This is a genomic window from Streptomyces sp. NPDC001848 (assembly GCF_042891915.1).
Lineage (GTDB): Bacteria > Actinomycetota > Actinomycetes > Streptomycetales > Streptomycetaceae > Streptomyces.
Genome location: NZ_JBIATP010000006.1, coordinates 1 through 57,030, shown reverse-complemented (window position 1 = coordinate 57,030; position 57,030 = coordinate 1). Strand labels below are relative to the sequence as shown.

At 71.8% G+C, this 57,030-nt stretch carries 50 protein-coding genes and 2 pseudogenes (1 of these 52 only partly in view); 35 read left to right on the top strand and 17 right to left on the bottom strand.

What is annotated here, in order from left to right; translation table 11 throughout:
• The 7 genes from ACFYZJ_RS13740 to holA form a co-directional block, all read left to right on the top strand.
• A protein-coding gene (locus ACFYZJ_RS13740) for a hypothetical protein (protein WP_388566798.1) crosses the window boundary here: on the top strand, positions 1-169 show its 3' end. 569 nt of this gene lie to the left of the window's left edge; the window shows 169 of its 738 coding nt (coding positions 570-738); its start codon lies beyond the left edge, outside the window; its stop codon occupies positions 167-169.
• A 72-nt stretch (positions 170-241) separates the two neighbouring features.
• Positions 242-1,087, top strand: a complete 846-nt coding sequence (locus ACFYZJ_RS13735) for a DegV family protein (RefSeq protein ID WP_388566796.1) — start codon at positions 242-244, stop codon at positions 1,085-1,087.
• A 127-nt stretch (positions 1,088-1,214) separates the two neighbouring features.
• On the top strand, positions 1,215-2,294 hold the full coding sequence (locus tag ACFYZJ_RS13730) for a helix-hairpin-helix domain-containing protein (protein WP_388566794.1): 1,080 nt from the start codon (positions 1,215-1,217) through the stop codon (positions 2,292-2,294).
• Positions 2,291-4,816 (top strand): ComEC/Rec2 family competence protein, encoded by a 2,526-nt coding sequence (locus ACFYZJ_RS13725; protein ID WP_388566792.1) that lies wholly within the window; start codon positions 2,291-2,293, stop codon positions 4,814-4,816. The genes ACFYZJ_RS13730 and ACFYZJ_RS13725 overlap by 4 nt, the downstream gene beginning before the upstream one ends.
• Before the next feature lie 4 nt (positions 4,817-4,820).
• The gene (locus tag ACFYZJ_RS13720; protein ID WP_388566790.1) at positions 4,821-5,669 is read left to right on the top strand and encodes an arylamine N-acetyltransferase; all 849 of its coding nucleotides are present in this window, start codon (positions 4,821-4,823) and stop codon (positions 5,667-5,669) included.
• A 46-nt stretch (positions 5,670-5,715) separates the two neighbouring features.
• A complete protein-coding gene (locus ACFYZJ_RS13715; RefSeq protein ID WP_388566788.1) occupies positions 5,716-5,961 on the top strand; it encodes a hypothetical protein in 246 nt (81 codons plus the stop codon).
• Between the two features lie 70 nt (positions 5,962-6,031).
• Positions 6,032-7,021, top strand: coding sequence for a DNA polymerase III subunit delta (gene holA / locus ACFYZJ_RS13710; RefSeq protein WP_388566787.1), 990 nt, complete (start codon positions 6,032-6,034; stop codon positions 7,019-7,021).
• Positions 7,022-7,358: 337 nt separating this feature from the next.
• Here holA and rpsT read toward each other — a convergent pair whose 3' ends face one another.
• Positions 7,359-7,625 (bottom strand): 30S ribosomal protein S20, encoded by a 267-nt coding sequence (gene rpsT, locus ACFYZJ_RS13705; RefSeq protein ID WP_388566785.1) that lies wholly within the window; start codon positions 7,623-7,625, stop codon positions 7,359-7,361.
• A gap of 287 nt (positions 7,626-7,912) precedes the next feature.
• Here rpsT and lepA point away from each other — a divergent pair, with 287 nt between their 5' ends.
• Complete coding sequence (lepA, locus tag ACFYZJ_RS13700; RefSeq protein ID WP_388566782.1) at positions 7,913-9,781, top strand: translation elongation factor 4; 1,869 nt, start codon at positions 7,913-7,915, stop codon at positions 9,779-9,781.
• A 265-nt stretch (positions 9,782-10,046) separates the two neighbouring features.
• Positions 10,047-11,921 (top strand): AMP-dependent synthetase/ligase, encoded by a 1,875-nt coding sequence (locus ACFYZJ_RS13695; protein ID WP_388566780.1) that lies wholly within the window; start codon positions 10,047-10,049, stop codon positions 11,919-11,921.
• A 6-nt stretch (positions 11,922-11,927) separates the two neighbouring features.
• Here ACFYZJ_RS13695 and ACFYZJ_RS13690 read toward each other — a convergent pair whose 3' ends face one another.
• Positions 11,928-12,470: a two-component system response regulator gene (locus ACFYZJ_RS13690; protein ID WP_388566777.1), complete on the bottom strand. Its 543-nt coding sequence runs from the start codon at positions 12,468-12,470 to the stop codon at positions 11,928-11,930.
• Positions 12,471-12,627: 157 nt separating this feature from the next.
• On the opposite strand from ACFYZJ_RS13690, the gene ACFYZJ_RS13685 reads away from it, so the two are divergent.
• The 3 genes from ACFYZJ_RS13685 to ACFYZJ_RS13675 all read left to right on the top strand — a co-directional run bounded on the left by ACFYZJ_RS13685 (position 12,628) and on the right by ACFYZJ_RS13675 (position 16,511).
• Complete coding sequence (locus ACFYZJ_RS13685; protein WP_388566775.1) at positions 12,628-14,559, top strand: SpoIIE family protein phosphatase; 1,932 nt, start codon at positions 12,628-12,630, stop codon at positions 14,557-14,559.
• A gap of 41 nt (positions 14,560-14,600) precedes the next feature.
• A complete protein-coding gene (gene hemW / locus ACFYZJ_RS13680; RefSeq protein WP_388566773.1) occupies positions 14,601-15,833 on the top strand; it encodes a radical SAM family heme chaperone HemW in 1,233 nt (410 codons plus the stop codon).
• A 99-nt stretch (positions 15,834-15,932) separates the two neighbouring features.
• Positions 15,933-16,511, top strand: a complete 579-nt coding sequence (locus ACFYZJ_RS13675; protein WP_388566771.1) for a Uma2 family endonuclease — start codon at positions 15,933-15,935, stop codon at positions 16,509-16,511.
• Here the strand turns inward: ACFYZJ_RS13675 and ACFYZJ_RS13670 are convergent.
• The gene (locus ACFYZJ_RS13670; RefSeq protein WP_388566769.1) at positions 16,480-17,301 is read right to left on the bottom strand and encodes a DUF3097 domain-containing protein; all 822 of its coding nucleotides are present in this window, start codon (positions 17,299-17,301) and stop codon (positions 16,480-16,482) included. The genes ACFYZJ_RS13675 and ACFYZJ_RS13670 overlap by 32 nt on opposite strands.
• Positions 17,302-17,359: 58 nt before the next feature.
• Positions 17,360-18,103, bottom strand: coding sequence for an MBL fold metallo-hydrolase (locus ACFYZJ_RS13665; RefSeq protein WP_388566767.1), 744 nt, complete (start codon positions 18,101-18,103; stop codon positions 17,360-17,362).
• A gap of 196 nt (positions 18,104-18,299) precedes the next feature.
• Here ACFYZJ_RS13665 and hrcA point away from each other — a divergent pair, with 196 nt between their 5' ends.
• The 10 genes from hrcA to ACFYZJ_RS13615 all read left to right on the top strand — a co-directional run bounded on the left by hrcA (position 18,300) and on the right by ACFYZJ_RS13615 (position 29,416).
• Positions 18,300-19,319 (top strand): heat-inducible transcriptional repressor HrcA, encoded by a 1,020-nt coding sequence (hrcA, locus tag ACFYZJ_RS13660; protein ID WP_388566765.1) that lies wholly within the window; start codon positions 18,300-18,302, stop codon positions 19,317-19,319.
• A complete protein-coding gene (gene dnaJ / locus ACFYZJ_RS13655) occupies positions 19,320-20,456 on the top strand; it encodes a molecular chaperone DnaJ (RefSeq protein ID WP_388566763.1) in 1,137 nt (378 codons plus the stop codon). It abuts the gene before it with no gap.
• A gap of 389 nt (positions 20,457-20,845) precedes the next feature.
• Positions 20,846-21,919: a nitronate monooxygenase gene (locus ACFYZJ_RS13650; protein WP_388566761.1), complete on the top strand. Its 1,074-nt coding sequence runs from the start codon at positions 20,846-20,848 to the stop codon at positions 21,917-21,919.
• Entirely contained in the window at positions 21,916-22,668 is a 753-nt protein-coding gene (locus ACFYZJ_RS13645; RefSeq protein WP_388566758.1) for a 16S rRNA (uracil(1498)-N(3))-methyltransferase, read from the top strand. The genes ACFYZJ_RS13650 and ACFYZJ_RS13645 overlap by 4 nt, the downstream gene beginning before the upstream one ends.
• Before the next feature lie 35 nt (positions 22,669-22,703).
• Positions 22,704-23,096, top strand: a complete 393-nt coding sequence (locus ACFYZJ_RS13640) for a VOC family protein (protein WP_388566755.1) — start codon at positions 22,704-22,706, stop codon at positions 23,094-23,096.
• 86 nt (positions 23,097-23,182) lie between these two features.
• A complete protein-coding gene (locus tag ACFYZJ_RS13635; protein WP_388566752.1) occupies positions 23,183-23,752 on the top strand; it encodes a hypothetical protein in 570 nt (189 codons plus the stop codon).
• A gap of 71 nt (positions 23,753-23,823) precedes the next feature.
• Positions 23,824-27,027, top strand: coding sequence for a S41 family peptidase (locus ACFYZJ_RS13630; protein ID WP_388566749.1), 3,204 nt, complete (start codon positions 23,824-23,826; stop codon positions 27,025-27,027).
• Between the two features lie 110 nt (positions 27,028-27,137).
• Positions 27,138-27,491: a histidine triad nucleotide-binding protein gene (locus ACFYZJ_RS13625; protein WP_388566746.1), complete on the top strand. Its 354-nt coding sequence runs from the start codon at positions 27,138-27,140 to the stop codon at positions 27,489-27,491.
• Positions 27,492-27,497: 6 nt separating this feature from the next.
• Complete coding sequence (locus ACFYZJ_RS13620; RefSeq protein ID WP_388566743.1) at positions 27,498-28,403, top strand: ribonuclease Z; 906 nt, start codon at positions 27,498-27,500, stop codon at positions 28,401-28,403.
• Between the two features lie 20 nt (positions 28,404-28,423).
• The gene (locus ACFYZJ_RS13615) at positions 28,424-29,416 is read left to right on the top strand and encodes an adenosine deaminase (protein WP_388566741.1); all 993 of its coding nucleotides are present in this window, start codon (positions 28,424-28,426) and stop codon (positions 29,414-29,416) included.
• On the opposite strand, the gene ACFYZJ_RS13610 is transcribed toward ACFYZJ_RS13615, so the two are convergent.
• A complete protein-coding gene (locus tag ACFYZJ_RS13610; protein ID WP_388566738.1) occupies positions 29,380-30,597 on the bottom strand; it encodes an MFS transporter in 1,218 nt (405 codons plus the stop codon). The genes ACFYZJ_RS13615 and ACFYZJ_RS13610 overlap by 37 nt on opposite strands.
• Positions 30,598-30,795: 198 nt before the next feature.
• Positions 30,796-31,578 carry an IclR family transcriptional regulator gene (locus ACFYZJ_RS13605; protein WP_388566736.1) on the bottom strand — a complete coding sequence of 261 codons (783 nt, stop codon included), beginning with the start codon at positions 31,576-31,578 and terminating at the stop codon, positions 30,796-30,798.
• 195 nt (positions 31,579-31,773) lie between these two features.
• Here ACFYZJ_RS13605 and ACFYZJ_RS13600 point away from each other — a divergent pair, with 195 nt between their 5' ends.
• The 3 genes from ACFYZJ_RS13600 (at position 31,774) to ACFYZJ_RS13590 (ending at position 35,261) form a co-directional block, all read left to right on the top strand.
• Positions 31,774-32,670 (top strand): 5-dehydro-4-deoxyglucarate dehydratase, encoded by an 897-nt coding sequence (locus tag ACFYZJ_RS13600; protein WP_388567604.1) that lies wholly within the window; start codon positions 31,774-31,776, stop codon positions 32,668-32,670.
• Entirely contained in the window at positions 32,667-33,962 is a 1,296-nt protein-coding gene (locus ACFYZJ_RS13595; RefSeq protein ID WP_388566733.1) for a glucarate dehydratase family protein, read from the top strand. Before ACFYZJ_RS13600 ends, ACFYZJ_RS13595 begins: the two co-directional genes overlap by 4 nt.
• Before the next feature lie 183 nt (positions 33,963-34,145).
• Positions 34,146-35,261 (top strand): carbohydrate kinase family protein, encoded by a 1,116-nt coding sequence (locus tag ACFYZJ_RS13590; protein WP_388566731.1) that lies wholly within the window; start codon positions 34,146-34,148, stop codon positions 35,259-35,261.
• A 189-nt stretch (positions 35,262-35,450) separates the two neighbouring features.
• On the opposite strand, the gene era is transcribed toward ACFYZJ_RS13590, so the two are convergent.
• Positions 35,451-36,401: a GTPase Era gene (era, locus tag ACFYZJ_RS13585; RefSeq protein WP_388566729.1), complete on the bottom strand. Its 951-nt coding sequence runs from the start codon at positions 36,399-36,401 to the stop codon at positions 35,451-35,453.
• Positions 36,402-36,585: 184 nt separating this feature from the next.
• On the opposite strand from era, the gene ACFYZJ_RS13580 reads away from it, so the two are divergent.
• Both ACFYZJ_RS13580 and ACFYZJ_RS13575 read left to right on the top strand, forming a co-directional pair.
• Positions 36,586-37,896 (top strand): ammonium transporter, encoded by a 1,311-nt coding sequence (locus ACFYZJ_RS13580; RefSeq protein ID WP_388566726.1) that lies wholly within the window; start codon positions 36,586-36,588, stop codon positions 37,894-37,896.
• Complete coding sequence (locus tag ACFYZJ_RS13575) at positions 37,893-38,231, top strand: P-II family nitrogen regulator (RefSeq protein WP_388566724.1); 339 nt, start codon at positions 37,893-37,895, stop codon at positions 38,229-38,231. Before ACFYZJ_RS13580 ends, ACFYZJ_RS13575 begins: the two co-directional genes overlap by 4 nt.
• Here ACFYZJ_RS13575 and ACFYZJ_RS13570 read toward each other — a convergent pair.
• From ACFYZJ_RS13570 to ACFYZJ_RS13555, 4 genes and pseudogenes are all read right to left on the bottom strand, one after another.
• A pseudogene (locus ACFYZJ_RS13570) lies at positions 38,128-39,135 on the bottom strand (WxL protein peptidoglycan domain-containing protein); the annotation flags it as partial. The gene ACFYZJ_RS13575 and the pseudogene ACFYZJ_RS13570 overlap by 104 nt on opposite strands.
• A 59-nt stretch (positions 39,136-39,194) precedes the next feature.
• Positions 39,195-40,523 carry a beta-xylosidase gene (locus ACFYZJ_RS13565; RefSeq protein WP_388566722.1) on the bottom strand — a complete coding sequence of 443 codons (1,329 nt, stop codon included), beginning with the start codon at positions 40,521-40,523 and terminating at the stop codon, positions 39,195-39,197.
• A 167-nt stretch (positions 40,524-40,690) separates the two neighbouring features.
• On the bottom strand, positions 40,691-41,044 hold the full coding sequence (locus ACFYZJ_RS13560) for a cytidine deaminase (protein WP_388566719.1): 354 nt from the start codon (positions 41,042-41,044) through the stop codon (positions 40,691-40,693).
• Positions 41,045-41,147: 103 nt separating this feature from the next.
• Positions 41,148-42,017 (bottom strand): helix-turn-helix transcriptional regulator, encoded by an 870-nt coding sequence (locus ACFYZJ_RS13555; protein WP_388566717.1) that lies wholly within the window; start codon positions 42,015-42,017, stop codon positions 41,148-41,150.
• 90 nt (positions 42,018-42,107) lie between these two features.
• Here ACFYZJ_RS13555 and ACFYZJ_RS13550 point away from each other — a divergent pair, with 90 nt between their 5' ends.
• Positions 42,108-43,562 (top strand): MFS transporter, encoded by a 1,455-nt coding sequence (locus ACFYZJ_RS13550; RefSeq protein WP_388566715.1) that lies wholly within the window; start codon positions 42,108-42,110, stop codon positions 43,560-43,562.
• Here the strand turns inward: ACFYZJ_RS13550 and ACFYZJ_RS13545 are convergent.
• Genes ACFYZJ_RS13545 through ACFYZJ_RS13530 form a run of 4 tightly spaced genes read right to left on the bottom strand, consistent with a single transcriptional unit; the run spans position 43,524 to position 46,766 of the window.
• Positions 43,524-43,883 carry an MmcQ/YjbR family DNA-binding protein gene (locus ACFYZJ_RS13545; protein ID WP_388566713.1) on the bottom strand — a complete coding sequence of 120 codons (360 nt, stop codon included), beginning with the start codon at positions 43,881-43,883 and terminating at the stop codon, positions 43,524-43,526. The genes ACFYZJ_RS13550 and ACFYZJ_RS13545 overlap by 39 nt on opposite strands.
• Positions 43,880-45,187: a hemolysin family protein gene (locus ACFYZJ_RS13540; protein WP_388566711.1), complete on the bottom strand. Its 1,308-nt coding sequence runs from the start codon at positions 45,185-45,187 to the stop codon at positions 43,880-43,882. The genes ACFYZJ_RS13545 and ACFYZJ_RS13540 overlap by 4 nt, the downstream gene beginning before the upstream one ends.
• Positions 45,184-45,681: an rRNA maturation RNase YbeY gene (ybeY, locus tag ACFYZJ_RS13535; protein WP_388566709.1), complete on the bottom strand. Its 498-nt coding sequence runs from the start codon at positions 45,679-45,681 to the stop codon at positions 45,184-45,186. The genes ACFYZJ_RS13540 and ybeY overlap by 4 nt, the downstream gene beginning before the upstream one ends.
• Positions 45,682-45,695: 14 nt before the next feature.
• The gene (locus ACFYZJ_RS13530; protein ID WP_388566706.1) at positions 45,696-46,766 is read right to left on the bottom strand and encodes a PhoH family protein; all 1,071 of its coding nucleotides are present in this window, start codon (positions 46,764-46,766) and stop codon (positions 45,696-45,698) included.
• A 276-nt stretch (positions 46,767-47,042) separates the two neighbouring features.
• On the opposite strand from ACFYZJ_RS13530, the gene ACFYZJ_RS13525 reads away from it, so the two are divergent.
• The 4 genes and pseudogenes from ACFYZJ_RS13525 (at position 47,043) to ACFYZJ_RS13510 (ending at position 51,041) form a co-directional block, all read left to right on the top strand.
• Entirely contained in the window at positions 47,043-48,113 is a 1,071-nt protein-coding gene (locus ACFYZJ_RS13525) for a M4 family metallopeptidase (protein WP_388566704.1), read from the top strand.
• Between the two features lie 21 nt (positions 48,114-48,134).
• Complete coding sequence (locus ACFYZJ_RS13520; protein ID WP_388566701.1) at positions 48,135-48,401, top strand: protealysin inhibitor emfourin; 267 nt, start codon at positions 48,135-48,137, stop codon at positions 48,399-48,401.
• A 57-nt stretch (positions 48,402-48,458) separates the two neighbouring features.
• Positions 48,459-49,781, top strand: coding sequence for a GH1 family beta-glucosidase (locus tag ACFYZJ_RS13515; RefSeq protein WP_388566699.1), 1,323 nt, complete (start codon positions 48,459-48,461; stop codon positions 49,779-49,781).
• Positions 49,778-51,041 (top strand): annotated as a pseudogene (locus ACFYZJ_RS13510) (MFS transporter). Before ACFYZJ_RS13515 ends, ACFYZJ_RS13510 begins: the two are co-directional and overlap by 4 nt.
• A 15-nt stretch (positions 51,042-51,056) precedes the next feature.
• Here ACFYZJ_RS13510 and ACFYZJ_RS13505 read toward each other — a convergent pair.
• Together ACFYZJ_RS13505 and ACFYZJ_RS13500 are read right to left on the bottom strand one after the other, a co-directional pair.
• Positions 51,057-51,866 (bottom strand): SDR family oxidoreductase, encoded by an 810-nt coding sequence (locus ACFYZJ_RS13505; RefSeq protein ID WP_388566696.1) that lies wholly within the window; start codon positions 51,864-51,866, stop codon positions 51,057-51,059.
• Positions 51,867-51,966: 100 nt separating this feature from the next.
• On the bottom strand, positions 51,967-52,821 hold the full coding sequence (locus tag ACFYZJ_RS13500) for an NAD-dependent epimerase/dehydratase family protein (RefSeq protein ID WP_388567602.1): 855 nt from the start codon (positions 52,819-52,821) through the stop codon (positions 51,967-51,969).
• A gap of 123 nt (positions 52,822-52,944) precedes the next feature.
• Between ACFYZJ_RS13500 and ACFYZJ_RS13495 the strand changes: the two genes are divergently transcribed.
• From ACFYZJ_RS13495 to ACFYZJ_RS13485, 3 genes are all read left to right on the top strand, one after another.
• A complete protein-coding gene (locus ACFYZJ_RS13495; RefSeq protein WP_388566693.1) occupies positions 52,945-53,805 on the top strand; it encodes a helix-turn-helix transcriptional regulator in 861 nt (286 codons plus the stop codon).
• Between the two features lie 221 nt (positions 53,806-54,026).
• Entirely contained in the window at positions 54,027-55,748 is a 1,722-nt protein-coding gene (gene leuA / locus ACFYZJ_RS13490) for a 2-isopropylmalate synthase (RefSeq protein WP_388566690.1), read from the top strand.
• Between the two features lie 183 nt (positions 55,749-55,931).
• Entirely contained in the window at positions 55,932-56,639 is a 708-nt protein-coding gene (locus ACFYZJ_RS13485) for a TerB family tellurite resistance protein (RefSeq protein ID WP_388566687.1), read from the top strand.
• Positions 56,640-57,030: the final 391 nt, after the last annotated feature.

Sequence of the window (57,030 nt, the reverse complement as noted above, 5' to 3'; positions counted from 1 at the left end):
CTGGCCCGAGGCGCCGGCGACCGGGGACGCGTCCGCCTGCGGCCAGACGTGGCCGGAGACGGACGGATCCCGGCCGGCGCAGGCCCCTGGCCGGCTCGCCCTCGGCCCGCGCATCCAGCGGCCCGTGTACCCCTGGCAGAGGAAGCCCCGCCCCGAGAGCACCCCATGATCCAGCCGGCGACCGTCCGGGTCGGCGGGGTCGGTCTGCCACCCGTGCGTTCCGGCAGGTAACCTCCAGCTCATGTCCCGCCATGTCGCGATCGTCACCGATTCAACGGCCTACCTGCCGCGGCGGACGATGGAGCGCCACGGCATCACAGCGGTGCCACTGACCGTGGTCCTCGGCGACCAGGCATTCGAAGAGGGCACCGAGATCTCCGCCCGTTCCCTGGCCCAGGCCTTGCAGAAGCGACGGTCCGTCACCACCTCCCGGCCCAGCCCCGAGCTGTTCGCCGACACCTACCGCAAGATCGCGGCGTCCGGCGCGACCGACATCGTCTCGCTGCACCTGTCCTCCGAACTCTCCGGCACGTACGATGCCGCCGTCCTCGCCGGGCGCCGGGCCCCCGTGCCGGTGCGCGTGGTCGACACCGGAATGGTCGCCATGGCCCTCGGCTTCTGCGCACTGGCAGCAGCGGAGGCCGCGGAGGCGGGCGGCACGGTCGACGACGCCGTCACGGCGGCGGAGAAGCGGGCCGCCGACACCTCCGCGTACTTCTACGTCGACACCCTGGACTATCTGCGGCGCGGCGGCCGGATCGGCGCCGCGCAGGCGCTGCTCGGCTCCGCGCTCGCGGTCAAGCCACTGTTGCAGCTGAACGGCGGCCGTATCGAGCTGCTGGAGAAGGTGCGTACGGCGTCCAAGGCCATCGCCCGCCTGGAGGAGATCGTCGCCGAGCGTGCCGGCAACGGGCAGGTCGACATCGCCGTCCACCATCTCGCCGCTGCCGAACGGGCGTCGGCACTCGCCGACCGCCTGCGCGCCCGGGTGCCCGGGCTGGCCGACCTGCATGTGAGCGAGGTCGGAGCGGTGATCGGGGCGCACACAGGACCGGGTCTGCTGGGGGCCGTGGTGTCACCGCGCTGACGGGGGTGACACCTGCACCTGCCGGTGGTGACTCATGTGGGTGACGGAGTTATCCACAACCGGCCGGTAATCCACGGGAATTGACCAAGATCATCGCGAGGTCGGTGATCTGCCCGATCCTCGGCGCATGGCACTTCGATCACGTTCACGCATCACTGCCCCCTCAAGCGGGCCCGGCCGCGGCCCGGGCTCCGACGGCCGCACCCACCACCGCCCGCGGCGTCCACGGGCGCACGCCCGACGACACCAGCCCTCGGCCGCTGACGCACTGCGCCTGCGCGCGGAGGCGCTCTTCGCCGAACGAGCAACGGAATGGCAGGCATGGGGAAACGGGCCACCGGGTGTGGAACGGGATGTCGGGATGCCAGGGACCGGTGCATCGGCGGGGAGCGGGGCCGCCCCTCCGAGCGGGTCGGCCGCCGTCGGCGACAGGGTCACCCCTGAGCCCACTGCGACGGGCGGCGCCTGGCGGGAGCGGGTCGTCGCGGCACTGCGTGAGCGGATGCCGTTGTGGCTGCAGGCCAGGTGCGGGCTGGAACGGAGGAGTGTGACCGCGCTGGGCGTGCTCCTGCTGGTGGCCGTGGTGTTCGCCGCGCAGCACTTCTGGACGGGCCGGACCGAGCCGGTTCGTGCCCCCGAGGTGGTACGGGCGGTGGCGCCCTATGGGACGGCGGGAGCCAAACGGCCGGCGGAGTCGGGCGCTTCGACGGGACCGCAGCCGACCGGATTGCAACCGACGGGCGGGACCGGGGTGGGGACCGGGGCAGCCGTGGTGGTGGACGTCAGCGGCAAGGTGCGCAACCCCGGGCTGCAGAGACTGCCGGCCGGGTCACGGGTGGTGGATGCCCTGCGAGCCGCGGGCGGCGTGCGCCCGGGCACCGACACCGACGGCCTCAACCGCGCCCGCCTCCTGGTGGACGGGGAGCAGATCGTGGTGGGCGGCCCGGCCCTCGCACCGGGCACCGGCGCGGCGGTCCCGGGCGTCCCGGCGGCCGGCGGATCGGCTGCTCCCGGCGCCCCGGTCTCCCTCAGCACCGCGACCGTCGACCAGCTCGACGCGCTGCCCGGGGTGGGGCCCGTGCTGGCCCAGCACATCGTCGACTACCGGTCCCAGCACGGCGGTTTCCGCTCGGTCGACGAACTCCGTGAGGTCAACGGCATCGGCGCACGCCGTTTCGCCGACCTACGGAAACTCGTACGGCCATGAGGCCGCCGGAGCAATCCGCCGCGGACGGACCGAAGGAACCGGCGGTGGATGTCCGCAGTCCGCTGGGCGATCCCCACCCCCGGCAGGAGGGCCCGGCGGATCTCCGGCTGGTGGGGCCCGCGTTGGGGGCCTGGGCTGCGGCTGCGTGGGCTCTGGACGCGCCGGCCGCATGGGTCACCGGTGTGGCCGTCGGCTGTCTCGCGGCGGCGGGTGGGCTGTTGGTGCTGCGGAGGGGAGGTGCCAAGGGCGGACCTGGGGCCGGAGGCCCGCGGTCGGTGGTGTCGGTGGCCGCCGTGCTCCTCTGTCTCGCCGCTGCCGCCGGATCCGGCGGGCTCCATGGCGCGGATCTGCGACGGGGGCCGGTTCCCGCTCTCGCGCGTCAGTACGCCCAGGTGACCGCGGAGGTCGAGGTCACCTCCGATCCACGGCTCACCCGGCCAAGGATCAAGGGCGACCACGCCACGGCGACCGCCGTGCTGCTGGACGGCGAGGTGCGGCGCCTGACGACGGCGGACGGGACCGTGGTGGCGACGCGGACGCCCGTGCTGCTGGTCGTCGACCCGCGCACCCGAGGGGTGGAGCCCGGGCGGTCGCCGTGGCTTGCGCTGCTGCCCTCGACGCGGGTTCGGGTGGCGGGCAGGCTGGCACCGCCGCTGACCGCAGGTGGCCGCGTCGCCGCCGTGGTACGCGTCCGGGCCGGGGGACCACCCGATGTGGTGGGCGAGCCGTCGACGGCGCAGCGATGGGCGGGGCGGTTGCGCGCCGGGCTGCGGGAGGCGACCGACGGGCTCGGGCCGGACGCGCGGGCGCTGCTGCCGGGACTGGTCGTGGGCGACACCTCGCGAGTCACCCCCGAGCTGGACGACGCCTTCAAGGAAACGGATCTCGCGCACCTGCTGGCTGTCAGCGGAGGCAACTTCACGCTTCTGCTGGCCCTCTTCATCGGCCCGGCGGGACTGGCACAGCGCGTCGAGCGCCGAGGACTCGCGCCGCTCCTCGGCATCCCGCTGCGGGGCACGGCGCTGCTGGGCGGCGTGCTCACGCTCGGCTTCGTGGTCGTGTGCCGGCCGGACCCGAGCGTGCTGCGGGCCGCGGCCTGCGGGACGATCGCGCTGCTCGCGCTCGCCACCGGGCGCCGCAGATCCCTGCTTCCCGCACTGGCCACGGCGGTCCTGCTGCTGGTGCTGTACGATCCCTGGCTCGCCCGTGGCTACGGCTTCCTGCTGTCCGTGCTGGCCACCGGAGCCCTGCTGACGGTCGCTCCCCGCTGGAGCGCGGCCCTGCAGCGGCACCGGGTCCCGCCCCGGCTCGCCGAGGCGCTGGCCGCCGCGGCCGCCGCCCAGGCGCTGTGCGCACCGGTCGTCGCGGTGCTCTCCGCGCGGGTGAGCCTGGTCGCGGTGCCCTGCAACCTGCTCGCGGAGTTCGCGGTGGCGCCGTCCACCGTGCTGGGGTTCGCGGCGCTGGCGGTCGCTCCGGTGGCGATGCCGGCCGCCAAGGCGCTGGCCTGGTGCGCGGGTTGGCCGGCCGGGTGGATCGCGAGCATCGCGCGCACCGGGGCGTCGTTGCCGGGCGGCGCGGTGGACTGGCCCGGTAGCTGGACGGGGGCGCTGCTGCTGGCAGCCGTCACGGCGGTGGTACTGCTCGTCGGCCGACGGCTGCTGAGGCACCCGTGGCTGACCGGCGCCTGTGCCGTGGTGCTGGTGCTCGTTGTGGTGCAGCCACCTCCCCTCACCCGGGTGATCACCGGCTGGCCGCCACCGGGCTGGCGGTTCGCGATGTGCGACGTGGGACAGGGCGACGCGACCGTGCTGGCGGCGGGCGACGGCACGGCGGTGGTCGTGGACGCGGGGCCGGACCCGGCGCTGATCGACCGGTGTCTGACCGTGCTCGGCGTCAGCCGGGTCCCGCTGCTCGTGCTGACCCACTTCCACGCCGACCATGTGGCGGGGCTTCCGGGTGTGCTGCGCGGGCGTGCGGTCGGGGCGATCGAGACCACCGGGTTCGACGAGCCACCGGACCAGGCCGCGTTCGTCCACGCTCAGGCGGCCGCCCGGCACATCCCGGTGACGCGCGCCGTCGCCGGGGAGCGCCGGCGCACCGGGGAGCTCGACTGGCGGGTGCTGTGGCCCCCACCGGACCCCGCCCCGTCCCCGGACGGGCCGAACGACGCGAGCGTGGCGCTGCTCGTACAGTCGGCGGGGCTGACCCTGCTGCTGCTCGGGGATCTCGAACCACCGGCCCAGCAGGAGTTGCTGAGATCACCGGCCGGTGCGGAGCTGGGACCCGTGGACGTCCTCAAAGTGGCCCATCACGGTTCTGCGCACCAGGACCCGGAACTCATACGCAGGGTGGCACCGCGGCTCGCGCTGATCTCGTGCGGCAGGGACAACCCCTACGGTCATCCCGCGCCGAGCACGGTCGCGGCACTGCGGGGCGAGGGAGCGCTGGTGCTGCGCACGGACCAGGACGGCGCGATCGCCGTCGTAGGAGCGGGCGGGCGGTTGAGCGTGGCGAGAGACTGAGGTCATGGACTCAGCACAGGTTGACGCCTACCTCCGCAGGATCGGGGCGCAGCACCCCGCCTGGCCCACCAGCGATGTGCTGCGCGAACTGCAACTGCGCCATCTGCGGACCGTGCCGTTCGAGAATCTGTCGATCCACCTCGGCGAGGAGATCGTGCTGCGGGAGGAACGGCTGCTGGACAAGGTCGTGGGGGCGCGCAGGGGTGGCTTCTGCTACGAACTCAACGGCGCGTTCGGGGCGTTGCTGGCTGCGCTCGGCTTCGATGTCACGCTGCTCGCCGCGCGGGTCTACGACAACGAGGGGCGGCTCGGGATTCCGTACGACCATCTCGCGCTGCGGGTACGGGCGGTGGACGGAGGCGACTGGCTGGTGGACGTCGGGTTCGGTGCGAACAGCCACTGTCCGCTGGTGTTCGGGGAGCGGGGTGAGCAGCGGGACCCGGCCGGAGTGTTCCGGGTCGTCGAGGCAGGGGCGGATGCGGCGGGGGCGCGGGGAGGCGGCGGTTGGGCGGAGTTCGAGGATCTGGACGTGATGCGGGAGGGCAGACGGCAGTACCGGCTGGAGGTGCGGCCGCGGGTGCTCGGGGACTTCCGGGCCGGGGCCTGGTGGCACAGCACGTCACCCGAGTCGCACTTCGTACGGTCGCTCGTGTGCTCGCGGGTCACGGAGGACGGAGGGCGGATCACGCTCAGCGGCAGCCGGTTGACGGTGACGGCTCCCGACGGACGGAAGGAGGTGGCGGATCTGGAGAGTGAGAAGGAGGTGCTGGAGGCGTACCGGGAGCGGTTCGGGATCGAGCTGGACCGGGTGCCCACGCTGCGAACGGGACCGAGAAGGCCGGAGAACGCATGAGAGGCCCTGGGCGTCGCCCGCATCCCCACTGCCGGAAAATGGCTTCGTGAGCGATGTGAGACATGTGCTGGTGCTGCCGGACCGCGATGCCGCGGAGGAGGCGGCGGAGGCGCTCCCGGAACGGTTCGGGCTGGACGAGGAGCCGCGGATCGTCCGGGACGCGCTGGCCGGGGAGGACGACGCCGAGGACGCGCAGTGGCTGGTGGTCCTGCGGGACGAGCAGCAGCTCCTCGACCCGGAAGAGCTGGACGCGTTCGCGGGGGAGTGGGACGGCTGGCGGGAGGAGCCGTAGCACCCCTGCGAGGCGGGGCGGTGACAGCCGTCGGCACCCGTTGTCAGTGGCGCGTGGGATGCTGTGCGTGATGGCCAAGAAGACCGCGAATGACGACCCCCTCGCCCCCGTCACCCTTGCCGTGGGCCAGGAGGACCTCCTGCTCGACCGTGCCGTGCGGGAGGTGGTGGCCGCCGCCCGGGCCGCCGACGCCGACACGGACGTACGGGATCTGACCCCGGACCAGTTGCAGCCCGGCACGCTGGCCGAGCTGACGAGCCCGTCGCTCTTCGCGGAGCGCAAGGTCGTGGTCGTACGCAACGCACAGGATCTTCCGGCCGACACGATCAAGGAACTCAAGGGGTACTTCGCCTCGCCCGCCGAGGAGATCACCCTGGTGCTGCTGCACGCGGGCGGTGCCAAGGGCAAGGGCCTGCTCGACGCCGCGCGCAAGGCGGGCGCGCGGGAGGTGGCGTGCCCGAAGATGACGAAACCCGCGGACCGGCTGGCGTTCGTGCGCGGAGAGTTCCGCACGCTGGGGCGTTCGGCGACGCCCGAGGCGTGTCAGGCGCTGGTCGACGCGATCGGCAGCGACCTCAGGGAGCTGGCGTCCGCGGCGGCGCAGCTCACCGCGGACGTCGAGGGCACGATCGACGAGGCGGTGGTCGGGCGGTACTACACCGGGCGGGCCGAGGCCTCCAGTTTCACGGTCGCGGACCGGGCGGTCGAGGGGCGGACGGCGGAGGCGCTGGAGGCGCTCAGGTGGTCGCTGGCGACAGGCGTGGCGCCGGTGATGATCACGAGCGCGCTGGCGCAGGGCGTGCGGGCGATCGGGAAGCTCTCCTCGGCCCGGGGAGGTCGCCCCGCGGACCTGGCCCGGGAGTTGGGCATGCCGCCGTGGAAGATCGACCGGGTCCGGCAGCAGATGCGGGGCTGGACGCCGGAGGGGGTCGCGGTCGCACTGCGCGCGGTGGCCGAGGCGGACGCGGGCGTGAAGGGCGGCGGGGACGACCCCGAGTACGCGCTGGAGAAGGCCGTGGTGACCATCGCCCGGGCGGCGCGGTCCCGGGGGCGCCCATAGAGAGGGGGGTGCGGCCCGGCGACCCGAAGAATGCGACCCGCCCACACGAGAAAGCCGAGGGATGCGGCCCGCCCCAGCCGAGGGATGCGGCCTGCCCCCCAAGGAGCGTGTCCAACCCACCCGCGGCTGCCCTTCGAGCAGCTGCCCACGCCGAAGGCCCCGCGCTTCGTCCTGGGGAAGGACGGAGGGCGGGGCCTTCGGTTCAAGCCGGTGAGCCCGTACCCGCGTGGCGAACGCAGGCCGCGTACGAACTCGGGGTGCCGGACGGGAGCGGATGAGAGAGGGCCCGCTCTGGGTCCTTCCGGCGGTTGGATCAGTTCAGATCAAAGGCAAGGGGTCAGCCCTTGAGGGTCGCGACCTTGGAAGCCAGCGCCGACTTCTTGTTGGCGGCCTGGTTCTTGTGGATGACGCCCTTGGAGACGGCCTTGTCGAGCTGACGCGCGGCGGCGCGCTGGAGCTCGGTGGCCTTCTCGACGTCGCCCGCGGCAACGGCCTCGCGAGCCTTGCGGATCGCGGTCTTGAGCGAGGACTTGACGGCCTTGTTGCGCAGGCGCGCCTTCTCGTTCGTCTTGTTCCGCTTGATCTGGGACTTGATGTTCGCCACGAATGAGCCTTTACAGGTTCAGGCACGCGAGACTGGACGTCTCACGCGCCGGTGATTTCTTGAAGACGTGCCTCGCGCTGAGAGGGCAGGAGACACAGCCACCCAGGCTACCAGCCGCCCTCTGGCCCGCCCAAACCGGGCGTGGGGCCTCTCCTCTCCACCCGTTCCACCGCCTCCGGCACGGCCCAAACCGGTCGTAGCCCCGTGCGCGTGGGACCATGGAGGCTACGTATCGATCCGACCCGAGACCGCAGACACTGCGGACGCCTCAAGAATCAGGACCCTGCGTGCCCGCGATCCCTAGCCATGTGCCCGAGCCGAGCCGTACCGACCCGGCTCTGATCCGCAATTTCTGCATCATCGCGCACATCGACCACGGCAAGTCCACGCTCGCCGACCGGATGCTCCAGCTGACCGGCGTCGTCGAGCAGCGGCAGATGCGCGCTCAGTACCTCGACCGCATGGACATCGAGCGCGAGCGCGGCATCACGATCAAGTCCCAGGCCGTGCGACTGCCCTGGGCCCCCACCCATGATCCGGGCAACACGCACATCCTGAACATGATCGACACCCCGGGGCACGTCGACTTCACCTACGAGGTCTCGCGCTCCCTCGCCGCCTGCGAGGGGACCATCCTCCTCGTCGACGCCGCCCAGGGCATCGAGGCGCAGACCCTCGCCAACCTCTACCTGGCGATGGAGAACGACCTCACGATCATCCCCGTCCTCAACAAGATCGACCTGCCGGCCGCGCAGCCGGAGAAGTTCGCCGAGGAGCTCGCCAACCTCGTCGGCTGCGAGCCCGACGACGTGCTGAAGGTCTCCGCGAAGACCGGCCTCGGCGTCGAGGCGCTGCTGGACAAGGTCGTCGAGCAGATCCCGGCCCCGGTCGGTGTCGCCGACGCCCCCGCCCGCGCGATGATCTTCGACTCGGTCTACGACTCCTACCGCGGCGTCGTCACCTACGTCCGTGTGGTGGACGGCCAGCTCAACAAGCGCGAGCGGATCCGGATGATGTCCACCGGTGCCACCCACGAGCTCCTGGAGATCGGGGTGAACTCGCCCGAGATGCTCGGTGCGGACGGCCTCGGTGTCGGCGAGGTGGGCTACCTCATCACCGGGGTGAAGGACGTCCGCCAGTCCAAGGTCGGTGACACCATCACCAGCCAGGCCAAGGGCGCGACGGAGCCGCTGGGCGGTTACAAGGACCCGAAGCCCATGGTCTTCTCGGGCCTGTATCCGCTGGACGGTTCCGACTACCCGGACCTGCGCGAGGCCCTCGACAAGCTCCAGCTCAACGACGCCGCCCTCGTCTACGAGCCGGAGACCTCCGCCGCCCTCGGCTTCGGCTTCCGGGTCGGCTTCCTCGGACTGCTGCACCTCGATGTGATCCGTGAGCGGCTCGAGCGTGAGTTCGGACTCGACCTGATCGCGACCGCGCCGAACGTGGTCTACCGCGTGATCATGGAGGACGGCGAAGAGATCACGGTCACCAACCCGAGTGAGTTCCCCGAGGGGAAGATCGCCGAGGTGTACGAGCCGGTCGTACGGGCCACGATCCTCGCGCCCACCGAGTTCATCGGCGCGATCATGGAGCTGTGCCAGACCCGCCGCGGCACCCTCCTCGGCATGGACTACCTCTCCGAGGACCGCGTGGAGATCCGCTACACCCTCCCCCTCGCGGAGATCGTCTTCGACTTCTTCGACCAGCTGAAGTCCAAGACGCGGGGCTATGCCTCGCTGGACTACGAGCCCACGGGTGAGCAGTCGTCGAGCCTCGTCAAGGTCGACATCCTGCTGCACGGCGACAAGGTGGACGCCTTCTCGGCGATCACCCACAAGGACCAGGCGTACGCGTACGGCGTGCGGCTCGTCGCCAAGCTGAAGGAACTCATCCCCCGGCAGAACTTCGAGGTGCCGGTGCAGGCCGCCATCGGCTCCCGCGTGATCGCCCGCGAGACCATCCGCGCCATCCGCAAGGACGTGCTCGCCAAGTGCTACGGCGGTGACATCTCCCGTAAGCGGAAGCTGCTGGAGAAGCAGAAGGAGGGCAAGAAGCGGATGAAGATGGTGGGTTCCGTGGAGGTTCCGCAGGAGGCCTTCATCGCGGTGCTCTCCAGCGATGACAGCGCGGGGTCGGCCAAGGGCAGGAAGTAACCCGGGTGCCCTGCGGTGACCCCGGCAAACCGGGCGGTACGGGGCCCGTCGTGCGAAAGCGCGGCGGGTCCCTTCGCATGCGCCCGGTCGCTCTGTGTACGAAACGACAGGCCACCGCCCCTTACGAACCGGCCGGTCGGGCTCTACTCTGATGCCTGCTCGAGGGTTACTCGTGAGTTAAACAACGGTCTCGAGTGACCGCAGCCGCAACGATCCAGCAGCAATGAGCCAGCCAGCCGCACCGCCGCGGTCCCCGGAGGATGTCGTGAGCGACACACAGACTTTGATCGAGAACCGTCCGCCCTCCGTGGCGGCCCTCTTCCTGGAGCGCGTGGCGGCCATGCCGGACGCAGAGGCCTACCGCTACCCCGTACCCCCGGCCTCCGGCGAGGGCCCCGACGACTGGAAGTCGCTGAGCTGGGCAGAGGCCGCCGAGCGGGTCCACGCGATCGCGGCCGGGCTCATCGAACTGGGCGTCCAGCCCGAGCAGCGCGTCGCCCTCGCCTCCTCCACCCGGGTCGAGTGGATCCTCGCCGACCTCGGCATCCTGTGCGCCGGTGCCGCCACGACCACCATCTATCCGCAGACCAACGCCGAGGAGTCGGCCTTCATCCTCTCCGACTCCGACAGCAAGGTCCTCGTCGCGGAGAACGCCGAGCAACTCGCCAAGGCGCAGCAGAAGCGCGACGAGCTGCCGGCCCTGACCCACGTCGTGGTGATCGACCCGGCGGGAGTCGAGACCGGCGACGGGGTGCTCACCCTGTCCGAACTGGAGCAGCGCGGCTCCGCGTACCTGGAGAAGCACCCCGAGCTGATCAAGGAACGGGTCGGCGCGATCACCAAGGACCAGCTGGCCACGCTCATCTACACCTCCGGTACCACCGGCCGCCCCAAGGGCGTGCGCCTGCCACACGACAACTGGGCGTACATGGCGAAGGCGATCGCCGCGACCGGGCTGCTCGGTCCCGAGGACGTGCAGTACCTGTGGCTGCCGCTCGCCCACGTCTTCGGCAAGGTGCTCACCTCCGGCCAGATCGAGCTCGGGCACGTCACCGCCGTCGACGGCCGGGTCGACAAGATCATCGAGAATCTGCCGGTCGTGCAGCCGACGTACATGGCGGCCGTGCCGCGCATCTTCGAGAAGGTCTACAACGGCGTCGCGGCCAAGGCGCGCGCCGGCGGCCCAACCAAGTACAAGATCTTCCAGTGGGCGGCCGAGGTGGCCCGCGAGTACGCCAAGGTCTCGCAGGACAACTTCCGCCGCACCGGCACCCATGCCGTGCCGTTCGGCCTCGGAGCCAGGCACAAGGTCGCGGACGCGCTCGTCTACGCCAAGATCCGCGAGGCGTTCGGCGGCCGGCTGCGCGCCTGTGTCTCCGGTTCGGCCGCCCTCGCCCCCGAGATCGGGTACTTCTTCGCGGGCGCCGGCATCCACATCCTGGAAGGCTACGGCCTCACCGAGTCCTCCGCGGCCTCCTTCGTCAACCCGGGCGAGGCCTACCGCACCGGCACGGTCGGCAAGCCGCTGCCCGGCACGGAAGTGCGCATCGCGGACGACGGCGAGATCCTGCTGCGCGGCCCCGGCATCATGGAGGGCTACCACGGGCTGCCCGAGAAGACCGCCGAGGTGCTGGAGGCGGACGGCTGGTTCCACACCGGCGACATCGGCGAGCTGTCGCCCGACGGTTATCTGCGGATCACCGACCGCAAGAAGGACCTCATCAAGACGTCGGGCGGCAAGTACATCGCGCCCGCCGAGGTCGAGGGGCAGTTCAAGGCGGTGTGCCCGTACGTCTCCAACATCCTCGTGCACGGCGCCGACCGGAACTTCTGCACCGCGCTCATCGCGCTCGACGAGGTCGCGATCCTGGAGTGGGCCAAGGAGAACGGCCTGGAGGGCAAGCCCTACGCCGACATCGTGGCCGCCCCGCAGACGGTCGAGATGGTCGACGGCTACGTCAAGCAGCTCAACGAGGGCCTCCAGCGCTGGCAGACCATCAAGAAGTTCCGGCTGCTGCCGCGGGACCTCGATGTGGAGCACGGGGAGATCACGCCCAGCCTCAAGCTGAAGCGGCCGGTCGTCGAACGGGAGTACAAGCACCTGATCGACGAGATGTACGCGGGGACGCGCGAAGCGTAGCGGGCGTCAGGGCACCTGCCCCCCGGCTGCCCACCGCTGTAACTCCCGGACCTGGCGCCGTAGTTCCGTCAGGTCCGGGAGGTCATCCGCCGACAGGCGTTCCTCCAGCTCGGCCAGGCCCTCCTGCAGCCGCTCCAACCGCCTGTTCCTGCGGTACAGATCGAGGAACACCGTCACCTTCGCCCGCAGCACCCACGGATCGAACGGTTTCGTCAGATAGTCCGCGGCCCCCGTCGCGTACCCCCGGAAGGCGTACCCGGCCTCCGCGTCCGAGCCGGTCAGGAAGACGATCGGGACGTCCTTGGTCCGGTCGAGGCGTTTGATGTGCGCGGCGGTCTCGAAACCGTCCATGCCCGGCATGCGGATGTCCAGCAGCACCACCGCGAACCGGCGCTCCAGCAGCGCCTTCATCGCCTCCTCGCCGGAACGGGCGCGCACCAGCGGCTCGTTGAGCGAGCGCAGCACGGCCTCCAGCGCGGTCAGGTTGTCCTCCATGTCGTCGACGAGGAGGATCCCGGCGCTGTCCTCGGACGTCTTCTCAGTAGGCATGCCCTGCTCGAATCTGTCCGTCTTCGACCACATGCGTGGCACGGTTCTCACTCATGGCGGGCCACTTCGGTAACTCGGTGCGTATGGGCGGGGTCAGTCTGTCACCCTGTCCGCATCGCCACAGGCTCAATCGTCCGAACTGCCCGGGGAGCTGTCCATGGGGCCCATTCCCACCCAACGGGAGACCGCCTCCCGTGCCCCCGACGTGCTCGAGTCGGCGGGCCTGCGCACGCTGGTGCGAGTGACGCTGCCCGGCAGCCCGCTCGCCGCCGGCAACGCCCGCCGGCTCGTACGCGGCGCCCTCAGTGAGTGGGACCGGACCGCCGAGCCCGGCGCCGTCACCGAGCGGCCGGCCGACGACGCCCTGCTCGTCGTCAGCGAACTCGTCACCAACGCCGTGGTGCACGCCGGCACGGATGTCGAGCTGGTCTGCCGCCTCATGGACGCGCAGGGCGAGTCGCCCGGCCTCTTCGTCGAGGTCTCCGACCACCACCCCTCGCGCGCCGTACGGGACGACGGCGCCGAGCGTCCCTACGGCATACCGGAGTACGGGCGCGGCCTCCGTCTCGTCTCCTCCCTCTCCACGGCCTGGGGGATCACCTACCGCACCGGCGCCAAGACCGTCTGGGCGCTGGTTCCCCTGTACGGCGCCCTGGACGCCGAGGACGCGATCGAGACGTACGCCGGGGACAGCGCCCTGGCGCGCGGGCTGAGCCCGGCCGAGATACTCGGGCCCGAACTCTCCGCCTTCGCCGAGCCCGGGCGCGGCCTGCACGACCGTGAGTGGCGGGGCCGCGGTGCGCTGTCCTTCCTGGCCGAGGCGTCCGACCTGCTCGCCGGGCAGCTCGACGAGGACCTGGTGGCCGCGCTCACCGGGCAGCTGATCGTGCCCCGGCTCGCCGACTGGTGCGCGGTGTGGCTGGAGGACGAGGCGACCGGCTGGCACGGTCCTTCGGCGCCGGTCGCCGCCGGGCCCCGGCTCGCCCGCGTCTGGCACGGCAGCGAGAACCGCATCGAGGAACTGCGCCGGGCCCTGGAGAAGGACCCGCCCCGGCTGCCCGAGTCGGTGCGTTCCCGGGCGGTGCCCGTGCCCTGGCCCGGCGACGCGCTGGGCCCGCGGGGCACCAGCGGGGCGGCGCTCGCCTACCGGCTGATCGCCGGCGGGCGGCCGCTCGGCACGCTCGTCATCGGGCGGGCCGGACTGCTGCGCTTCCCCGACGAGATCACCGGACTCGTCGAGGACCTCAGCCGCCGGGTCGCGCTGGCCATCGGGGCGGCCCGGCAGTATGCGCGCCAGGCCACCATCAGCCGGGTGCTCCAGCGCGGGCTGCTGCCGGGCGCGGTCGCCGAGATCCCCGGCGTGAGCAGCGCCCTCGTGTACGAGCCGTGCGACAAGGGCGGGCCGAGCGGTGACTTCTACGACATCTTCCCCGCCGGCCACGGACGGTGGTGCTTCGCGCTCGGAGACGTCCAGGGCAAGGGCCCGGAGGCCGCGGTCGTGATCGGGCTCGCCCGGCCCTGGCTGCGGCTGCTGGCCCGCGAGGGCTACGACGTCCCCGACGTCCTGGACCGCCTCAACCAGCTCCTGCTCGACGACGCCACGGAGGCCTCCGACGCGGCGGCGCGGGCGCTGGTCGCGGCGGGCACGCCGGTGCCGGTCGCCGACGACGGCCCCCACGCCCGCTTCCTCTCCCTCCTCTACGGCGAACTCGTCCCCTTCGACGGCGGGGTGCGCTGCACGCTCGCCTCGGCCGGGCATCCGCTGCCGCTGCTGCTCGGCCCGGACGGCGACGTACGGGTCGTGGCCCGGCCGCAGACGCTGCTCGGGGTCGTCGAGGACGAGACGTACACGTGCGAGACCTTCGACCTGCGTTGCGGCGACACGCTGCTGTGCGTCACCGACGGGGTGACCGAGCGGCGCAGCGGGTCACGCCAGTTCGACGACGGCGACGGGCTGGCGGCGGCACTGGCCGGCTGCGCCGGGATGAACGCGGAGCTGGTCGCCGAGCGGATCAGGACGCTCGTGCACGAGTTCGACGGGAAGCCACCGGAGGACGACCTGGCACTGCTGGTGCTGCAAGCGGAATGAGCCGGATCGAGTAGTTCTGCCGGTACGGGACAATGGAGGACATGCCTTCCGCACTCCCCGACGGCGAACCGGTCCCCGACGACGGCGCACTGCCCGCGCAGGCGCTCGCCGGGGCCGCCGAGCGCCACCTCGGGTTCTACCTCCACGTTCCGTACTGCGCGACGCGCTGCGGCTACTGCGACTTCAACACCTACACGGCGACCGAGCTGCGGGGCACGGGAGGCGTCCTCGCCTCCCGGGACAACTACGCGTCCACCCTGATCGACGAGGTCCGCCTGGCCCGAAAGGTGCTGGGCGACGACCCGCGCCAGGTGCGCACGGTGTTCGTCGGGGGTGGCACACCGACGCTGCTGGCCGCGGACGACCTCGTACGGATGCTGGGGGCGATCCGCGACGAGTTCGGCCTCGCGGCCGACGCGGAGGTGACGACGGAGGCGAACCCGGAGTCGGTCGATCCGGCGTATCTGGCCACCCTCAGGGAGGGCGGCTTCACCCGGCTCTCCTTCGGCATGCAGAGCGCCCGCCCGCACGTCCTGAAGATCCTGGACCGCACGCACACCCCGGGCCGTCCCGAGGCATGCGTCGCGGAGGCGCGGGCGGCTGGCTTCGAGCACGTCAACCTGGACCTGATCTACGGCACACCGGGAGAGTCGGACGACGACTGGCGGGCTTCCCTGGAGGCGGCGCTGGGGGCGGCCCCGGACCACGTCTCGGCGTACGCGCTGATCGTGGAGGAGGGCACACAGCTCGCCCGTCGCATCCGCCGCGGGGAGATCCCGATGACCGACGACGACGTGCACGCGGACCGCTATCTGATCGCGGACGAGGTGCTGGGATCGGCGGGCTACGACTGGTACGAGGTCTCCAACTGGGCCACGTCGGCCGCCGGCCGCTGTCTGCACAACGAGCTGTACTGGCGCGGCGCGGACTGGTGGGGCGCGGGCCCGGGGGCGCACAGCCATGTGGGCGGCGTCCGCTGGTGGAACGTGAAGCACCCGGGGGCGTACGCGGCGGCGCTGGCGGAGGGCCGCTCCCCGGGCGCCGGGCGGGAGGTCCTGTCGGAGGAGGACCGGCGGGTGGAGCGGATCCTGCTGGAGCTGCGGCTGCGCGAGGGAGTGCCGTTGGCACTGCTGCGGGAGGAAGGGCTCGCGGCCTCGCGCCGGGCGCTGGGGGAGGGGCTGCTGGAGGCAGGGCCGTACCAGGAGGGGCGGGCGGTGCTCACGCTGCGGGGGCGGCTGCTGGCGGACGCGGTGGTGCGGGACCTGGTGGACTGATCACTCCGGCGGTGAATCCCAGCGGAACGGGGGTTCGGTCCCTAACCTGGTTCGTAGGCTGCCGCCAAAAGGACGCGGCGGATGTGGAGGGCCACGGAGATGACCGCTGTGGACGAGCGTGGGATGACCAAGTTCTTCGAGGAGTTTGAGCCTCCGGGGGGCGTCAAGGTCGAGCTTCTACGGGGGGAAATCGTGATGATGGCCACTCCCGATCTGGTGCACAACCGGATCGTGGTGGACGTGCAGGACCAGATCCCACGTAAGCATTGGGAGCGGCTCCAGACGACGGATGTGGACATTGTCGATGAGGCCAGTGAACCCGTGCCGGACCTGTTGGTGCTGGAACGAGGTCTTGCCCCGGACTCGGGGCGCTTGCTGCCGTCCCAGTTGATCACGTTGGTTGTCGAGGTGGTCTCCAAGACGAGTGTCGACCGGGACTACGGGATCAAGCGTTCCATCTACGCGGCAGGCAAGATCCCCGCGTACCTGATCATCGACCCGATCGTTGCCCAGTGCGTCCTGCTCACCGAACCCGTCGGAGACGGCGAAGTAGCTGACTATCGAGCGCAGCGGATTACGAAGTTCGGCGACCCCCTTCCCCTGGAACCCCTCGGCATCGAACTGGACACCAGCGAGTTCGGAACGCTCACCGGAGTCCGGCGTCACCACCTGCCGTAACGAAGTCGATCAACTCCTCCACCCGCCCCAGCAACTCCGGCTCCAGGTCCTTGTAAGACCCCACCCGCTTCAGGATCGCCTGCCACACCGCGCCGGTGTTGTCCGACGGCCACCCCAGCGCCCGGCACACCCCGGTCTTCCAGTCCTGGCCGTGCGGAACCCGCGGCCATGCCTCGATCCCCAGGGACGACGGCTTCACCGCCTCCCAGATGTCGATGTACGGGTGCCCCACCACCAGCGCGTGCTCGCTCGTCACCGACTGCGCGATGCGCCACTCCTTCGTGCCGGGGACCAGGTGGTCCACCAGGACACCCAGGCGCGCGTCGGGGCCCGGGGCGAAGGACTCGACGATCGAGGGCAGGTCGTCGACGCCCTCCAGGTACTCCACCACCACGCCCTCGATGCGCAGGTCGTCGCCCCACACCTTCTCGACCAGTTCGGCGTCGTGGCGGCCCTCCACATAGATGCGGCCGGCGCGGGCCACCCTCGCGCGCGCCCCCGGGACGGCCACCGAGCCCGACGCCGTACGCGTGGGGCGCTGCACGCCGGCTTTGGGACGGACGAGGGTCACCGTCCGGCCCTCCAGCAGGAATCCCCCCGGCTCCAACGGGAACACCCGGTGCTTGCCGAAGCGGTCCTCCAGCGTCACCGTGCCCGCCTCGCAGCGGATCACCGCGCCGCAGAAGCCGGTGCGCGGCTCCTCCACCACCAGGCCGGGGTCCGCCGGGACCTCCGGGACGGGCTTCGGCTTCTTCCACGGAGGGGTCAGATCCGGAGAGTACTGGCGCATTCGGATGACGATAGGAGAAAGAAGGCCTGCGCGAGGTCCCACGACACGCCGGGAGTCGCTACGACACGCCGAAACGGGCCGCCAGTTCGTCCCGCTGGGCCCGTACGAACCCCGCGTCCACCACCGCGCCGTGTCCCGGCACGTACACCGCGTCCTCCCCGCCCAGCTCCAGCAGCCGGTCCAGGGCCGCCGGCCAGTGCGAGGGGATCGCGTCCGGGCCGGCCTGCGGCTCGCCGGACTGCTCCACCAGGTCCCCGCAGAACACCACTTCCGGCTCCCCGGGGTCCCCGGGGACGAACACCACCAGGTCGTGGGCCGTGTGGCCCGGCCCCACGTTCGCCAGCAGCACCTGCACGCCGCCCAGGTCCAGCGTCCACTCGCCCGACACCTGGTGGCGCGGGCGGACCAGCAGGTCCGCGGCCTCGGCCGCCCGAGCCGGATCCAGACCGTTGCGCACCGCGTCCGCGACCAGTTCCGCCCGCCCGTAGGCGAGCACCCCGTCGATACCGACCGCCCCGAACACCTCCGCGCCCGCGAACGCCGCCGCTCCGAGGACATGGTCGAAATGGGGGTGGGTGACCGCGAGATGCGTCACACGCCGGTCCCTGCCGAGCGGCTGGAGCAGCCGCTCCGTCGCGCCGCGCAACCGCGCGCCCTCCGCCAGGCTCGATCCGGCGTCCACCAGCAGCGCCGCGTCGTCGCCCACCACCAGCCCGGTCGTGCAGTCCCAGACCGGCAGCCTGGTCCGCCCCACGCGCGCCCCGAGCGCCTCCCACCCCGACCCTTCCCACGACACCGTCATACGGCGACGCTATCCGCAGCCGCCCGACCCGGCAGGACAGGCCGGTACAGGTCGGTACACCTCGGCACGGCACCGGTGCCCGCCCTTGCCGGGTGTGTACCCGACAGCCGTACACTGGGCCGGGGAATGCTGGCACTCGCAAGCGCAGAGTGCCAGGGGAAGCGCCAAGGGGACATGACCGCTGGAGGTGTGCGCGATGCTCAGTGAACGCAGGCTCGAGGTGTTGCGCGCCATCGTCCAGGACTATGTCGGCACCGAAGAGCCGGTGGGTTCCAAGGCCCTCACCGAGCGGCACAACCTCGGCGTCTCCCCGGCCACCGTCCGCAACGACATGGCCGCGCTGGAGGACGAGGGGTACATCGCCCAGCCGCACACCAGCGCAGGACGCATTCCCACGGACAAGGGCTACCGCCTCTTCGTCGACAAGCTCGCGGCTGTGAAGCCGATGAGCCCGCCCGAACGGCGCGCCATCCAGAACTTCCTGGAGGGCGCGGTCGACCTCGACGACGTGGTGGCGCGCACGGTGCGGCTGCTCGCACAGCTCACCCGACAGGTCGCGGTGGTGCAGTACCCGTCGCTGACGCGTTCGACCGTGCGCCATGTGGAGCTGCTGTCGATGGCACCCGCGCGTGTGATGCTCGTGCTGATCACGGACACCGGTCGGGTCGAGCAGCGCATGATCGACTGCCCGGCGCCGTTCGGTGAGACGTCGCTCGCGGACCTGCGCGCGCGGCTGAACAGCAGGGTCGCCGGCCGCCGCTTCGCGGACGTCCCGCAGCTCGTGCAGGATCTCCCCGAGGCGTTCGAGGAGCCGGAGGACCGCAGCACGGTCTCGACGGTGCTCTCCACGCTGCTGGAGACCCTGGTGGAGGAGACCGAGGAGCGGCTGATGATCGGCGGCACCGCGAACCTGACCCGCTTCGCGCATGACTTCCCTCTCACCATCCGGCCCGTCCTGGAGGCGCTGGAGGAGCAGGTGGTGCTCCTCAAGCTGCTGGGTGAGGCGAAGGATCCGGCCATGCGGGTCCGTATCGGCCATGAGAACGCGCACGAAGGACTCAACTCCACGTCCATCGTCTCCGTGGGCTACGGTTCGGGCGGCGAGGCAGTAGCGAAACTCGGCGTGGTCGGACCGACCCGCATGGATTACCCGGGAACGATGGGAGCGGTACGAGCGGTGGCACGGTACGTCGGACAGATCCTGGCGGAGTCGTAAGTGGCCACGGACTACTACGCCGTACTCGGCGTGCGCCGCGACGCGTCGCAGGAGGAGATCAAGAAGGCGTTCCGCCGGCTCGCCCGCGAGCTGCACCCGGACGTCAACCCCGATCCGAAGACGCAGGAGCGGTTCAAGGAGATCAACGCCGCCTACGAGGTGCTCTCGGACCCGCAGAAGAAGCAGGTCTACGACCTCGGCGGCGACCCGCTGTCCCAGTCGGGCGGCGCCGGCGCGGGCGGCTTCGGTGCGGGCGGCTTCGGGAACTTCTCCGACATCATGGACGCGTTCTTCGGCACGGCGTCGCAGCGCGGTCCGCGCTCGCGCACCCGCCGGGGCCAGGACGCCATGATCCGGATCGAGGTCGAGCTGGACGAGGCGGCCTTCGGCACGACGAAGGACATCCAGGTCGACACGGCCGTCGTCTGCAACACCTGCAACGGCGAGGGCGCCGCGCCCGGCACGTCCGCGCAGACCTGTGACATGTGCCGCGGTCGCGGTGAGGTCTCGCAGGTCACGCGGTCCTTCCTGGGTCAGGTCATGACCTCCCGGCCGTGCCCGCAGTGCCAGGGCTTCGGCACGATCGTCCCGAACCCGTGCCCGGAGTGCGCCGGCGACGGGCGCGTGCGCTCGCGCCGCACGCTCACCGTGAAGATCCCGGCCGGTGTCGACAACGGCACGCGGATCCAGCTTGCGGGGGAGGGCGAGGTCGGCCCCGGCGGCGGTCCGGCCGGCGACCTGTACGTGGAGATCCACGAGCTGCCGCACCCGACCTTCCAGCGCCGCGGCGACGACCTGCACTGCACGGTCACCATCCCGATGACGGCGGCGGCCCTCGGCACCAAGGTCCCGCTGGAGACGCTGGACGGCCTGGAGGAGGTCGACATCCGCCCCGGCACGCAGTCCGGGCAGTCGATCCCGCTGCACAACCGCGGCGTCACGCACCTGCGCGGCGGCGGCCGGGGCGACCTGATCGTCCACGTCGAGGTCCAGACCCCCACCAAGCTGGATCCGGAGCAGGAGCGACTGCTGCGCGAGCTGGCGAAGCTGCGCGGCGAGGAGCGGCCGCAGGGGCAGTTCCAGCCCGGGCAGCAGGGGTTGTTCTCGCGGTTGAAGGATGCGTTCAACGGGCGTTGAGTCGAGAGCCGGGGTCGGCCGGGGGTCCGGGGGTCGGCCTCCGGGCGGGCACAGTCAGCCCGGCAGCGGGGGTTGTTCTCGCGGTTGAAGGATGCGTTCAACGGGCGTTGAGTCGAGAGCCGGGGTCGGCCGGGGGTCCGGGGGTCGGCCTCCGGGCGGGCACAGTCAGCCCGGCAGCGGGGGTTGTTCTCGCGGTTGAAGGATGCGTTCAACGGGCGCAGAGTCCCTTGGCCACCCGGGGGTGGAGAGGCCCCCGGCGTTGGTGCCGCCGCCTCCGGGGGCGGCTGCGCCCCCAGACCCCGCTTCCCAGGCGGACTGGTTGTTTCCCCCGGCGTATGCCACAGAAGGTCGGATTCGGACTCGTTCAAAGGACGTGACAACATGCCGTCATGTCCTCCCTGACCGATCTCTTCCCGCACCCGATCGTGCAGGCCCCCATGGCCGGCGGCGCCTCCGTGCCGCAGCTCGCCGCCGCCGTGTCCGAGGCCGGCGGCCTGGGATTCCTCGCCGCCGGGTACAAGACCGCCGACGGGATGTACCAGGAGATCAAGCAGCTCCGCGGGCTGACCCACCGCCCCTTCGGCGTGAACGTCTTCATGCCGCAGCCGGACCATGCCGACCCGGCCGCCGTCGAGGTCTACGCCAACCAGCTCGCCGGCGAGGCCACCTGGTACAAGACCGAACTCGGTGACCCGGACAGCGGCCGTGACGACGGCTACGACGCCAAACTCGCCGTCCTGCTCGACGACCCGGTCCCGGTGGTTTCTTTCCACTTCGGGGTCCCGGCCCCGGACGTCGTGGAATCGCTGCGCCGCCTGGGCACCCTCACCCTGGTCACCGCCACCACCGCCGACGAGGCCCTCGCCGTGCAGGAGGCGGGCGCCGACGGGGTGATCGTGCAGGGCGTCGAGGCGGGCGGCCACCAGGGCACCCACCGGAACTGCCGGGAGGACGACGGCGCCGGCATCGGGCTGCTCTCGCTCCTCGCCCAGGTCCGCGAGACCGTGACCATCCCGATCGTCGCCGCCGGCGGCATCATGCGCGGCAGCCAGATCGCCGCCGTCCTCGCCGCGGGAGCGAGCGCCGCCCAGCTCGGCACCGCGTTCCTCGCCACGCCCGAGTCCGGTGCCCACCCCGCGCACAAACAGGCGCTGACCGACCCCCATTTCGTGCGCACCGAGCTGACCCGGGCGTTCTCCGGGCGCCCGGCGCGCGGTCTGGTCAACCGGTTCATGCGCGAGCACGGCCCGTACGCGCCCGCCGCCTACCCCGAGATCCATCACCTCACCTCGCCCCTGCGCAAGGCGGCCGCCAAGGCCGCAGACGCCCAGGGCATGGCGCTGTGGGCGGGCCAGGGTCACCGCCTGGCGCGGGATCTGCCCGCCGGCCGGCTGGTGGAGGTGCTGGTCACGGAGGTTCAGGAGGCGACGACAGCGTTGTCGACGGGGGGTGCCGGGCGATGACGGCACCGGTGTTCGTGGTGGAGGAGGACTTCCGTGCCGGTCCTGGTGGGCGGTATGTGCTCGACGGCCCCGAGGGACGCCACGCGGTGTCCGTGAAGCGGCTGCACCCGGGGGAGACCGTGGTGCTGACCGACGGCGCCGGGCGGTGGGCGGAGTGCGAGGTCGTCGACACCGAGGGCAAGGACCGGCTGATCGTCCACATGCACGGAGTGAATGAGGAGCCCGTGGAGTCTCCGCGTATCACCGTGGTCCAAGCCCTCCCCAAGGGCGACCGCGGTGAGCTGGCCGTGGAGACCATGACCGAGGTGGGCGTCGACGCGATCGTCCCGTGGCAGGCCTCCCGGTGCATCACCCAGTGGAAGGGCGACCGCGGCCTGAAGGCGCTCGGCAAGTGGCGGGCCACCGCCCGCGAGGCGGGCAAGCAGTCGCGCCGGGTGCGCTTCCCGGAGGTCGCGGACGCGGCGACCACCAAGCAGGTTGCCGCACTTCTCTCCGCAGCCGACTTCGCCGCCGTCCTGCACTCGGACTTCGAGTACGGCAGCGAGCCGCTCGCCACCGCCGAACTGCCCGCCGAGGGCGAGATCGTGCTGGTCGTCGGGCCCGAAGGAGGCATCTCCCCCGAGGAGTTGACGGCGTTCCGGGAAGCGGGTGCGAAGGCGTACGTCCTCGGGCGTAGTGTCCTTCGTACATCGACCGCCGGCACCGCGGCGACCGCGCTGCTGCTCGGCCGCACGGGCCGCTGGTCCTGACGCACGGACCCATCGAGCCACCCCGGGGTAACGCCATGGAACTCGCCCAAGTACGGTTGCTGGTCTTGGACTTCTCCGCCTGCTACCGCTTCTACGCCGACGTCCTCGGTCTCAAGCCGCAGTCGGGAGCGGCAGACGGGCCGTACGAGAAATTCAGCCCGGCCACCGGCTCCGCGGGCATCGCACTGCAGGACCGGGCGATGATGGCCGAGGTGCTCGGCGAACTGGGCGACGAGGCCACGGGCCACCGCTCGCTGGTGGTACTGCGCGTGGACGACCTGGACGCGTACTGCGCCGAGATCACCTCCCGGGGCGCGACCCTGCTGCACGGCCCGGCCCCCATGACCGACCGTATGCGCGTCGCCCACCTCAAGGACCCGGAGGGCAACCTGGTGGAACTTCAGCAGTGGCTGCTGCTGCGCGGCTGAGGGCGCGTGGCAAGGCCGGCGGCGGGGCGCTCGCGTGACCGTATGCGCTCTACCGTCGCCGCCGCGGGAGTGGCACGCTGCCCTTCATGGGGGCATTGCGGCGCATTGGGCGACGGCGCGCGTTACGGCGGCTCGCCGCGGTCACCGGCCTCTCGGTGGTGGCCGTGGGCGGAGCCGTGGCCTGCCGGCCTGATGATCTCAGCGCGGCCTCGGTGGCGTACACCACGGACCAGACCGCCACCAAGGAGCTTCAGCGGCAGCATGTGAAGGTGCGCTGGCTCAGTTGCTCGGGCGACTACGGCAGCGGCAGGACCGGCACGTCGGGCCCGTCCGGCGCGGCGCCCTCGGCGAGCGAGACCGCCGTCGTCACCGTCGACTGCAAGGGGCAGACGGACGACGGCAAGGACATCACCGTCAAGGGCCGGGTCACCCGCGCCGTCGACGGCAGGTGCGTCCGCGGGGACCTCAGGGCCACCGTGGGCGACAAGGAACTGTTCCGCGTCAGCGGACTCGGCAACTGCGAGGGCGGCACGCCCAGCCCGCCCGCCCGCTACCCGACGGGCCCCGGTGGGCCCGGCCCCACGGTCACGGTCACCGTCACGAGGACCATCTGGTGCCAGGGCGACCCCACCTGCTGGCCGGTTCAGGGCAAGTGACGTACGCATGCGACGCAGGCAAGTGGGAAAACCCCCTGTTCGGGACCGCGCTCGCTGCTTAGGGTGACCTGGTGACTCAGTCCGCATCGCCCGCGTATCTCCGTTTCCCGCATCTGCACGGCGAGTTGGTCGCCTTCACCGCCGAGGACGACGTCTGGGTCGCCCCGCTCGACGGCGGCCGCGCCTGGCGGGTCAGCGCCGACAACATACCCGTGAACCACCCCCGCATCTCCCCGGACGGCACGACCGTCGCCTGGACCTCCACCCGCGACGGCGCCCCCGAGGTGCACATCGCGCCGATCGACGGCGGACCCGCCAAGCGCCTGACCCATTGGGGGAGTCTGAAGACCCAGGTGCGCGGCTGGACCCCCGACGGGGACGTGCTCGCGCTCAGCGCGGTCGGCCAGGCATCCTTCCGCCGCACCTGGGCGCATGCCGTACCGCTCGACGGGGGACCGGCGACCACGCTGCCGTACGGGCCCGTCGGCGAGGTCGCGTACGGGCCGCACACCGTGCTGCTGTCCGCCGGGGCCCGGGAGGCCGCCCTCTGGAAGCGGTACCGCGGCGGCACGGCCGGCAAGCTGTGGATCGACCGCGAGGGCAACGGCGAGTTCGTACGGCTGCACGAGGACCTGGACGGCAACATCGAGTACCCGTCGTGGGTGAGGGACCGCATCGTCTTCCTCTCCGACCACGAGGGCGTCGGGGCGCTGTACTCGTCGCTCGCCGACGGCTCCGACCTGCGACGGCACACGCCCCTCGACGGTTTCTACGCCCGGCAGGCCGCCACCGACGGCACCCGGGTCGTGTACTCCTCGGCCGGCCGGCTGTGGATCCTCGACGACCTCGACGGCGCGGAGCCCAGGCCGCTCGACATCCGGCTCGGCGGGCAGCGCGTGGACCTCCAGCCGTATCCGGTCGACGCCTCCCGCTGGTTCGGGGCCGCCTCGCCCGACCACACCGGGCGCGGCAGCGCGGTCTCGGTGCGCGGCGCCGTCCACTGGGTCACCCACCGCTCGGGGCCCGCCCGCGCGCTCGCCGGCGAGCACGGCGTGCGCGCCCGGCTGCCGCACACCTTCCGCGTGGACGGCGAGGAGTGGGTGGTGTGGGTGACGGACGCGGAGGGCGACGACGCGCTGGAGTTCGCGCCCGCCACCGGCCTCGCTCCCGGCGCCGTCCCGCGGCGGCTCGCCGTCGGGCAGCTCGGGCGGGTGCTGGGGCTCGCGGTGTCACCCGACGGCAGCAAGGTCGCCGTGGCCGCGCACGACGGGCGGGTGCTGCTCGTCGAGCGGGACAGCGGCGAGGTGCGCGAGGTCGACCGCAGCGAGGACGGCGAGGTCAGCGGACTCGTCTTCGCACCCGACTCGGCGTGGCTGGCCTGGTCGCACCCCGGGCCGCGCCCGCTGCGGCAGCTCAAACTCGCCAACACCACCGACCTGTCGGTGACCGAGGCCACCCCGCTGCGGTTCCGGGACTACGCGCCCGCGTTCACCCTCGACGGCAAGCACCTCGCGTTCCTCTCGGCGCGCTCCTTCGACCCCGTGTACGACGACCACGTCTTCGACCTGGCCTTCGTGGGCGGCTCCCGGCCGCACCTGATCACGCTCGCCGCGACCACCCCGTCCCCGTTCGGGCCGCAGCGGCACGGCCGCCCCTTCGAGACGCCCGACAAGGACGAGACCCCCGACAGCGAGGGCGCGCCGACCACCCGCATCGACCTGGAGGGCCTCGCCGACCGGATCGTGTCGTTCCCGGTCGAGGCCGCGCGCTACTCGGGGCTGCGCGCCGCCAAGGACGGGGTGCTGTGGCTGCGGCACCCGGTGCGCGGCGTCCTCGGCGCCTCCCGCGCCACCCCCGACGATCCCGACCCCAGGAGCGAACTGGAGCGGTACGACCTCGTCCAGCGGCGCATCGAGCACCTCGCCTCGGACGCCGACCACTTCTCGGTCAGCGGCGACGGCAAGCGGGTGCTGCTGTGGACCGACGGCAAGCTCAAGGTCGTCCCCAGCGACCGGCGCGCCCCGAACGACGACGACAGCGACGCGAACATCACCGTCGACCTGTCGCGCATCCGGCAGACCGTCGATCCGGCGGCCGAGTGGCGGCAGATGTTCGACGAGACCGGCCGGATCATGCGGGACAACTTCTGGCGGCCCGACCTGGGCGGCGTCGACTGGAACGGCGTGCTGGACCGCTACCGGCCGGTGCTCGAGCGGATCGCCACCCACGACGACCTCGTGGACCTGCTGTGGGAGGTGCAGGGCGAGCTGGGCACCTCGCACGCGTACGTCCTTCCCCACGGCTACGGCCCGGGTGCGGACCGGCGGCAAGGACTGCTCGGCGCCGACATCTCCCGCCACCCGGACGGCGGTTGGCGCGTCGACCGGGTGCTGCCCTCGGAGACCTCCGACCCCGATGCCCAGGCGCCGCTGGCCGCGCCCGGGGTGGCGATACGGGCCGGGGACTCGATCGTCGCGGTCGGCGGGCGGCCGGTGGATCCGGTGACCGGGCCCGGTCCGCTGCTGGTGGGGACGGCCGGCAAACCGGTGGAGCTGACGGTCTCGCCGGCGGGCGGAGGGGATCTGCGGTACGCCGTCGTCGTACCGATCGCCGACGAGGAGCCGCTCAGGTACCACGCCTGGGTGGCGGACCGGCGGGCGTACGTGCACGAGAGGTCCGGCGGGCGGCTCGGCTATCTGCACGTGCCGGACATGCAGGCCCCCGGCTGGGCGCAGATCCACCGCGACCTGCGGGTCGAGGTCGCGCGGGAGGGCCTGGTGGTGGACGTCCGGGAGAACCGGGGCGGCCACACCTCCCAGCTGGTCGTGGAGAAGCTGGCGCGGCGGATCGTGGGCTGGGACGTGCCGCGCGGGCTGCGGCCGTACAGCTACCCGGAGGACGCGCCGCGCGGGCCCGTCGTCGCGGTCGCCAACGAGTTCTCCGGCTCGGACGGCGACATCGTCAACGCGGCCGTCAAGGCGCTCGGCATCGGCCCGGTGGTCGGGACCCGGACGTGGGGCGGTGTCATCGGGATCGACAGCAAGTACCGGCTGGTCGACGGCACCCTGGTGACCCAGCCGAAGTACGCCTTCTGGCTGGAGGGGTACGGGTGGGGCGTCGAGAACCACGGCGTCGACCCGGACGTGGAGGTGGTCCAGGCGCCGCAGGACCACGCGGCGGGCCGGGACACGCAGTTGGACGAGGCGATCCGCCTGGCGCTGGCGGCCCTGGAGGAACGCCCGGCGAAACAGCCCCCGGAGCTGCCGGCACTGTGATCCGCCGCCCCGCGGTGCATGCTCCTCACCCGCCCGCCCTTCCGGGGCGGGCGGGTGAGGAGTGCCGATAGCATGCCGTCGTAGTGATCAGTCCGTACGAGGAGGCACGCATGGCGGGAGAGCCGCAGGACGACTGCCTGTTCTGCAAGATCGTCGCGGGGCGGATCCCGGCGACGATCGTCCGGGAGACCGACACCACCGTGGCCTTCCAGGACATCAACCCGCAGGCGCCGACCCATGTGCTGGTCATCCCCCGGGTGCACCACCGGGACATCGCCGCCCTCGCCGCCGCCGAACCGGCCATCACCGCCGATGTGCTCCGCGAGGCCGGTGAGGTCGCCGCGCAGGAGAAGCTCGACAGCTACCGCGTCGTCTTCAACACCGGCAGCGGCGCCGGCCAGACCGTCTGGCACGCGCACGCCCACGTCCTGGGCGGCCGCGGCCTGCAGTGGCCCCCCGGGTAAGGCGCCGTGTCCGTACGCGAACTGGTCGTCCTCGGCACCGCCAGCCAGGTCCCGACCCGGCACCGCAACCACAACGGCTACCTGCTGCGCTGGGACGGCGAGGGCATCCTCTTCGATCCGGGCGAGGGCACCCAGCGGCAGATGCTGCGTGCCGGGGTCGCCGCCCACGACGTGCACCGGATCTGCGTCACGCACTTCCACGGGGACCACTCGCTGGGCCTCGCCGGTGTCATCCAGCGCATCAACCTCGACCAGGTGCCCCACGAGATCACCGCGCACTACCCGAAGTCGGGACAGCGGTACTTCGAGCGGCTGCGCCACGCGACGGCGTACCGCGAGACCGTCCCGCTCACCGAGGCACCGGTCGCCGCGGACGGCACCCTCACCGTGACCGCCGCCTACACCCTCGAAGCCCGTCGGCTCTCGCACCCGGTCGAGTCCTACGGCTACCGGGTCGTCGAGCCGGACGGGCGCCGTATGCTGCCCGAACGGCTCGCGGCGCACGGCATCAAGGGCCCCGACGTCGGGCGGATCCAGCGGGAGGGCTCCCTCGGCGGTGTGTCGCTGGAGGAGGTCAGCGAGGTGCGGCGCGGACAGCGGTTCGCGTTCGTCATGGACACCCGGCTGTGCGACGGCGTCCACGCCCTCGCCGACGGCTGCGACATGCTCGTCATCGAGTCGACCTTTCTTGACGAGGATGCCCAACTCGCCTTCGACCACGGTCACTTGACGGCCGGGCAGGCCGGGCGCGTCGCCGCCGACGCCGGGGTGCGCCACCTCGTCCTGACCCATTTCAGCCAGCGCTACACCGAGCCCGACGAGTTCGAACGGCAGGCGCGGGACGCCGGGTTCGAGGGTGAGCTGACAGTGGCGCACGACCTGATGCGGGTGCCGGTTCCGAAACGGCGGTAAAACACCCGTACGATGCTTCGATGCCCCTCCCGAAAGCTGAACTGCACCTCCACATCGAAGGCACCCTGGAGCCCGAGCTGGCGTTCGAGCTGGCCGCGCGCAACGGCGTGAAGCTGCCCTACGCCGACACCGGCGCACTGCGCGCGGCCTACGCCTTCGAGGACCTCCAGTCCTTCCTGAACCTGTACTACGAGCTGATGGCCGTCCTGCGCACCGAGCAGGACTTCGAGGACCTCGCGAACGCCTACCTGGCCCGTGCCGCCGCGCAGGGGGTGCGGCACGCCGAGATCTTCTTCGACCCGCAGGCCCACACGGCCCGCGGCGTCGACATGGGCACGGTGGTGGAGGGGCTGTGGCGCGCGCTCGGCCACAGCGAGCAGAACCACGGGGTCTCCACCCAGCTGATCATGTGCTTCCTGCGGGACGAGCCCGCGGAGTCGGCCATGGAGACCCTGGAAGCGGCGAGGCCCCACCTCGACCGGATCACCGGTGTCGGCCTGGACTCCGCCGAGGTCGGACACCCGCCGGTCAAGTTCCGCGAGGTGTACGAGGCCGCCGCCGCCCTGGGCCTCAGGCGCGTGGCGCACGCCGGTGAGGAGGGGCCGCCGGAGTACATCACCGAGGCCCTCGACGTGCTCGGTGTCGAGCGCGTCGACCACGGGCTGCGCTGTATGGAGGACCCGGCGCTGGTCGAGCGGCTCGTGAGGGAGCGGATCCCGCTGACCCTGTGCCCCCTGTCCAACGTCCGCCTGCGCGCCGTCGACGTACTGGAGGACCACCCGCTGCCGGCCATGCTCGACGCCGGGCTGCTGTGCACCGTCAACTCCGACGACCCCGCCTACTTCGGTGGTTACGTCGGCGACAACTTCGACGCCGTCCGCACGTCCCTGGGTCTCAACGAGGAGCGGCTGCGCGAGCTGGCCCGCAACTCCTTCCTCGCGTCCTTCCTGGAGCACGACGAGGAGCGGCGGGCGCGCTACCTCGCCGAGGTGGACGCGTACGCGTTCTCGTAGGCGTCGGGTAGGTCCACGGCCGGTGCCCCTCCCCGGCGCACCGGCCCCAGCCGCAGCGTGCGGCCCCCGGTGTGCAGGGCGACCGCGGTCAGCGGGAACGCGATCGCAAGCAGCCCGGCGGCGAGGATCGCGCCCATCGCCGGGAAGCCCGCCTGCGCGGACAGCACACTGCCGGTCAGCGGGCCCGCCGCCGTGCCGAGCGAGGACGCGGAGCCGACGAGCACGGCCCACCGGCCCCGCCCGTCGAGGGAGGCGGCGAGGCCGATCAGATACGACAGCACGATCGGGTAGAGCGTGTTCCAGGCGATCTCGCCGGTGGCGAAGGTCTTGAGCCCGGTGGCGGACGCGCTGACCGCGATGCAGCCGGCGATGAGCGCGGTGCCCGCGCCGATGGGGAGCGCGCGGCCGAGGCGCGGGCCGAGCGCGCCCGCGCCCATCACACCGAGCAGCCCGGCGCCGAGCGCGACCGCGAAGACCGCGCCGACGGTGACCTCCGTGAGGTGGGCCTGGGTGAGGCCGATGCGTCCGCTGACTCCCCACAGGGAGTTCTGGGCGAGGGACCAGCACAGGATGCCGGCGGACAGGACCAGCCCCGAGCGGGCATGGGGCAGCCGGCCGCTGTCGCGGGCGGCTGACGTGGCCGGTCCGTCGGAGGTGAGGCGGCCGGTCGCGGGCCACACCAGCAGCGCGGTGAGCGCGATCGCGGCGAGCGGCAGGCCGTGGCCCGGGCCGAGGTGGGGGACCGTCAGATAGACGGCGCCCGCGAGCGCGGACACCCCGAGCAGGCCGAGCGTGGACGCTCGGTGGGGGTCGGGCTGGGCGGCGATACCGGTCGCGGCGACCGTGGTGACCGTCCCCGAGCCGAAGCCGCCGACGACCGCACCCGCGACGACCACGGGGATGCTGTGGCTGACGGCGGCCGTGCCGTAGCCGACGGCGGCGCACAGGAGCCCGGCGCGGGCGAGGCGGCGGGGGCCGATGCGCCGGACGTGCGCGGCGAGCAGGAAGCCCGCGACGGCCGAACTCAGCAGCAGGGCACTGCCGATGGAACCGGCCTCGGTGGCGGAGAGCGGAAGACCGGAGTCGAGTCTGCCGACGGTGGTGGGCAGCAGGTAGGAGGCCAGGTACCCGGCCGTGAAAAGGGCGACGAGGGGCCAGGGCGCAGCGGTGCGGGCGGACACGGGCGTTCCAGGGCGTGCGAAAAGAGCGGCTCAGAAAGGGGGATGGGGCGCCGTCCGTCGAACGACAGGAACGTGCAGGGAATTTGTATCAAGCACGCGGTTCGAGAAGAAGCGCATGGCGTGTGATCTGAGTCACTTTATGGTTTGGTCCTGGTGGGGGCGGGTAGCAGTAGGGGCTCTCGTTGTCGTCCGTCGCCCTCAGCGCCAGCGCGGAGCGCCCGCTCCGCCCACCGTGATGCCTTCGATCCTGGCCCGGATCTCCCGCATCACCGCGACGATCCGCTCCTCGTGACCCGGGGTCAGTCGGGCCACCGGCACCGAGCAGCTGATCGCGTCCTGTGCCGGGGTGTCGTAGCGCAGGGCGAAGCCGAAGCCCGCGATGCCGACGACGCTCTCCTCCCGGTCGATGGAATGGCCCCGTTCGCGCGTGGCGGCGAGGTCCGCCAGCAGGGACTCCCGCGTGGTGTGCGTCCGAGGGGTCAGGGGCTCGTACGGTCCCTGCGGCACCGCCTCGTCCGGTCGTTCCGCGAGGAGCGCCTTGCCGAGCGCGCCCGCGTGCGCGGGCAGTCGCCGGCCCACGCGGCTGATCGTGCGCAGGTATTCGTGCGACTCGCGTGTCGCCAGATACGCCACGTCGGTGCCGTCCAGCCGCCCCAGGTGGATGGTCTCGCCGAGCGCCTCCGACGCCTCGTCCAGATAGGGGCGGACGGCACGGACGCGCGGGTCGGAGTCCAGGTAACTCGTGCCCGTCAGCAGCGCATGGATACCGATGCCGTACAGGGAGCCGGTGACGTCCGTCCGCACCCAGCCCCGCGAGACCAGGGTCTGCAGCAGGGCGTACATCGAGCTGCGCGGCACGCCGAGCTCGTCCGCCAGCTCCTGCAGGCGTGCCGGACGGTCGCCGCGTGCGGCGAGCACCTCCAGCAGCTCCACCGTGCGTGCGGCCGACTTCACCTCGCGGACGCCCCCTGTGTCGGACATGCGGCGATGGTAATGCGGCGGGCGGTGCGGCACTTCGATTGCGCGTCGGTTTCGGTGCTGGGCATTGACGGTGTCCGTTCGTGTACCTAACCTTCATCTTCATATGTGGATAGCATCTATGCAGGGAGATGAGCGAGGGTGAGCGGCGGTTCGCATACGGACACGGAGGCCGTGGCGCGGAGGCTGCGGGAGGGCATGGCGCGGGGCGTCCTGTCGTTCCCGCTCACGAGCTTCCACGAGGACGGCTCCCTCGACCTCGACGGCTTCCGCGCCCATGTCACGACGCAGCTCGCCACCGGCCCCGGCGCCGTCTTCCCCGCCTGCGGCACCGGTGAGTTCTTCTCCCTGGACGAGGAGGAGTACGGACAGGTCGTCGCCGCCGCGGTGCAGGCGGCCGGAGGTCGCGTGCCCGTCGTCGCCGGCATCGGATACGGGTGGGCGCAGGCCGTACGCTTCGCGCGGATCGCCGAGGAGGCGGGCGCCGACGCGCTGCTCGTCCTGCCGCACTACCTCGTCGCCGCCCCGCAGGACGGGCTCGTCGCCCAGCTGGAGCGGATCGCCGCCCGCACCCGGCTGCCGCTGATCGCCTACCAGCGCGGTCAGGTCTCCTACGGCCTCAAGGCGTTCCGGCGCATCACCGAGATCCCCGGCGTGATCGGCCTCAAGGACGGCCACAGCGACCTGGACCGGCTGCAACGGCTCACCCTCGCCGCGCCGGAGGGCTTCCTGTTCTTCAACGGGGCCGCCACCGCGGAGGTCCAGGCCCGCGCGTACGCCGCCGTGGGCGTCCCCGCCTACTCCTCCGCCGTCCACGCCTTCGCCCCCGAGATCGCGGACGCCTTCTTCACCGCGCTGCACGCCGGCGACGACGCCACGGTGGACCGGTTGCTGCGCGAGTTCTACGTCCCGCTCGTCGCGCTGCGCGACCGGGTGCCCGGGTACGCCGTGTCGCTGGTCAAGGCCGCCGCCCGGCTGCGCGGACGCCCCGTGGGACCCGTGCGCGCCCCGCTCACCGAGCCGTCGGCCGCCGACCTGGCCGACCTGAAGGACCTGCTGACCGTCGGACTCGACCTCGTTGGAGCCGCCCTGTGACCCGCGACCTGACCGTCTCCGAGGTACGGCTGACCCCGATCCTGGTCGCCGACCCGCCGCTGCTGAACACCCAGGGCGTCCACCAGCCGTACACACCCCGGCTGATCGTGGAGGTGGTGACCGCCGACGGGACCAGCGGGGTCGGCGAGACCTACGGCGACACCAAGTACCTGGAGGTCGCCCGGCCTCTCGCCGACAAGCTGGTCGGCCGTCAGGTGTCCGACGTCAACGGCCTGTTCTCGGTCGCCGAGCAGGTGGCCGTCGACCGCTCCCGGGCCTCCGACCGGCTCGACGTCGGCGGGCTGCGTGGTGTCCAGACGAGCGACAAGCTGCGCCTGTCCGTCCTGTCCGCCTTCGAGGTCGCCTGCCTCGACGCGCTCGGCAAGGCGCTCGGGCTGCCCGTGCACGCGCTGCTCGGGGGCAAGTTGCGCGACGAGGTCGAGTACAGCGCGTATCTGTTCTACAAGTGGGCAGGCCACCCCGAGGGCGCGGCGGGCGAGCAGGACGACTGGGGTGCCGCGCTCGACCCGGAGGGCGTCGTCGCGCAGGCGCGGCGGTTCAAGGAGCGGTACGGCTTCACGTCCTTCAAGCTCAAGGGCGGCGTGTTCCCGCCGGACCAGGAGATCGCCGCGGTCCGCGCCCTCGCCGAGGCGTTCCCCGGGCACCCGCTGCGCCTGGACCCCAATGGCGCCTGGTCCGTGGAGACCTCGGTGAAGGTGGCCGAGGAACTGCGCGACGTCCTGGAGTACCTGGAGGACCCCGCCCTCGGCACGCCCGCCATGGCCGAGGTCGCCGCGCGGACCGGGGTGCCGCTCGCCACCAACATGTGCGTGACCACGTTCGACGAGATCAAGGAGGCGTTCACACGGGGCGCCGTGCAGGTGGTGCTCTCCGACCACCACTACTGGGGCGGGCTGCGCAACACGCGCGAACTCGCCGCGATCTGCCGGGCGTTCGGTGTCGGGGTGTCCATGCACTCCAACACCCACCTCGGCATCTCACTGGCCGCGATGACCCATGTCGCCTCGACCGTGCCGGGCCTGCACCACGCCTGCGACACCCACTACCCCTGGCAGTCCGAGGACGTCGTCACCGAGCGGATCGCCATCACCGGCGGCCGGGTCGCCGTACCCGACGCGCCCGGCCTCGGCGTCACACTCGACCACGACCGGCTGGCCGCGCTGCACGAGCGCTGGCTCGCCGACGACGGCGGCCTGCGCGACCGTGACGACGCGGCGGCGATGCGGGTCGTGGACGCAAGGTGGGTCACGCCGACGGTGCCGCGCTGGTAGCGGATCGCCGGCCTGACGGGCACGGGCGAGCGCCTGGCTGGTGGCGGACCGTGGTCCTGGCGGGAGACCGGGCGAGCGCCCCGGCGGCAGCGGACCGCTATCCGGGCGGCCCGGGTGACCGGCCCGCCCGGAGGGGCGCTTGGTGCACACTGGCTGGATCAGCACCACGCCAGGGAGCGCACCGTGACCGCGTCCATCGGAGAGGGACCACACCGCCACCACGCCCACCTCGACCCCCTTGCCGCGCTGCGCGCGCCCGGCGACCCGCCCTGGGACGTCTACCTCACGGGGACCGTCTTCCTCGACATCATCTTCACCGGCCTCGACTCCGCCCCGGTGCGCGGCACCGAGTCGTGGGCGCGGGGCATGGGGTCGAGCCCCGGCGGCGTCGCCAACATGGCCACCGCGCTGGCCCGCCTCGGCCTGCGGACGTGCCTGGCGGCGGCCTTCGGTGACGACCACTACGGCGAGTACTGCTGGGACGAGTTGAAAGTGGGCGAGGGCATCGACCTCTCGCCGTCCCGCAAGGTCCCCGGCTGGCACTCCCCGGTGACCGTTTCCATGGCCTACGAGGGCGAGCGCACCATGGTCTCCCACGGTCACGAGCCGCCGCCCGAGGAGCCGGCCCCGGACTGCCCGCCGCGCGCCCGGGCCGCGGTCGCCTCGCTGACGCCGGGCAGACGTGAGCCGTGGATCGCGGAGGCCGCGAAGCAGGGCACCCGGATCTTCGCCGATGTCGGCTGGGACGAGACCGGGGCCTGGGACCTGGCGGGGCTGGCCGACCTCGAACACTGCGAGGCGTTCCTGCCGAACGCCGAGGAAGCCATGCGGTACACCCGCACGGACTGCCCGCGCGCCGCCGCGCACGCGCTCACCGAGCACGTGCCGCTGGCCGTGGTCACGCTCGGCGCGGAGGGGGCGTACGCGGTGGACGGGCGCACCGGGGAGAGCGCGGGCGTGCCCGCGATCGCCGTGGAGGCGCTGGACCCCACCGGGGCGGGTGACGTCTTCGTGGCGGGTTTCGTGACCGGCACGCTGGCGGAGTGGCCGCTCGCCGACCGCCTCGCCTTCGCCGGTCTGACGGCGGCGCTGTCCGTCCAGGAGTTCGGCGGCTCCCTCTCGGCGCCCGACTGGTCGGAGATCGGGGCGTGGTGGCGGAAGGTCCAGTCCTACGAGTGTCAGGACCCGGCGGCCCTGATCCGGTACGCGTTCCTGGAGGGGCTGGTGCCGGAGGAAGGCGTGGAACCGTGGCCGCGGCGGCGGGCGGTACCGACGATCGGCTTCCGCCGGCCGGGGTGACGCCACCCGCCGGGGGCCGCGCACGATGTGTTTCGCCCCCGCCGCCCCTACCCGTCCCGTCATCCAGGGGCTCCGCCCCTTCGGCCCCATCAGGGGGCCTCCGGACCCTGGATCCCCGCTCCTCAAGCGCCGGAGGGGCTGATTTTCAGCCTGTCCGGCGTTGGAGGACGAGGCCGTTGAGGCCGACCCTCAGAAGCCCAGTCGCCGCAGCTGCTTCGGGTCCCGCTGCCAGTCCTTCGCCACCTTCACGTGCAGGTCCAGGAACACCGGCGTACCCAGCAGCGCCTCGATGTGCTTGCGCGACTTGATGCCGACCTCCTTCAGGCGCTTGCCCTTGGGCCCGATGATGATCCCCTTCTGGCTCGGCCGCTCGATGTAGACGTTCGCGTGGATGTCCAGCAGCGGCTTGTCCGCCGGCCGGTCCTCGCGCGGCAGCATCTCCTCCACCACCACCGCGATCGAGTGCGGCAGCTCGTCGCGCACGCCCTCCAGCGCCGCCTCCCGGATCAGCTCCGCCACCATGACCTGCTCCGGCTCGTCCGTCAGGTCACCCTCGGGGTAGAGCGCCGGCCCCTCCGGAAGCAGCGGGATCAGCAGATCCGCCAGCAGGTCCACCTGCTTGTTCGCGGTCGCCGACACCGGGACGATCTCCGCCCACTCGATCCCCAGCTCCTTGCCCAGCTGGTCGATCGCGATGAGCTGCTCGGCCAGGGCCTTGGAGTCCACCAGGTCCGTCTTCGTGACGATCGCGACCTTCGGCGTCTTCCTGATGCCCGCCAGTTCCTTCGCGATGAAGCGGTCCCCGGGGCCGATCTTCTGGTCGGCGGGCAGGCAGAAGCCGATCACGTCGACCTCCGCCCACGTCGTGCGCACCACGTCGTTCAGGCGCTCACCCAGCAGCGTGCGCGGCTTGTGCAGACCGGGGGTGTCGACGAGGATCAGCTGCGCGTCCGGCCGGTGCACGATGCCCCGCACCGTGTGCCGCGTCGTCTGCGGCCGGTTCGAGGTGATCGCCACCTTCTGCCCGACCAGAGCGTTCGTCAGGGTGGACTTGCCCGCGTTGGGGCGGCCCACGAAACAGGCGAAGCCCGCCCGGTGGACGGCCTCGGTGGGCTCGGATGGCTGGGTGCGCACGCTCATGGCGCCCATTCTCCCTGATCCACGGAGCCCCTCCGAACGCCCGACCGTGCCCGGACCCCGCCGGCACCCCGGTGAGATTCCGGAAACCTTCACGCAACACGAAACGTCACGGAAACACACCTGTACGCAACAGGAAACGCGCGCCGGTGACCCTCGGACGAGCCCCCGGACCGTAGGAGAGCCCGTGACCCTGGCCGCGAACCACATCGACACCGGCGACACTGCCTGGCTGCTCGCCGCCACCGCCCTCGTGCTGCTGATGACCCCGGGCCTCGCCCTCTTCTACGGCGGCATGGTCCGCACGAAGAGCGTCCTCAACATGCTGATGATGAGCTTCGTGTCGATCGCCCTGGTCACGGTGGTGTGGCTGGCGTGCGGCTACTCCCTCGCCTTCGGCGACGACGCGTTCGCCGGTCTCATCGGCGGGCTGAAGCACTCCGGGATGGCGGGCCTCGGCCCGGACAGCCTCCACGGCACCGTCCCCACCCTCCTCTTCGCCACCTTCCAGCTCACCTTCGCGATCATCACCGCCGCCCTGGTCAGCGGTGCGATCGCGGACCGGGCGAAGTTCGGCGCCTGGCTGGTGTTCGTACCCGTCTGGGCCCTGCTCGTATACGTTCCCGTCACCCACTGGGTGTGGGGTCCGGGTGGCTGGATCCTTCACCGGCTCGGTGCGCTCGACTTCGCGGGCGGCCTGCCCGTCGAGATCACCTCCGGCGCCTCCGGACTGGCGTTGTGCCTGGTCCTCGGCCCGCGTCTGGGCTTCAAGAAGGACGCCATGCGTCCCCACAACCTGCCCATGGTGGTGCTCGGCGCCGGGCTCCTCTGGTTCGGCTGGTTCGGCTTCAACGCGGGCTCCGCCCTCGGCGCCGACGGCCTCGCCGCGGCCGCCTTCCTCAACACCCTGGCCGCCGGCTGCACCGGCCTGCTCGGCTGGCTCTTCGTCGAGCAGAAGCGCGACGGGCACCCGACCACGCTGGGCGCCGCGTCGGGCGCGGTCGCGGGTCTGGTCGCGATCACGCCGTCCTGCGGCACGGTGTCCCTGCTCGGCGCGCTGGTCGTGGGCCTGGCGGCCGGTGTCGTCTGCTCGTACGCCGTCAGCTGGAAGTTCAAGCTGAACTACGACGACTCCCTCGACGTCGTCGGCGTCCACCTGGTCGGCGGCGTCATCGGCACCCTCCTCATCGGCCTCTTCGCGGTCCGTGAGATGACCGGCGGCACCCAGGGCCTCCTCTACGGCGGCGGCATCGCCCAGCTCGGCAAGCAGCTCCTCGCGGTGGTCGTCGTGGCGCTGTACGCCTTCGCCGTGACGTACGGCATCGGCAAGCTGATCGACAAGACGATGGGCTTCCGGGCGAGCGAGGAGCAGGAACACACCGGCCTGGACCTTACGGTGCACGCCGAGACCGCCTACGATCACGGGGTCCTGGGCCATGGTGCCCCGGTCGCCCACTCCGTCCCCGCAACCACCCAGAAAGTCACGTCGCAGGCATGAAGCTCATCACCGCGATCGTCAAGCCGTTCCGCCTGGACGCGGTCAAGACGGCCCTGCAGGAAATCGGCGTGCACGGCCTGACCGTGACCGAGGCCAGCGGCTACGGCCGCCAGCGCGGCCACACCGAGGTGTACCGGGGCGCCGAGTACCAGGTCGACCTCGTGCCCAAGGTGCGGATCGAGGTCGTCGTGGAGGACGCGGACGCCGACGCGGTCATCGACGCGATCGTGAAGGCCGCGCAGACGGGAAAGATCGGAGACGGGAAGGTGTGGGCGCTGCCGGTCGAGACGGTCGTACGGGTACGGACCGGCGAGCGCGGGCCCGACGCGCTCTGACCAGCAGCACGCCGACCGCCACGCCCACGACGAACACCAGCGTCACGACGAGCCACGGCAGCGCGAGGAAGCCGGCGCTCGCCGACTGCCGGGTGCCGGGCGCGCTCGCGGTCAAGGTCACGTCGCCGCTGTCGAGCTGGGGCGCCCCGGGCCAGGTCTCGGTGAGCCGGACCCGCTGCCCCGGCAGCAGCTCGGACGGCACCCGGGTCAGCCGGCGGTCGAGCAGCGTACGGCCGAACAGCCCGTGTGCCGTCAGCTCCACCTGCGGGTCGAGGGTGACGTTCCCGGTGTTGTGCAGGGTGTAGGAGACGGTCGCCGTGCTGTCGCCGAAGCCCGGCACCAGGGGCTGGTGGTGGCTGAGCCGCAGATGCTCCACGGCGAGTGCGGGCAGCGTGGGCCCGCCGACCCGCAGGTAGACGCGGGCGCCGACGGCCCGCTGCACACCGAGGGCCGGCTTGCCGCCGCCCGAAGCCATCTGCTCGTCGAGCGCGACGATCGCGCCGGGATGGTCGCCGGGTTCGGCACCCTCGGGCACGTGCAACGTGAAGGGCACGGTGACCGTCCCGTTCCCGGGCACGGTGATCCGGGACTTCGCGGGCCTCGCCCAGACGCCCACCCCGAGCATCCGTTCCCTCGGCGTGCGTACGGCGAAGCCGCCGTCCCTGGGCGTGTTGTAGGCGTCGGCCGCGTAGAGCCGGAAGGTGAGCGGCGTGCCGGTCCGGTTCTGGACGGCGACCTCGTCGGTGAGCGTCTGCCCGGGGTCGGCGGAGAGGTAGAAGTAGGGCCGCGCGGCGACTTTCGAGGCGACCGGATAGACGGACCAGCTGCCGTTGTCGGCGGCGTGCGCGGGCGTGGCCTGCCACGCCAGCGCGAGGCCGAGGAGGAGGACGTACAGCTTGCGCATGGGTGCGGACCCCCACGGACGAGGGACAGGGGAACGGGCGGGTGCGGACGCCCGTACGCTCAGGCGAGCGTCAGCGTGAGCACGCCGGAGTACGAGCCCGGAGCTGTGAACGCCGGTACGTCCAGGGACAGCCCGGCGTCGACGGTGAACTCACCGCCGGTGAGGGTGCCGTCGGGGGCCTGTGCGAGGGTCGCTCCCGAGGTGCCCACCATGCCCGTCGAACCGGCCTTGCAGGTGCTGGGGCTGCCCGGCTTGGTCGCGCAGGCCGGGGTCCAGCTCAGCTTCCCGGCGTCGATCCTGCCGCCGGGACCGGTGAAGTCGGTGACCTTGCCGGTGAGGGACCAGCCCGCGGGCCCGCCGCGGAAGTCCTTGACGGTCACGGTCTGCAGCTTGCCGGTCGAGGCCCCGCCCTTGCCGAAGTCCACCGCCGAGAGGGCCACGGCGTCCCCGGCCTGGGACATGGACAGGGTGCCCGCCTTGACGGCCGTCGTGAGCTTCTGACTGCCGGGCGGGACCGGCGAGTTGTCGTTGACGACGTAGGCCGCGGGGCCCGCGCCCTTGTCCGCGCTCCAGGAGCCGCCCTCGTAGGCCACGATCCCGGTCGTCGTCCTGTCGTTGACGACGAGGGAACCGCTGAAGGAGCCCTGCGCGTTCGCGGTCACGGCGGCGGTGTCCGCGGTCGGGGTGTTCCCGGCCCGCCCGGCCAGGGTGACGGTCGCGCCCGGCGTGAAGTTGCTGCCGCTGACGGTGACAGCGGCGCCCGGGTCACCGGAGGCGGAACTCAGCGACATCGTCCGGGTGTTGGCCGGGGTACCGTCGCTCGCCGTGACGGTCTCCGACGCCGGGGCGGGCGGGTTGGTGACGGTGCAGGGGGTGTCCAGCTCGAGGATGTAGCTGGTGTGGATGTTGTAGTCGCCCGGCGAGAGGGTGATCCGGCCGGCCTTGGTGACGGTGAACGTCCCGGTCATGGAGAAGGACGGGAAGGCGGCCTTCCCCGGCACCGGCGGGTTCTTCTTCGGTCCGGCGACGGTGACGTCACCGGTCTGCGCACCACCGAGCGTCACTTTGCCGGTCGGGGTCATGATGTCGGCCGGCAGGGCCAGGTCGGTGGGGTTGGACGCGGCGGCCGTCACCACGGTGTACGTCACGGTGACCGTGTCGCCGACCTTCGGATCGGTCTTGTCCACCGACACGTTGGCGGTGGTGGTGCCGTCGATCGGTGGGATGCCGGCGACGGCGGGCGGGATGCAGTGCGTGGCGAAGTCCACGTTCGCGCCGGCGGCACCGGCCGGACAGGCCAGCGCGCCGCCCGCGGTGACCGCGAGGGCGGTCGCCCCGAACAGCGACGCCCAGCGCCACCGTCGGGATCTTCGAGGTGTCGAACCCATGGGCCCCCTCCTGAGGGTTGCGGGCGCAGCGGCTCATCTGCGCCGACAGGGGGCATTGATGTGGAGCGGGGGTGAGAAGTCAATGGAGATGCCGCAGAAAGCTGACGGTTCATCAGTTTCTGCGGCATCCGGAACAGATCGCTCAGCCGACGGGCCCCGGGATGGCCTCAGCCCGCGGAAACAGCCTGCCGAACAGTGCCGTCCGGAGCGGCGAGCAGCACGGGCGTCCCCGCACCCCCGAGATCGGCAACGGCGGCCAGGTCCTCCACCGGAACAGCCTCCGCCTCACTCACCACCGCGGCCGCCTCCAAGGACCGCGCTCCCGAGGCCACGGCCATCGCCACCGCGGTGCGCAGCGCGCTCAGCTTCAGGGAGTCCAGTGCCACGGTGCCGGCCACATAGGTTCGGCCCGTCTCGTCCCGTACCGCGGCGCCCTCCGGCACGCCGTTGCGGGCCCGCGCCGAACGGGCCAGGGTGACGATCTTGCGGTCCTCGGGGTCGAGCGCGTTGCTGTCGGTCATGCCCTGAGCATACGAAGAACGGCCCAGGTCATCCCGCACGGGGTACCGCCGAGTCGTCCCGCACGGGGTACCGCCGAGTCGTCCCGCACGGGGTACCGCCGAGTCAGCCGGCGACGGGATACATCGCCCCGCGCCTGCCCTCCGGCGACGCCAGCCACTCCAGCTTCGCCGCGGTGTTCGCCTCGTCGAGCGGAGTGTGCAGCACGATCGTCAGGTCGGGCCGCGCCGGCACCTTCAGCGCCGTCGACTCCACGCACAGCAGGCCCACCAGCGGATGGTCCAGCTCCTTGCGGACCACCCCGGCGTCCTTGATGTCCCGCCGCTCCCACAGCTCGGCGAACTCCGGGCTCACCGCCTTCAGTTCGGCCAGCACCGCCTGGAAGCCCTCGTCATCGGGGCTGGCCGAGCACATCGCCCGGAACTGGGCGACGACCGTGTGCGCGTTCTGCTCCCAGCTGTGGGAGCGGGAGCGGTACAGCGGGTCGGTGAAGAAGTCGACGATGCAGTTCTGCGTGATCTCGGGCCGCATACCGAGCACCCAGCCCGAGGCCTCGTTGTACATCACACAGTTGTAGTACCGGTCCATGATGTGGGCCGGATACGGCATCCAGGCGTCGATCAGCCGCCGGATGCCCTCGCAGTCGTGGTCGGGCGCCGGTTCGGGCGCGGGCGGGTTCAGCCCGGCCAGGACGTACAGATGCCGGCGCTCGGCGTTGCTGAGCCGCAGCACTCGTGCCACCGCGTCCAGTACCTGCGGGGAGACGGAGATGTCCCGGCCCTGCTCCAGCCACTGGTACCAGGAGACGCCCACCCCGGCCAGCACGGCGACCTCCTCGCGGCGCAGACCGGGCGTACGGCGCCGCGGTCCGCCGGCGGGCAGTCCGGCCTCCGCCGGGCTGACCCGGGCGCGCCTGCTCATCAGGAACTCCCGCAACTCCCGCAGCCGATGGCTCTTGAGCGCGTCCTCGGGCACGTACGGATCCCCCCGTCCTGTCTGGTGGTGCCACCACCACCATAAGTGCCGACTCCCCACGGATATTCCGTTCGCCCGAGGCTCTTACCCATGGCGATCGACACCACCACCTCCACCACCCCCGCACACGAACCGCTCGACAACCCCCGGCTGTCGACGCGCGACAAACTCGTCCTCTTCGTGCTGTGCGCGGCCCAGTTCATGGTCGCGCTCGACTTCTCCGTGCTGAACGTGGCACTGCCCGTCCTCGGCGACGACCTCGGTATGAGCCGCTCCGGCCTGCAGTGGGCGGTCACCGCCTTCGCCCTGCCGTCCGGCGGCTTCCTGCTCCTGTTCGGCCGGATCGGCGACCTCTACGGGCGCCGCAGGCTGTTCCTGACCGGCCTGACCCTGTTCGGCGCCGCCTCGCTGCTCGCGACCTTCGCCTGGGACCCGGCGTCCTTCCTGGCGGGCCGCGCCCTTCAGGGCCTCGGCGCGGCGGCGATCGTGCCCAGCGGGATGTCGCTGCTCACCACCACCTTCCCGGAGGGCCCGGCCCGCGACCGCGCCCTCGGTATCTCCGGCACGTTGCTGTCGCTGGGCTTCACGGTGGGCATGGTCGCGGGCGGCGTCCTCACCGACGCACTCGGCTGGCGCTCCACGATGGGTCTGCTCACGGTCTTCGCGCTGATCGTGCTCCCGCTCGCGCCCGGCCTGCTGCCCGAGTCACGCACCCCCGACCGCCCGCGCCTGGACGTTCCCGGAGCGATCACCGTCACCGGCGGCCTGCTCTCCCTGATCTACTCCCTGTCGACTGCCGCCGACCACGGCTTCGGCCGCGCGGATGTCATCGCGACGCTGGTGGTGGGCGCGCTGCTGCTGACGGCGTTCGTCCTCGTCGAGTCCCGCACCGCGCAGCCCCTGGTGTCGCTGCCCATGCTGCGCCGCCGCACGGTGGCGTGGGGCAACCTGGGCGGTCTGGTCACCTTCTCGATGATGTCGACGGTGGTCTTCGTCCTGACCCTCTACCTGCAGGAGATCCTCCGCCTGTCCGCCTTCGAGACGGGTCTGGTCTTCGGGTTCCAGGGTCTCCTGTCGGCCGTGGCCGGCACCTACACCCCCAAGGTCATCGGCCGCTTCGGCGCCCGCCGCACGCTGGTCGGTTCGCTCGCCGGACAGGGCGCGCTGATCGCCGCCCTGCTGGGTCTGAACAGCCACGTCTGGTCGGTGTGGCTGGCCACGGCCGCCGTCTCCCTGGCCAGCATGTGCCACCTGGGCGCGATCATCTCCTACGGCCTCACGGTCACCTCGGGCGTCCCGGACGAGGAGCAGGGCCTGGCCACCGGACTGGTCACCTCCACCCAGCAGGTCGGCATCACGGTCGGCATACCGCTGCTCGGTGTGCTGGCCACCACGGCGACGGACCTGATGTCGGGCGTCCGCACGGTGCTGGCGCTGGACGCGGCGATCGTGCTCGCGGCGGCCGTGCTGGTGGCGCTGGGGCTGCGGACCGGGCGGACGGTCGGCTCAGGGGCGGTCGAGGCGGAGCCGGTCGGCTCGCGGTAGACCGGCGACGACCAGGTCGTACGAGTCCTCGACGAGCTCCCGGACCAGACGGTCCGGGAGCTCGCCGTCGACCGTGACCGTGTTCCAATGACGCTTGTTCATGTGCCAGCCGGGGACGATCAGGCCCTCGTACTCGCCGCGCAGCCGCACCGCGTCGTCCGGGTCGCACTTGAGGTTGACCTTCAGGGGCCGCGCGTCCAGGGCCGTCAGCGCGAAGAGCTTGCCATGCACCTTGAAGACCGAGGTCTCCGGGTTGAACGGGAAGTCCTCCTCCGCCGCGTTGAACGACAGGCAGAAGGCGCGCAGCTCCTGAGGGGTCACGCGGGCTCCTTCTCCTCGTCCTCGGTGAGATCCGTGCCCACCGGCTCCACCAGCACCGTCACGATCTTGTTCCGGCGGCCTGCCGCGGCCTCCGCCGTCAGGCGCAGTTCCCGGCCGTCCGGAAGCTCCACCACGGACGACGCCCCGGCGATGGGCACCCGGCCCAGGGCCTTGGCGAGCAGGCCGCCGACGGTCTCCACGTCCTCGTCGTCGAACGCGTCGAGCCCGTACAGCTCGCCCAGGTCGCCGATGTCCAGGCGGGCGGTGACCCGGTAGCGGTCGTCGCCCAGCTCCTCCACCGGCGGCAGCTCGCGGTCGTACTCGTCGGTGATCTCGCCGACGATCTCCTCAAGGATGTCCTCGATGGTGACGATGCCGGCCGTGCCGCCGTACTCGTCGATGACGACGGCCACGTGGTTGCGCTCCTTCTGCATCTCGCGCAGCAGGTCGCCCGCGTTCTTGGTGTCGGGCACGAAGGTGGCCGGCCGCATGGCGGTGGACACCAGCTCCGACTCGGCGTCCCGGCTGATGTGCGTCTTGCGGGCCAGGTCCTTCAGATACACGATCCCCACGATGTCGTCCTCGCTCTCCCCGGTGACCGGGATGCGGGAGAAGCCGGAGCGCAGCGCCAGGGTGAGGGCCTGGCGGATCGTCTTGAACCGCTCGATGGTGACCAGGTCGGTCCTCGGCACCATCACCTCCCGCACCAGGGTGTCGCCCAGTTCGAAGATCGAGTGCACCATGCGGCGCTCCTCGGCCTCGATCAGGGACTCCTTCTCGGCGAGGTCGACGAGGGCGCGCAGCTCCGCCTCGGAGGCGAAGGGACCGCGGCGGAAGCCCTTGCCGGGGGTGAGGGCGTTACCGATGAGGATGAGCAGGGACGGGATCGGGCCCATGATCCGGGCCAGCGGCACCAGGACGTACGCCGCCACCGTCGCCGTGTTCAGCGGGTGCTGGCGGCCGATGGTGCGCGGGGAGACGCCGACGGCGACGTACGAGACCAGGACCATGACCGCGATCGCGACCAGCAGCGCCTCGGCGGTCCCGGGGAACTCCTCCAGGCACGCGTAGGTGACCAGTGCGGCCGCGGCCATCTCGCAGGCGACACGGACCAGCAGCGCCACGTTCAGGTAGCGGGTCGGGTCCGCGGCGACCTGGGCGAGCTTGGCGCTGCCACGTCGGCCCGCCCTGACGGCCTCCTCGGCGCGGAAGCTGGAGACGCGTGCCAGGCCCGCCTCCGCGCAGGCGGCGAGCCAGGCGACGACGACCAGCGCGATCGCGCCGACGACGATCTGGGGGCTCATGACACGGTGGGAGCCGGGGACGGGCCGGTCAGGCCCCTCTCCGCGCGCCAGCCGTCCACGATGGCGGCCTGCAGACCGAACATCTCGGCCTTCTCGTCCGGCTCCTCGTGGTCGTAGCCCAGCAGGTGCAGCACGCCGTGGACGGTCAGCAGTTGCAGCTCCTCGTCCATGGAGTGCTGCGTCGGGGCCTCGGCGCCCTGCCTGGCGGCGACCTCCGGGCACAGCACGATGTCACCGAGCAGGCCCTGCGGGGGCTCGTCGTCGTCCTTGGACGGCGGCCGCAGCTCGTCCATCGGGAAGGACATGACGTCCGTTGGCCCCGGCAGGTCCATCCACTGCACGTGCAGCTGCTCCATGGCGTCGGCGTCCACGACGATCACCGAGAGCTCGGAGAGCGGGTGGATGCGCATCCGTGCGAGCGCGTAGCGGGCGATGTCGAGGATCGCCTGCTCGTCGACCTCGGTTCCGGACTCGTTGTTGACGTCGATCGACATGTGGTGCTCGGTCTCTACTTCCCCTTGTGCACGGCCTTGCCCCGGTTCGGGCCCTTGTGCGTGCCGTTCTGGGTGCCGTGCTTGCTGTCGTACTTCTCGTACGCGTCGACGATACGGCCGACGAGCTTGTGCCGTACGACATCGTGGGACGACAGCCGGGAGAAGTGGACGTCCTCGACGCCCTCCAGGATCTCCTGGACCTGGCGCAGACCGCTCTTGGTGCCGTCCGGGAGGTCCACCTGGGTGACGTCACCCGTGATCACGATCTTCGAGTCGAAGCCGAGGCGGGTGAGGAACATCTTCATCTGCTCGGGGCTCGTGTTCTGGGCCTCGTCCAGGATGATGAAGGCGTCGTTGAGCGTACGGCCACGCATGTACGCGAGCGGGGCGACCTCGATCGTGCCCGCGGCCATCAGCCGGGGGATCGAGTCGGGGTCGAGCATGTCGTGCAGCGCGTCGTACAGCGGGCGCAGATAGGGGTCGATCTTCTCGTAGAGGGTGCCGGGCAGGAAGCCGAGGCGCTCGCCCGCCTCCACCGCCGGGCGGGTCAGGATGATGCGGTTGACCTGCTTGGACTGCAGGGCCTGCACCGCCTTCGCCATGGCGAGGTAGGTCTTGCCGGTACCCGCGGGGCCGATGCCGAAGACGATCGTGTGCTTGTCGATCGCGTCCACGTACCGCTTCTGGTTGAGCGTCTTGGGGCGGATCGTGCGGCCGCGCGACGACAGGATGTTCTGCGTCAGCACCTGGGCCGGGGTCTCCTGAGCGCCCTCGCCGTCCTCGCCCGCCCGGAGCATGGCGATCGAGCGTTCCACTGCGTCCTCCGTCATCGGCTGCCCGGTGCGGAGCACCAGCATCATCTCGGCGAACAGGCGCTGGATCAGGGCGACCTCCGCCGGGTCGCCGACCGCGCTGATCTCGTTGCCCCGGACATGGATGTCGACCCCCGGGAAGGCCGTCTCGATCACGCGCAGCAGCGAGTCGCCGGAACCCAGCACCATCACCATCGGGTGCTGGGCGGGGACGGTGATCTGTGCACTCGCCTGCCCCTGCGCGGGGGTGTGAGCTGTGGGTGTCTGAGTCATGGGCCGGCTCTGTAGGCCTGCGATTCCTCCTCCATACGGCCGCACGACTGAGGGCGGCCTCGCGACTTCAAGAGTACGACGCGGCGCTGACAGAGCCGTAGGGCTTTTCATCGCGGTCTTGCACCGCCGCCCGGGTGACGTGCGCCGCGGGCCGCCACCCTCGGGCGCCGGACTCATACCACCACTTCACGGAATACACCGCTCCGTGTCATGCCTTTTCACCAATCATGGTTGCGGGGGGTGACAGGGAGGTGACTCAGTGCGATGGTGCCGCACATGACCAGTCACGGGGGCCACGGGCCCGTCTTCTGCACCATCGTGCCACCGCATGTCCTCGACAAGCTCGCCCAGCACGAGGACACCGCGCTCGCCACTCCCGCGCGCCGCACCCTGGAGCGCGACGCGCTGGAGCGCACCCGCCGCCGGCTGACCACGGTCGTCGGCGCCCCCACGGCGGCCCCGCCCCAGGACGCCGCCGACCAGCCGCACCGCACCGTCTACGACGCCGGGCACAAGGAGACGCTGCCCGGCAGGAAGGTCCGCGGCGAGGGCGACCAGCCCGGCAAGGACGCCACCGTCAACCGGGCCTACGCGGGCCTCGGCGCCACCTTCGAGCTGTACCAGAAGGCGTACGGCCGCGACTCCATCGACGGCAAGGGGCTCCCGCTCGACGCCAGCGTGCACTTCGGCGAGAACTACGACAACGCCTTCTGGAACGGCGAGCAGATGGTGTTCGGCGACGGAGACGGCACGATCTTCCTCGACTTCACCATCCCCGTCGACGTCATCGGCCACGAGCTCACCCACGGCGTCACCCAGTACACGGCGAACCTCGCCTACTTCGGTCAGTCGGGCGCTCTCAACGAGTCCGTCTCGGACGTCTTCGGCTCGCTGATCAAGCAGTACACGCTCGGCCAGACCGCCGACCAGGCCGACTGGCTGATCGGTGCCGGACTCCTCGCCCCGCGCGTCCACGGCACCGCCCTGCGCTCCATGAAGGCGCCGGGCACCGCGTACGACGACCCGACGCTCGGCAAGGACCCGCAGCCCGCGACCATGGCCGGGTATGTGCACACCAGCCAGGACAACGGCGGGGTGCACATCAACTCCGGCATCCCCAACCACGCGTTCTACCTGGTCGCCACCGCGCTCGGCGGACACGCCTGGGAGCGGGCCGGGCAGATCTGGTACGACGTGCTCACCGGCGGCGAACTGCAGCAGGACGCGGCCTTCGCGGACTTCGCGAAGCTGACCGTGGCGGCCGCCAAGTCCCGCTACGGCGCCACCGGCCAGGAACAGGAGGCGGTGCTCAAGGCCTGGGAGGAGGTCGGGGTGCCGACCGCGTAGTTCTGTACTAGACAGACACCCATGCGTATTCACGTCAGGCGCACGGGCGGTTTCGCGGGCATCGAGCGGCAGGCCGAGGTGGACACCTCGGGGCGGCCCGACGCACCCGAGTGGCATGACCTGGCCGAGCGCGCGCTCGCGGCCGGCCAGGGCACGCCTCCCGCGGGGGTTCCCGACGGGTTCAGCTACCAGATCACCGTGGACGGCAGGACGGTGTACGCCGCCGATCCCCGGCTGACCGAGGAGCAGCGGCAGCTGGTCTCGCGGGTGCTCAAGGAGGGCGCGTAACCGCTTGTTCACGCCTGCCCGTTGACTACGGTTACCGGCGGTAAGGATGATCCGCCCATGGCGACTGACGAGCGCATGGCGACGAACCCGGTACCGCCGTTCCCGCCCGGCTTCCTGTGGGGCGTGTCCACCTCGGCCCACCAGATCGAGGGGGCGGCCGACGAGCGCGAGCCGTCCGTGTGGGACACCTTCACCGCCGAGCCGGGCCGGGTGAAGGACGGCTCGACCGCGGCGGTGGCCTGCGACCACTACCACCGCTACCGCGAGGACGTGGCGCTCCTGGCCGGCCTGGGCGTGGACGCGTACCGCTTCTCCGTCTCCTGGCCCCGGGTGAACACCCCCGGCGGCCTGGACTTCTACGACCGCCTGGTCGACGAGCTGTGCGCGGCGGGCATACGCCCGGTCGTGACCCTCTTCCACTGGGACCTGCCGGTCACGCTGGACTGGCTGCAGCGGGACACGGCGTCGCGTTTCGCCGAGTACGTGTTGGCGGTGGCCGGCCGTCTCGGCGACCGGGTGCACAAGTGGATCACCCTCAACGAACCCGCCGAGCACACGCTGCTGGGCCACGCCCTGGGGGCGCACGCCCCCGGCAGACAGCTGCTGTTCGACGCCCTGCCGGTGGCCCACCACCAGCTGCTGGCCCACGGTCTGGCCGTACGGGCGCTGCGCGCCGCCGGGGCGGGCGACATCGGGATCGCCAACTCCCACGGCCCGACGTGGCCGGCGTCCGAAAAGCAGCAGGACGTGGAGGCGGCGGAGTTCTACGACATCCTGCTGAACCGGTTGTTCTCGGACCCGCTGCTGCTCGGCCGGTACCCGGAAGGGATCGGCGAGTTGATGCCCGGTGACGTCGAATCGGATCTCAAGGTGATCGCGGAGCCGGTCGACTGGTACGGGATCAACTACTACGCGCCGACGCGGGTGGGCGCCCCGCAGGGTGCGGAGATCGAGTTCGGCGGCCTCACCCTCCCCGCGGAACTGCCCTTCTCCGTCCAGGAGATCGAGGGTCACCCGGTCACCGACTTCGGCTGGCCGGTGGTCCCCGAGGCGCTCACCGAGCTGCTGACCGGTTTCCGCGCACGCTACGGCGACCGGCTGCCGCCCATCGTGATCACCGAGAACGGCTGCTCCTACGAGGGCGTCGACGACCCGGAGCGCATCGCCTACCTGGACGGGCACATCCGGGCCCTGCACCGGGCGCTGGAGGCGGGGGTCGACGTGCGGGGCTACTTCGTGTGGTCACTGCTGGACAACTTCGAGTGGGCGGAGGGGTACGCGCGCCGGTTCGGGCTCGTGCACGTGGACTACGGAACCCTGGAGAGGACCCCGAAGGCGTCGTACGGCTGGTTCCGGGACCTGCTGCGGGCGCGGGGATGACGACGGCCGACCGGGTCGTGCCCACCGTCGACGCCCTGGCCGAGCCCGTCGAACGGGTGGGCCGGGGCTGGACCTCTGCCCTGTCGCTGGCCAACGGGGCGATCTGGGTCGGCTGGTACGGCCCGCTGCAGATCCTGCTGGCCTCCCAGGCCAAGGACTTCGCGCCCGGCTCCGGGATGTCCAAGGAGACGATGCTGGCCTGGGTGACCGGTGCGGGAGCGGTGGTGTCGTTGGTCGCGAACCCGTTCTTCGGCGCGCTGTCGGACCGCACGACGGCGCGCTGGGGCCGCCGCACCCCGTGGATCGTGGCTGGTACGGCGGGCGGCGCGCTCTCGCTGCTGCTGCTCGCGGGCGCGGGCGGCCCCGGGACCATGGCGCTCGGCTGGTGCCTGGTGCAGTTGACGCTGAACGCGGCCTTCGCGGCGGTGACGGCGGCGGTGCCGGACCGGGTGCCCCGGCTGCAGCGCGGCTCGGTGGGCGGCTGGCTGGGGGCGGCCCAGATCCTCGGCGTGGTCGGCGGGACGGGCCTGGCCACGGTCGCCGGGGGCGTCGGGGCGGGATACACCGCCTGCGCGGTGTTCACGGTGGCGGGCGTCCTGCCGTACGTCCTCGCGCACCGGGACCTGCGGCTGCCGGTGGCGGCCCGCCCGCCCTGGTCCTGGCGGGGCTTCCTGGCCGGCTTCTGGCTGAGCCCGCGCCGCCACCCGGACCTGGGCTGGGCGTGGCTGACCCGCTTCCTGATCAACCTCAGCAACGCCCTGGTCCTGCTGTACCTCCTGTACTACCTGCGGGACCGCCTCCACCACGACCCGGACCAGGGCGTCCTGATCCTCACGGCCGTGAACGGGGTGACGCTGCTGGCGACGGTGGTGGTCGGCGGGGTCTGGTCGGACCGGGTGGGCCGCCGCAAACCGTTCGTGATCTGGTCCGGGGTGCTCATGGCGGTCGCGACGGCGGCCCTGTCGGCCTGGCAGACCTGGCCGGGGGGCGATCGTGGCGGCGGCGGTGCTCGGCGTCGGCTTCGGGGTGTTCACCTCGGTCGACTTCGCCCTGATGACGGACGTCCTGCCGAAGGCCCTGGACCGGGGCAAGGACCTGGGGGTCATCAACGTCGCCAACGCCCTGCCCCAGGTCGCCGCCCCCGCGCTGGCGGCGCCGATCGTCACCCACCTCGGCGGATACCGGGTCCTGTACCTGGTGGCGGCGCTGATCGGGATCGCGGGGGCGGGGCTGGTGGGGCGGATTCGTGGGGTGGACTGAGCCCGTCGTCTCGTTTCACGGGCGCCGCCAGTCGTCGCCGGCCATGTGCGAGCCGGCCATCGGGCCCATCCGCAGCATGCCTCCGTCCACGCTCCAGGAGGCCCCGGTGACATAGGACGCGTCGGGGCCGGCGAGGAAGGCGATCACGGCAGCGACCTCGCGGGCGTCGCCCGGGCGCCCGAGCGGGACGCCGGGGCGGGCCTCGGTGTGCACGTCCGTGTCCTCCTGGCCGGTCATCGGCGTGGCGATCTCGCCGGGCGCCACCGCGTTGACGGTGATGCCGTGCTCGGCCAGTTCCAGGGCCATGACCTGGGTGAGCAGGCCGAGACCGCCCTTGGCCGCGCAGTACGGGGCCGCGCCCACCCGCGGCTGGTGCTCGTGCACGGAGGTCACGTTGACGATCCGGCCCCCGGCGCCCTGCCGGATCATCCTGCGCGCCGCACGCTGACCGCACAGAAACGGACCCAGCAGGTCGACGTCCAGGACGTGGCGCACGTCGTCGAGGCCCAGGTCCAGGAAGGGCGTCATGGTGCCCGTACCGGCGTTGTTGACCAGGACGTCGATGCGGCCGAGCTCCTCGCACAGCGCGTCGACCGTGTCCGCGGCCTCCGGCAGCCGGGTGAGGTCCACCCGGGCCACGGCGGCCCGCCGCCCCTTGCCGCGGACCTCCTCGGCGGTCCGCTCGGCACCCTTCTGGTCACTGTGCCAGGTGATGCCGATGTCCATTCCCGCCTCGGCCAGGCGGACGGCGGTGGCGCGGCCGATACCGGAGTCGGAACCGGTGATCACGGCCACCTTGGACGCGGAGGGGCCGGGGGCTGGCATACGGGCCTCCCGAGGGTGTGCGGTCCTGGTCGAGGGGTCGGCGAGGGATCGCAGTACCCGGGGACGTACCGGGTAAACGGAGGCCGGTGCCAGCCGGGTACTACAGCGCGCCGGCGTCGCGGGCGGCCCACACGGTCGGGTAGTGCGGCCGGAAGCCGAGGTCCCGCCGGATCCGCTCGGTGGACATGATCCCGAACCACGGGTCGGGGTCCGTGCGCGTGTGGAGTTCGGCGGGTACCTCGACGCCGTTGAGCTGGTGCAGCTCGACCGCCGTCACCGGGGCGTCGTCGGCGATGTTGTAGACCGGTCCACCGACCGCCGGGGCGTGCAGGAGGCGCAGCAGCCCCTGTGCGACGTCCGCGTGGTGCCCCATGTGCAGCCGCTGGGTCGCCGCCCAGGTCCCCGCCCACCGCAGGGACTGCGCGAGGTGCGGATCGCCCTCGCCGTAGACGAAGGGGAGCCGGCCGATCCGCACGTCCACACCCTCCAGCGCGAGCAGCTGCCGCTCGGCCTCGGCCTTGGACTTGGCGTAGGCGCCCCACATCGCACCGCCGGGCCGTACCTCGTCGTCCTCGGTCATCGGGCGGCCCCGCCCGATGCCGTACACGAGGCCCGTGCTGACCTGCACGAAGCGCCTCACTCCCGAGGCCAGCGCGGCGCGGCCCAGTTCCACGGCCGCGTCCCGGTTCACGGCCCACGCCTCCTCGTCCGGCACCCCGCGGAAGGACGCCGCGACGTTCACGACCGCGTCCACCCCGGCCACCGCCTTGCCGAGCGCCTCCGCGTCCCGCAGGTCGCCGACCACGATCTGGGCGCCGAGTTCCGCGAAGCGCTCCCCGCGCGCCGCGTCGCGCACCAGGACCCGTACCTCCTCGCCCGGCCGCCGCTGCGCCAGCAGCCTCGGGACGAAGCGCCGGCCGACCTGTCCCGTCACGCCTGTCACCAGTGTCAACATCATCTGTTCCTCTCGGTCTGGTGCCACCAGCCTCGAACGGTGCCGCGCCGGCCGGGAGAGACCTCTCGATCAGGGGATCGGCAGTCCCTGGATAAGCCGGCCGGGCTGCCGCAGTCTTGAGGGGTGAACCGAGCCGAACTCGCCGACTTCCTGCGCCGCAGCCGGGCCCGTCTCGAGCCGTCCGACGTGGGCCTCCCCCCGGGAGCCCGGCGCCGCACGCCGGGCCTGCGCCGGGAGGAGGTGGCGGGGCTCGCCGGCATGTCCGTCGACTACTACACGCGCCTGGAGCAGTCCCGGGGCCCGCGCCCGTCCCGCCAGATGCTCACCGCGCTGGCGAGGGCACTTCGCCTGACGGACGACGAACGCGACCACCTCTTCCACCTGACGGGCGAGGAGCCGCCGCGCCGCGAGACGGTGTCGAGGCATGTCCGCCCCGGACTGCTGCTGGTCCTGGACCGGCTGCACGACACACCGGCGCAGGTGGTCACCGACTGCTCCGAGGTGCTGGCGCAGAACGCGATGGCCAGGGCACTCGTCGGCGACGTGATGTCCCGCCCGCCGAACGAGCGCAACCTGACCCGCCGGTTCTTCCTGGATCCGGCCGCCCGGGGGTTGTTCCCGCCCGAGGACCGGCCCGACCATGCGCGCGCGCACGTGTCGAGCCTGCGCGCGGTCGTCGCCGCCCGCCCCGACGACCCGGAACCGGCCGCCCTGGCCGCCGAACTCCGCTCGTCGAGCGCGGAGTTCGCCCGCCTCTGGGACGAACACGAGGTCTCCTCGCGGCACCGGAGCACCAAGCGCTTCCAGCACCCCGTGGTCGGCCTGCTGGAACTGGACTGCGAGGCGCTGCTCAGCCACGAGCACCACCAGCTGCTGATCGTCCACACGGCTCGCCCCGGCACGGAGTCGTACGAGCGCCTCCAGCTGCTGCGGGTGGTGGGACTGCAGGACCTGGCCCCGAGCGGAGTCGTGCGGGAAATGTGACTTTAGGAACTTTTTGTCCGAAAACCGCTCCCGGTCCCGCATACTGATACGGGCCTTCGCATCCGGCGCGCCTCGGCTAGCATGCGGAGCATCATGCGTTTCGGGCTGCTTCTCCTTAGCTGCCGCGGCGAGGGCCTGTAGTCGAGGCCGACTCCCTCCCCGCGGTGCTTGGCGTTGCGTCGTCGGCCGTCCTTCCGGACCCCCTGAGGAGCCCACGCACCATGGCGAACCGCCAGCAGCCCACCTCCATGCCGATCCACAAGTACCGGCCGTACGAGCAGGTCGACATCCCCGACCGCACCTGGCCCGACCAGCGGATCACCAAGGCCCCGCGCTGGCTCTCCACCGACCTGCGCGACGGCAACCAGGCCCTGATCGACCCCATGTCGCCGGCCCGCAAGCGCGCCATGTTCGACCTGCTGGTGAAGATGGGCTACAAGGAGATCGAGATCGGCTTCCCGGCCTCCGGCCAGACCGACTTCGACTTCGTGCGCTCCATCATCGAGGAGGAGGGCGCGATCCCCGAGGACGTGACCATCTCCGTCCTCACCCAGGCCCGCGAGGACCTGATCGAGCGGACCGTGGAGTCCCTGAAGGGCGCACGGCGCGCCAACGTCCACCTCTACAACGCCACCGCCCCGGTCTTCCGCCGGGTCGTCTTCCGCGGCTCCAAGGACGACATCAAGCAGATCGCCGTCGACGGCACCCGGCTGGTGATGGAGTACGCGGAGAAACTGCTGGGCCCCGAGACCGAGTTCGGCTACCAGTACAGCCCCGAGATCTTCACGGACACCGAGCTGGACTTCGCCCTGGAGGTCTGCGAGGCGGTCATGGACGTCTGGCAGCCGGGCCCGGACCGCGAGATCATCCTCAACCTGCCCGCCACCGTGGAGCGTTCGACCCCGTCCACGCACGCGGACCGCTTCGAGTGGATGCACCGCAACCTCTCCCGCCGCGAGTTCGTCTGCCTGTCCGCCCACCCGCACAACGACCGCGGCACGGCCGTCGCCGCCGCCGAGCTGGCGGTGATGGCGGGCGCCGACCGCGTCGAGGGCTGCCTGTTCGGCCAGGGCGAGCGCACCGGCAACGTCGACCTGGTCACCCTGGGCATGAACCTCTTCTCCCAGGGCGTCGACCCGCAGATCGACTTCTCCCGCATCGACGAGATCCGCCGCACGTGGGAGTACTGCAACCAGATGGAGGTCCACCCGCGCCACCCCTACATCGGGGACCTCGTCTACACGTCCTTCTCCGGCTCCCACCAGGACGCCATCAAGAAGGGCTTCGACGCCATGGAGGCCGAGGCGAAGGCCAAGGGTGTCACGGTCGACGACATCGAGTGGGCCGTCCCGTACCTGCCGATCGACCCGAAGGACGTCGGCCGCTCCTACGAGGCGGTCATCCGCGTCAACTCGCAGTCCGGCAAGGGCGGTATCGCCTACGTCCTGAAGAACGACCACAAGCTGGACCTGCCGCGCCGGATGCAGATCGAGTTCTCGAAGATCATCCAGGCGAAGACGGACGCCGAGGGCGGCGAGGTCACGCCGAAGGAGATCTGGGACGTCTTCCAGGACGAGTACCTGCCGAACCCGCACAACCCGTGGGGCCGCATCCAGGTCAGGGCCGGCCAGACGACCACCGACAAGGACGGCGTCGACACCCTCACCGTGGAGGCCACCGTCGACGGCGAGGACACCGTCCTCACCGGCACGGGCAACGGCCCGATCTCCGCGTTCTTCGACGCCCTGCAGTCCATCGGCATCGATGTACGCCTCCTGGACTACCAGGAGCACACGATGAGCGAGGGCGCCTCCGCGCAGGCCGCCTCGTACATCGAATGCGCGATCGACGGAAAGGTCCTGTGGGGGATCGGTATCGACGCGAATACGACACGTGCCTCGCTGAAGGCGGTCGTCTCCGCGGTCAACCGAGCCGCCCGCTGATCCTCTGACCTTCACGTTCACGGCCCCGTCCGCCTCACGAGGCGGGCGGGGCCGCGTCATGCACCGCCCATTTCGGCCGAAGATCACGAGGAGGTCTCGTCCGGGGTGCTGACTCCGCATCATCGATGTGGCTAACATCACGCCAGCGGTGGCGATGGTGCCGCGGCGATACGGAGGTGCGACGTGCTGCCAGGACGGGGACGCAACGGCCCGGAAGCCCGCAAGGGCCGGATTTCGCAGGTCCTCGGCGTCCGTACCGCGTGGACCACCATCGGTGACGGCGAGTTCTTCTGCCCGGGCTGCGGGGGCGACCGCAACTACCAGCGCCTCACCGGACGGCGCCGCCTCACCCTCGCCGGCCTGCCGGTCCTGCCGCGCGGGGAGACGGGCCCGGTCGTGGAGTGCGCGGCCTGCGGCCACCACTACGGCCCGGACGTCCTCGACCACCCGACCACCACCCGCTTCGCCGCGATGCTCCGCGACGCCGTCCACACCGTGGCCCTGGCGGTCCTCGCCGCGGGCGGCACCTGCTCCCGTACGTCCCTGGAGACGGCCGCCGCCGCCGTCCGCTCCGCCGGCTTCGACGACTGCACGGTGGACGGACTCAGCGCACTGGTCGACGCGGTGGCCGCCGACACCGGCCGGGTCTGCGGCGAACCGGGCGGCGGCGCGAGCCTGGCCATAGAGCTGCACGAGGCCCTGGACCCGCTCGCCCCGCACCTCGCCCCCACCGGCCGCGAGTCGATCCTCCTCCAGGGCGCCCGCATCGCCCTCGCCGACGGCCCCTACACCCCTGCGGAACGCGACGTCCTGGCCACGGTGGGCGCGGCCCTGACGATCTGCTCGGAGGACGTGACCCGCCTGCTCGCGGCGGCCCGCACGGTGTCGTAGCCACTCGGCTGGTTACGGGGTCGGCGGCCACTCGGCTGGTTACGGGGTCGGCGGCCACTCGGCTGGTTTCGGGTCGGGGCCACTCGGCTGGTTTCGGGGTCGGCGGCCACTAGGCCCGTACGGAATCGTGGCTACTCGGACCGTACGGTGTCGTGGCCATTCGGCCCGTATGGTGTCGTGGCTACTCGGCCCGTATGGTGTCGTGGCCATTCGGCCCGTATGGTGTCGTGGCTACTCGGCCCGTATGGTGTCGTGGCCATTCGGCCCGTATGGTGTCGTGGCTACTCGGCCCGTATGGTGTCGTGGCCATTCGGCCCGTATGGTGTCGTGGCCATTCGGCCCGTATGGTGTCGTGGCCATTCGGCCCGTATGGTGTCGTGGCTACTCGGCC

Coding starts and splice junctions, on each gene's coding strand:
- ACFYZJ_RS13735 (WP_388566796.1), top strand. CDS start 242: ATGTCCCGCCATGTCGCGATCGTCACCGATTCAACGGCCTACCTGCCG.
- ACFYZJ_RS13730 (WP_388566794.1), top strand. CDS start 1,215: ATGGCACTTCGATCACGTTCACGCATCACTGCCCCCTCAAGCGGGCCC.
- ACFYZJ_RS13725 (WP_388566792.1), top strand. CDS start 2,291: ATGAGGCCGCCGGAGCAATCCGCCGCGGACGGACCGAAGGAACCGGCG.
- ACFYZJ_RS13720 (WP_388566790.1), top strand. CDS start 4,821: ATGGACTCAGCACAGGTTGACGCCTACCTCCGCAGGATCGGGGCGCAG.
- holA (WP_388566787.1), top strand. CDS start 6,032: ATGGCCAAGAAGACCGCGAATGACGACCCCCTCGCCCCCGTCACCCTT.
- ACFYZJ_RS13690 (WP_388566777.1), bottom strand. CDS start 12,470: ATGCCTACTGAGAAGACGTCCGAGGACAGCGCCGGGATCCTCCTCGTC.
- ACFYZJ_RS13685 (WP_388566775.1), top strand. CDS start 12,628: ATGGGGCCCATTCCCACCCAACGGGAGACCGCCTCCCGTGCCCCCGAC.
- hemW (WP_388566773.1), top strand. CDS start 14,601: ATGCCTTCCGCACTCCCCGACGGCGAACCGGTCCCCGACGACGGCGCA.
- ACFYZJ_RS13675 (WP_388566771.1), top strand. CDS start 15,933: ATGACCGCTGTGGACGAGCGTGGGATGACCAAGTTCTTCGAGGAGTTT.
- ACFYZJ_RS13670 (WP_388566769.1), bottom strand. CDS start 17,301: ATGCGCCAGTACTCTCCGGATCTGACCCCTCCGTGGAAGAAGCCGAAG.
- ACFYZJ_RS13665 (WP_388566767.1), bottom strand. CDS start 18,103: ATGACGGTGTCGTGGGAAGGGTCGGGGTGGGAGGCGCTCGGGGCGCGC.
- hrcA (WP_388566765.1), top strand. CDS start 18,300: ATGCTCAGTGAACGCAGGCTCGAGGTGTTGCGCGCCATCGTCCAGGAC.
- ACFYZJ_RS13650 (WP_388566761.1), top strand. CDS start 20,846: ATGTCCTCCCTGACCGATCTCTTCCCGCACCCGATCGTGCAGGCCCCC.
- ACFYZJ_RS13645 (WP_388566758.1), top strand. CDS start 21,916: ATGACGGCACCGGTGTTCGTGGTGGAGGAGGACTTCCGTGCCGGTCCT.
- ACFYZJ_RS13640 (WP_388566755.1), top strand. CDS start 22,704: ATGGAACTCGCCCAAGTACGGTTGCTGGTCTTGGACTTCTCCGCCTGC.
- ACFYZJ_RS13635 (WP_388566752.1), top strand. CDS start 23,183: ATGGGGGCATTGCGGCGCATTGGGCGACGGCGCGCGTTACGGCGGCTC.
- ACFYZJ_RS13625 (WP_388566746.1), top strand. CDS start 27,138: ATGGCGGGAGAGCCGCAGGACGACTGCCTGTTCTGCAAGATCGTCGCG.
- ACFYZJ_RS13615 (WP_388566741.1), top strand. CDS start 28,424: ATGCCCCTCCCGAAAGCTGAACTGCACCTCCACATCGAAGGCACCCTG.
- ACFYZJ_RS13605 (WP_388566736.1), bottom strand. CDS start 31,578: ATGTCCGACACAGGGGGCGTCCGCGAGGTGAAGTCGGCCGCACGCACG.
- ACFYZJ_RS13600 (WP_388567604.1), top strand. CDS start 31,774: ATGGCGCGGGGCGTCCTGTCGTTCCCGCTCACGAGCTTCCACGAGGAC.
- era (WP_388566729.1), bottom strand. CDS start 36,401: ATGAGCGTGCGCACCCAGCCATCCGAGCCCACCGAGGCCGTCCACCGG.
- ACFYZJ_RS13575 (WP_388566724.1), top strand. CDS start 37,893: ATGAAGCTCATCACCGCGATCGTCAAGCCGTTCCGCCTGGACGCGGTC.
- ACFYZJ_RS13565 (WP_388566722.1), bottom strand. CDS start 40,523: ATGGGTTCGACACCTCGAAGATCCCGACGGTGGCGCTGGGCGTCGCTG.
- ACFYZJ_RS13560 (WP_388566719.1), bottom strand. CDS start 41,044: ATGACCGACAGCAACGCGCTCGACCCCGAGGACCGCAAGATCGTCACC.
- ACFYZJ_RS13550 (WP_388566715.1), top strand. CDS start 42,108: ATGGCGATCGACACCACCACCTCCACCACCCCCGCACACGAACCGCTC.
- ACFYZJ_RS13540 (WP_388566711.1), bottom strand. CDS start 45,187: ATGAGCCCCCAGATCGTCGTCGGCGCGATCGCGCTGGTCGTCGTCGCC.
- ybeY (WP_388566709.1), bottom strand. CDS start 45,681: ATGTCGATCGACGTCAACAACGAGTCCGGAACCGAGGTCGACGAGCAG.
- ACFYZJ_RS13530 (WP_388566706.1), bottom strand. CDS start 46,766: ATGACTCAGACACCCACAGCTCACACCCCCGCGCAGGGGCAGGCGAGT.
- ACFYZJ_RS13525 (WP_388566704.1), top strand. CDS start 47,043: ATGACCAGTCACGGGGGCCACGGGCCCGTCTTCTGCACCATCGTGCCA.
- ACFYZJ_RS13520 (WP_388566701.1), top strand. CDS start 48,135: ATGCGTATTCACGTCAGGCGCACGGGCGGTTTCGCGGGCATCGAGCGG.
- ACFYZJ_RS13515 (WP_388566699.1), top strand. CDS start 48,459: ATGGCGACTGACGAGCGCATGGCGACGAACCCGGTACCGCCGTTCCCG.
- ACFYZJ_RS13505 (WP_388566696.1), bottom strand. CDS start 51,866: ATGCCAGCCCCCGGCCCCTCCGCGTCCAAGGTGGCCGTGATCACCGGT.
- ACFYZJ_RS13500 (WP_388567602.1), bottom strand. CDS start 52,821: ATGTTGACACTGGTGACAGGCGTGACGGGACAGGTCGGCCGGCGCTTC.
- leuA (WP_388566690.1), top strand. CDS start 54,027: ATGGCGAACCGCCAGCAGCCCACCTCCATGCCGATCCACAAGTACCGG.